The 57,671-nt window shown below is 60.8% G+C and carries 48 protein-coding genes and 1 pseudogene (2 of these 49 cut by a window edge); 26 read left to right on the top strand and 23 right to left on the bottom strand.

Going from position 1 to position 57,671, the window contains the following annotated elements; translation table 11 throughout:
• Nucleotides 1-239, bottom strand: partial view of a PrkA family serine protein kinase gene (locus tag AAGF34_RS00505; protein ID WP_342618684.1) — the 5' portion only. It extends 1,684 nt beyond the left edge of the window; only the first 239 of its 1,923 coding nucleotides appear in the window; the start codon lies at nt 237-239; its stop codon lies beyond the left edge, outside the window.
• Nucleotides 240-433: 194 nt separating this feature from the next.
• Nucleotides 434-1,231 (bottom strand): glycerophosphodiester phosphodiesterase, encoded by a 798-nt coding sequence (gene ugpQ, locus AAGF34_RS00500; RefSeq protein ID WP_342618683.1) that lies wholly within the window; start codon nt 1,229-1,231, stop codon nt 434-436.
• Between the two features lie 189 nt (nt 1,232-1,420).
• Here ugpQ and AAGF34_RS00495 point away from each other — a divergent pair, with 189 nt between their 5' ends.
• From AAGF34_RS00495 to AAGF34_RS00420, 16 genes and pseudogenes are all read left to right on the top strand, one after another.
• A complete protein-coding gene (locus AAGF34_RS00495) occupies nt 1,421-5,326 on the top strand; it encodes an FAD/FMN-binding oxidoreductase (RefSeq protein WP_342618682.1) in 3,906 nt (1,301 codons plus the stop codon).
• A gap of 56 nt (nt 5,327-5,382) precedes the next feature.
• The gene (locus AAGF34_RS00490) at nt 5,383-5,796 is read left to right on the top strand and encodes a DUF971 domain-containing protein (protein ID WP_342618681.1); all 414 of its coding nucleotides are present in this window, start codon (nt 5,383-5,385) and stop codon (nt 5,794-5,796) included.
• Nucleotides 5,797-5,912: 116 nt separating this feature from the next.
• Complete coding sequence (gene ubiE / locus AAGF34_RS00485; RefSeq protein WP_342618680.1) at nt 5,913-6,644, top strand: bifunctional demethylmenaquinone methyltransferase/2-methoxy-6-polyprenyl-1,4-benzoquinol methylase UbiE; 732 nt, start codon at nt 5,913-5,915, stop codon at nt 6,642-6,644.
• A gap of 24 nt (nt 6,645-6,668) precedes the next feature.
• Nucleotides 6,669-7,622: a Tim44-like domain-containing protein gene (locus AAGF34_RS00480; RefSeq protein WP_342618679.1), complete on the top strand. Its 954-nt coding sequence runs from the start codon at nt 6,669-6,671 to the stop codon at nt 7,620-7,622.
• Nucleotides 7,623-7,661: 39 nt separating this feature from the next.
• Nucleotides 7,662-8,222 (top strand): hypothetical protein, encoded by a 561-nt coding sequence (locus tag AAGF34_RS00475; protein ID WP_342618678.1) that lies wholly within the window; start codon nt 7,662-7,664, stop codon nt 8,220-8,222.
• Nucleotides 8,219-9,718, top strand: a pseudogene (ubiB, locus tag AAGF34_RS00470) (ubiquinone biosynthesis regulatory protein kinase UbiB); the annotation flags it as partial. The gene AAGF34_RS00475 and the pseudogene ubiB, both read left to right, overlap by 4 nt.
• Before the next feature lie 120 nt (nt 9,719-9,838).
• The gene (locus AAGF34_RS00465; RefSeq protein WP_342618677.1) at nt 9,839-10,165 is read left to right on the top strand and encodes an FmdB family zinc ribbon protein; all 327 of its coding nucleotides are present in this window, start codon (nt 9,839-9,841) and stop codon (nt 10,163-10,165) included.
• Nucleotides 10,166-10,226: 61 nt separating this feature from the next.
• Nucleotides 10,227-10,853: a DUF502 domain-containing protein gene (locus tag AAGF34_RS00460; protein ID WP_342621192.1), complete on the top strand. Its 627-nt coding sequence runs from the start codon at nt 10,227-10,229 to the stop codon at nt 10,851-10,853.
• Between the two features lie 48 nt (nt 10,854-10,901).
• A complete protein-coding gene (gene aspS, locus AAGF34_RS00455) occupies nt 10,902-12,716 on the top strand; it encodes an aspartate--tRNA ligase (RefSeq protein WP_342618676.1) in 1,815 nt (604 codons plus the stop codon).
• An 81-nt stretch (nt 12,717-12,797) separates the two neighbouring features.
• Nucleotides 12,798-13,304: a dihydroneopterin triphosphate diphosphatase gene (nudB, locus tag AAGF34_RS00450; RefSeq protein WP_342618675.1), complete on the top strand. Its 507-nt coding sequence runs from the start codon at nt 12,798-12,800 to the stop codon at nt 13,302-13,304.
• Entirely contained in the window at nt 13,301-14,044 is a 744-nt protein-coding gene (locus AAGF34_RS00445) for an endonuclease/exonuclease/phosphatase family protein (protein WP_342618674.1), read from the top strand. The genes nudB and AAGF34_RS00445 overlap by 4 nt, the downstream gene beginning before the upstream one ends.
• Before the next feature lie 29 nt (nt 14,045-14,073).
• Nucleotides 14,074-15,255, top strand: a complete 1,182-nt coding sequence (clsB, locus tag AAGF34_RS00440; RefSeq protein ID WP_342618673.1) for a cardiolipin synthase ClsB — start codon at nt 14,074-14,076, stop codon at nt 15,253-15,255.
• A 102-nt stretch (nt 15,256-15,357) separates the two neighbouring features.
• Nucleotides 15,358-16,059, top strand: a complete 702-nt coding sequence (gene folE / locus AAGF34_RS00435) for a GTP cyclohydrolase I (RefSeq protein WP_342618672.1) — start codon at nt 15,358-15,360, stop codon at nt 16,057-16,059.
• A 3-nt stretch (nt 16,060-16,062) separates the two neighbouring features.
• A complete protein-coding gene (locus AAGF34_RS00430; RefSeq protein ID WP_342618671.1) occupies nt 16,063-16,485 on the top strand; it encodes a BLUF domain-containing protein in 423 nt (140 codons plus the stop codon).
• A gap of 8 nt (nt 16,486-16,493) precedes the next feature.
• Nucleotides 16,494-17,375 (top strand): EamA family transporter, encoded by an 882-nt coding sequence (locus tag AAGF34_RS00425; RefSeq protein WP_342618670.1) that lies wholly within the window; start codon nt 16,494-16,496, stop codon nt 17,373-17,375.
• A gap of 6 nt (nt 17,376-17,381) precedes the next feature.
• Nucleotides 17,382-18,209 carry a DUF429 domain-containing protein gene (locus tag AAGF34_RS00420; protein ID WP_342618669.1) on the top strand — a complete coding sequence of 276 codons (828 nt, stop codon included), beginning with the start codon at nt 17,382-17,384 and terminating at the stop codon, nt 18,207-18,209.
• 24 nt (nt 18,210-18,233) lie between these two features.
• Here AAGF34_RS00420 and AAGF34_RS00415 read toward each other — a convergent pair whose 3' ends face one another.
• From AAGF34_RS00415 to gpmA, 5 genes are all read right to left on the bottom strand, one after another.
• The gene (locus AAGF34_RS00415) at nt 18,234-19,067 is read right to left on the bottom strand and encodes a MinD/ParA family protein (protein WP_342618668.1); all 834 of its coding nucleotides are present in this window, start codon (nt 19,065-19,067) and stop codon (nt 18,234-18,236) included.
• Complete coding sequence (locus tag AAGF34_RS00410; protein ID WP_342618667.1) at nt 19,067-19,852, bottom strand: GGDEF domain-containing protein; 786 nt, start codon at nt 19,850-19,852, stop codon at nt 19,067-19,069. Before AAGF34_RS00410 ends, AAGF34_RS00415 begins: the two co-directional genes overlap by 1 nt.
• Before the next feature lie 58 nt (nt 19,853-19,910).
• Nucleotides 19,911-20,696: a molybdopterin-synthase adenylyltransferase MoeB gene (moeB, locus tag AAGF34_RS00405; protein ID WP_342618666.1), complete on the bottom strand. Its 786-nt coding sequence runs from the start codon at nt 20,694-20,696 to the stop codon at nt 19,911-19,913.
• Nucleotides 20,697-20,703: 7 nt separating this feature from the next.
• On the bottom strand, nt 20,704-22,140 hold the full coding sequence (locus tag AAGF34_RS00400) for a S41 family peptidase (protein ID WP_342618665.1): 1,437 nt from the start codon (nt 22,138-22,140) through the stop codon (nt 20,704-20,706).
• 91 nt (nt 22,141-22,231) lie between these two features.
• Nucleotides 22,232-22,975, bottom strand: a complete 744-nt coding sequence (gene gpmA, locus AAGF34_RS00395; RefSeq protein ID WP_342618664.1) for a 2,3-diphosphoglycerate-dependent phosphoglycerate mutase — start codon at nt 22,973-22,975, stop codon at nt 22,232-22,234.
• A gap of 116 nt (nt 22,976-23,091) precedes the next feature.
• On the opposite strand from gpmA, the gene AAGF34_RS00390 reads away from it, so the two are divergent.
• From AAGF34_RS00390 to AAGF34_RS00375, 4 genes are all read left to right on the top strand, one after another.
• Nucleotides 23,092-23,499, top strand: a complete 408-nt coding sequence (locus AAGF34_RS00390) for a rhodanese-like domain-containing protein (RefSeq protein WP_342618663.1) — start codon at nt 23,092-23,094, stop codon at nt 23,497-23,499.
• A gap of 17 nt (nt 23,500-23,516) precedes the next feature.
• Nucleotides 23,517-23,777, top strand: a complete 261-nt coding sequence (grxC, locus tag AAGF34_RS00385) for a glutaredoxin 3 (RefSeq protein WP_342618662.1) — start codon at nt 23,517-23,519, stop codon at nt 23,775-23,777.
• Between the two features lie 80 nt (nt 23,778-23,857).
• The gene (gene secB, locus AAGF34_RS00380) at nt 23,858-24,310 is read left to right on the top strand and encodes a protein-export chaperone SecB (protein WP_342618661.1); all 453 of its coding nucleotides are present in this window, start codon (nt 23,858-23,860) and stop codon (nt 24,308-24,310) included.
• 45 nt (nt 24,311-24,355) lie between these two features.
• Complete coding sequence (locus tag AAGF34_RS00375) at nt 24,356-25,375, top strand: NAD(P)H-dependent glycerol-3-phosphate dehydrogenase (protein ID WP_342618660.1); 1,020 nt, start codon at nt 24,356-24,358, stop codon at nt 25,373-25,375.
• A 14-nt stretch (nt 25,376-25,389) separates the two neighbouring features.
• Here AAGF34_RS00375 and cphA (AAGF34_RS00370) read toward each other — a convergent pair whose 3' ends face one another.
• Both cphA (AAGF34_RS00370) and cphA (AAGF34_RS00365) read right to left on the bottom strand, forming a co-directional pair.
• A complete protein-coding gene (gene cphA / locus AAGF34_RS00370; RefSeq protein ID WP_342618659.1) occupies nt 25,390-27,960 on the bottom strand; it encodes a cyanophycin synthetase in 2,571 nt (856 codons plus the stop codon).
• A gap of 9 nt (nt 27,961-27,969) precedes the next feature.
• Nucleotides 27,970-30,147 carry a cyanophycin synthetase gene (gene cphA / locus AAGF34_RS00365; RefSeq protein ID WP_342621191.1) on the bottom strand — a complete coding sequence of 726 codons (2,178 nt, stop codon included), beginning with the start codon at nt 30,145-30,147 and terminating at the stop codon, nt 27,970-27,972.
• Between the two features lie 180 nt (nt 30,148-30,327).
• On the opposite strand from cphA (AAGF34_RS00365), the gene AAGF34_RS00360 reads away from it, so the two are divergent.
• The gene (locus tag AAGF34_RS00360) at nt 30,328-32,622 is read left to right on the top strand and encodes an ABC transporter ATP-binding protein (RefSeq protein WP_342618658.1); all 2,295 of its coding nucleotides are present in this window, start codon (nt 30,328-30,330) and stop codon (nt 32,620-32,622) included.
• Nucleotides 32,622-33,113: a DUF1854 domain-containing protein gene (locus tag AAGF34_RS00355; RefSeq protein ID WP_342618657.1), complete on the top strand. Its 492-nt coding sequence runs from the start codon at nt 32,622-32,624 to the stop codon at nt 33,111-33,113. The genes AAGF34_RS00360 and AAGF34_RS00355 overlap by 1 nt, the downstream gene beginning before the upstream one ends.
• A 26-nt stretch (nt 33,114-33,139) precedes the next feature.
• On the opposite strand, the gene panC is transcribed toward AAGF34_RS00355, so the two are convergent.
• From panC to AAGF34_RS00300, 11 genes are all read right to left on the bottom strand, one after another.
• The gene (gene panC, locus AAGF34_RS00350) at nt 33,140-33,964 is read right to left on the bottom strand and encodes a pantoate--beta-alanine ligase (protein WP_342618656.1); all 825 of its coding nucleotides are present in this window, start codon (nt 33,962-33,964) and stop codon (nt 33,140-33,142) included.
• 3 nt (nt 33,965-33,967) lie between these two features.
• Nucleotides 33,968-34,861 carry a 3-methyl-2-oxobutanoate hydroxymethyltransferase gene (gene panB / locus AAGF34_RS00345; RefSeq protein ID WP_342618655.1) on the bottom strand — a complete coding sequence of 298 codons (894 nt, stop codon included), beginning with the start codon at nt 34,859-34,861 and terminating at the stop codon, nt 33,968-33,970.
• A gap of 62 nt (nt 34,862-34,923) precedes the next feature.
• Nucleotides 34,924-35,730 carry a ScpA family protein gene (locus AAGF34_RS00340; protein ID WP_342618654.1) on the bottom strand — a complete coding sequence of 269 codons (807 nt, stop codon included), beginning with the start codon at nt 35,728-35,730 and terminating at the stop codon, nt 34,924-34,926.
• Nucleotides 35,731-35,733: 3 nt separating this feature from the next.
• Nucleotides 35,734-35,940: a DUF3460 family protein gene (locus AAGF34_RS00335; protein ID WP_342618653.1), complete on the bottom strand. Its 207-nt coding sequence runs from the start codon at nt 35,938-35,940 to the stop codon at nt 35,734-35,736.
• Nucleotides 35,941-35,962: 22 nt separating this feature from the next.
• Complete coding sequence (locus tag AAGF34_RS00330; RefSeq protein WP_342618652.1) at nt 35,963-37,681, bottom strand: SulP family inorganic anion transporter; 1,719 nt, start codon at nt 37,679-37,681, stop codon at nt 35,963-35,965.
• A gap of 5 nt (nt 37,682-37,686) precedes the next feature.
• Nucleotides 37,687-38,430 (bottom strand): YoaK family protein, encoded by a 744-nt coding sequence (locus tag AAGF34_RS00325; protein ID WP_342618651.1) that lies wholly within the window; start codon nt 38,428-38,430, stop codon nt 37,687-37,689.
• Between the two features lie 12 nt (nt 38,431-38,442).
• Nucleotides 38,443-40,527, bottom strand: coding sequence for a methionine--tRNA ligase (gene metG, locus AAGF34_RS00320; protein WP_342618650.1), 2,085 nt, complete (start codon nt 40,525-40,527; stop codon nt 38,443-38,445).
• A 69-nt stretch (nt 40,528-40,596) separates the two neighbouring features.
• Nucleotides 40,597-44,184, bottom strand: a complete 3,588-nt coding sequence (locus AAGF34_RS00315; protein WP_342618649.1) for a response regulator — start codon at nt 44,182-44,184, stop codon at nt 40,597-40,599.
• Nucleotides 44,181-44,837, bottom strand: coding sequence for a histidine phosphatase family protein (locus AAGF34_RS00310; protein WP_342618648.1), 657 nt, complete (start codon nt 44,835-44,837; stop codon nt 44,181-44,183). Before AAGF34_RS00310 ends, AAGF34_RS00315 begins: the two co-directional genes overlap by 4 nt.
• Before the next feature lie 3 nt (nt 44,838-44,840).
• Entirely contained in the window at nt 44,841-46,010 is a 1,170-nt protein-coding gene (locus AAGF34_RS00305; protein ID WP_342618647.1) for an HD domain-containing phosphohydrolase, read from the bottom strand.
• A 115-nt stretch (nt 46,011-46,125) separates the two neighbouring features.
• The gene (locus AAGF34_RS00300; protein WP_342618646.1) at nt 46,126-47,415 is read right to left on the bottom strand and encodes a patatin-like phospholipase family protein; all 1,290 of its coding nucleotides are present in this window, start codon (nt 47,413-47,415) and stop codon (nt 46,126-46,128) included.
• Nucleotides 47,416-47,575: 160 nt separating this feature from the next.
• Between AAGF34_RS00300 and apbC the strand changes: the two genes are divergently transcribed.
• The 4 genes from apbC (at nt 47,576) to AAGF34_RS00280 (ending at nt 51,957) form a co-directional block, all read left to right on the top strand.
• On the top strand, nt 47,576-48,667 hold the full coding sequence (gene apbC, locus AAGF34_RS00295) for an iron-sulfur cluster carrier protein ApbC (RefSeq protein WP_342618645.1): 1,092 nt from the start codon (nt 47,576-47,578) through the stop codon (nt 48,665-48,667).
• Nucleotides 48,668-48,767: 100 nt separating this feature from the next.
• Nucleotides 48,768-49,262, top strand: coding sequence for a hypothetical protein (locus AAGF34_RS00290; RefSeq protein WP_342618644.1), 495 nt, complete (start codon nt 48,768-48,770; stop codon nt 49,260-49,262).
• 17 nt (nt 49,263-49,279) lie between these two features.
• Entirely contained in the window at nt 49,280-50,011 is a 732-nt protein-coding gene (locus tag AAGF34_RS00285; RefSeq protein ID WP_342618643.1) for a transglutaminase-like cysteine peptidase, read from the top strand.
• 32 nt (nt 50,012-50,043) lie between these two features.
• On the top strand, nt 50,044-51,957 hold the full coding sequence (locus tag AAGF34_RS00280; protein WP_342618642.1) for an EAL domain-containing protein: 1,914 nt from the start codon (nt 50,044-50,046) through the stop codon (nt 51,955-51,957).
• A 2-nt stretch (nt 51,958-51,959) separates the two neighbouring features.
• Here AAGF34_RS00280 and AAGF34_RS00275 read toward each other — a convergent pair whose 3' ends face one another.
• The 3 genes from AAGF34_RS00275 to AAGF34_RS00265 all read right to left on the bottom strand — a co-directional run.
• A complete protein-coding gene (locus AAGF34_RS00275; protein ID WP_342618641.1) occupies nt 51,960-52,424 on the bottom strand; it encodes a FecR domain-containing protein in 465 nt (154 codons plus the stop codon).
• Between the two features lie 42 nt (nt 52,425-52,466).
• A complete protein-coding gene (locus tag AAGF34_RS00270) occupies nt 52,467-54,482 on the bottom strand; it encodes a TolC family outer membrane protein (RefSeq protein ID WP_342618640.1) in 2,016 nt (671 codons plus the stop codon).
• A 179-nt stretch (nt 54,483-54,661) separates the two neighbouring features.
• Nucleotides 54,662-57,671 carry the 3' portion of a retention module-containing protein gene (locus tag AAGF34_RS00265; RefSeq protein WP_342618639.1) on the bottom strand. The gene runs 1,697 nt beyond the window's last position, so the window shows 3,010 of its 4,707 coding nt (coding positions 1,698-4,707); the start codon falls outside the window, past its right edge; the stop codon is at nt 54,662-54,664.

Raw genomic sequence — 57,671 nt, 5'->3', positions numbered from 1 at the left:
CCGAAGAACTCGGAAAAGGCGGGGTAGATCTTGATCAGCTTGTTGGCAAATATGCGCGACAAGCGTGGGTCGTTGCGGGTGTCCAGCACCTGTGGCTCACCGATGGCTTTGAGCATGCGCTCCGCCGCAGTTGCGTAGGCCAAAGGATTGCGTTTGCACTCGAGCAGATACTCGTCGAGGCTCATCTCTTCTTCGCGGCTACGCGCAAAGCGGGCTACGTAATTACCAATCGCGTCCATAAGAACTCCTGGCAAGTAACAGCAACACAACCAATCACTCCGATGCCGGAAGTGTAGGTATTGTTTCCATACTAATCCAAACGTTTCAATGAAAGTTGGGGTTTACCGAAAGAGAACAATAGACCTAAGGTGAATAAACCCAAAGTGGCTAAAAAAACACAGCGCGCGATGTCGGAAACAAGAAATTTTTTGCGCTATGCAGCAGGACTGAACAGGTCCACCCGGTCCGTGATCACGCCGTCGGTGCCCAAGGAAATCAGACGTGCCGCCTCTTGTGTGTCGTTCACCGTATAGCTCAAGGTTCTGAAGCCGGCTGCCTTGGCTTGCAACACGGTGTCTGCATTCCATAGCGTGTGGTTGCACACGATGGCCTGGCATTGCAGTGTCTGTGCCTTGGAGAGCCAGGCGGACCAGGGCAGCTCTTCCAGCGCATCGATCAACAACCCGCGCGGCAGTTCGGGTTGCGATGCCAGGGCACCTTCCAGTGCGGGAATGTCAAAGGAAGTGAGCAGTGGTGGAATTGCAACGCCGTTGAAATGGCGTGCAGCGTGTTGCGCCACCACTTCACCGGTGCGGTATTCGGTGCCCGGCGTGGGCTTGATTTCAACGTTCAGAAAAAAACTGTTGCGTACGCAAAACCGCGCTATGGCCTCGAAAGTAGGTAGTGGCTCCGCTGCAAAAATGCGGGAGTGCCAACTGCCGGCGTCCAACTGGGACAGTGCGTGCCAACCGTGGCTTCCCGCAATGTCACTGACGCCTGGCTGCCCCACACCCAGTCGCTCGGCAGCGTTGGTGGTTCGCTGCAGTTCTGCGTCATGCATCAGGAATGGCACGCCATCGGCGCTGAGTTTCACGTCGCACTCGAACATGCGGTAGCCATGGCCGGCACCGGTACGGAAAGACGCCAGGGTGTTTTCGGGGGCCAGCTTTCCGGCTCCGCGGTGGGCAATCCAGCGGGGATAAGGCCAGGCAGGCAAAGTGCGTGGGTTCATGAGGGATCAAATCGGGCAAAGGTTATTTCAACATTGTGCGTCAGCCCGAAGCCGGCTCAGACTGTGCCGCTGGTGTGGCCTTTTCAGAACAGAAACGGTCGCTTTGGTGCACTGCGGTACCATCGCAGGTCTGCCATATCAGCCCGAGGACTGGCATTTCTGCTCCTCTGGTTGCCCAGACACTACCCGATGAACGCACCCACTCTAATCACGCATCTGACCAGCGCCGACCCTGCCGCTCAAGCGGCTGCAGCCCATCCGCACGAGCGCATTCGCGAGATCCCTTACAACTACACCTCCTTTTCCGATCGGGAAATCGTCATCCGACTGCTGGGCGAACAGGCCTGGGAGACGCTCAACAAGCTGCGTGAGGAGCGCCGTACCGGCCGCTCTGCCCGTATGTTGTACGAGGTGCTGGGCGACATCTGGGTGGTCCAGCGCAACCCCTACCTGCAAGACGACCTGCTGGACAACCCCAAGCGCCGCGGCATGCTGGTGGAGGCTTTGCACCATCGTCTGAGCGAAGTGGCCAAGCGTCGCACCCCGGACGTGGACCCGGAGCGCGACGCGATGGTGGGCGAGTTGCTGACCGCCGCCAGCGCATCGGTCAAGGCTTTTGACGCCGCCTTTGAGGAAGTAGCCGCGTTGCGCCGCAAGGCGCTGCGCCAGCTGAACCGGGTCACGGCCAAGGACAACATCAAGTTTGACGGCCTCTCGCGCGTCAGCCACGTCACCGACGCCACCGACTGGCGCGTGGAATACCCCTTTGTGGTGCTTACGCCGGACTCGGAAGAAGAGATGGCCGGCCTGGTCAAGGGATGTATCGACCTCGGTCTGACCATCATTCCCCGCGGAGGTGGCACGGGCTACACCGGCGGCGCCGTCCCGCTGACCTGGAAGAGCGCGGTCATCAACACCGAAAAGCTGGAGGCCATGACCGAGGTGGAGATGAAACGCTTGCCTGGCATGGACCGCGAAGTAGCCACTGTCTGGAGCGAGGCGGGCGTGGTGACCCAGCGCGTGGCCGATGCGGCCGAACGTGCCGGCTATGTGTTCGCGGTAGACCCCACATCGGCCGAGGCCAGCTGCATAGGCGGCAATATCGCCATGAACGCGGGCGGCAAGAAGGCTGTGCTGTGGGGTACGGCCTTGGACAACCTGGCGAGCTGGCGCATGGTGACGCCGCAGGCCGAGTGGCTGGAAGTGACCCGCATCAACCACAACATGGGCAAGATCCATGATGCGGACGTGGCCAGCTTCGAGTTGCAGTACTTCAAGGCCGATGGCAAGACGCGGCTGCGCACCGAGCGCCTGGATATTCCCGGGAGGTCCTTCCGCAAGGAAGGCTTGGGCAAGGACGTGACCGACAAGTTCCTCAGCGGTTTGCCCGGCATTCAGAAGGAAGGCTGTGACGGCCTGATCACCAGCGCACGCTGGGTGGTGCACCGCATGCCTCAGCACACCCGCACCGTGTGCCTGGAGTTTTTTGGCGATGCCAAGCTGGCGGTGCCCAGCATCGTCGAGATCATCGACTTCATGTTTGCCGAGCAAAAGCGCAGCGGCGTCCTGCTGGCCGGGTTGGAGCACCTGGATGACCGCTACCTCAAGGCGGTGGGCTACGCCACCAAGTCCAAGCGCGGCGGCTTGCCCAAGATGGCCTTGTTTGGCGACATTGCGGGTGACGATGCCGACGCGGTGGCGCGCGCCACTTCCGAAGTCGTGCGCATTGCCAATTCGCGCAGCGGGGAGGGCTTCATCGCCATCAGCCCGGAAGCGCGCAAGAAATTCTGGCTGGATCGCAAGAAGACCGCAGCCATCAGCCGCCACACCAACGCCTTCAAGATCAATGAAGACGTAGTGATCCCGCTGCCGCGCATGGCCGAATACACCGACGGCATCGAGCGCATCAACATCGAGCTGAGCCTGCAGAACAAGCTGGCCCTGTGCGATGCGTTGACTGAGTTCCTTCAGCAAGGCAATTTGCCGCTGAGCAAGGCCAGCGACACCAACGATGTGCCCGAGCCTGCGCTGTTGCAGGAAAAGGTGGATCAGGCGATTGCCTTGATTGCCGAAGTACGTGGGCAATGGCAGGACTGGCTGAGCAATGTTGCAGACCTGTTCACGCAATTGCAGAACCACAGCCTGCGTGCAAGCTGGAAGACCCAGATCCGCGCACCTTTGCAAGGCATCTTCACCGGTGGCGCGTTTGAAGCCGTGCTCAAGGAATGCAATGCCATTCACCAGCGCGTGCTCAAGGGCCGGGTCTGGGTGGCGCTGCACATGCATGCTGGCGACGGCAATGTGCACACCAACATCCCGGTCAACAGCGATGATTACGACATGCTGCAGGCGGCGCACGGCGCCGTCAAACGCATCATGGCGCTGGCACGCTCGCTCGACGGTGTGATCTCCGGCGAACATGGCATTGGCATTACCAAGCTGGAGTTCCTGAGCGACGCCGAGCTGGCACCGTTCAGTGCCTACAAGGCCAAGATCGATCCGGACGGGCATTTCAACAAGGGCAAGCTGTTGCGTAGTCCGGATGCCCATGCCGACCTGACCAACGCCTACACACCTTCCTTTGGCCTGATGGGACATGAGTCGCTCATCATGCAGCAGAGCGATATCGGCGCCATTGCCGACTCGGTCAAGGACTGCCTGCGCTGCGGCAAATGCAAGCCGGTATGTGCCACTCACGTGCCGCGTGCCAACCTGCTCTATAGCCCCCGCAACAAGATCCTGGCCACTTCGCTGCTGGTGGAAGCCTTCTTGTACGAAGAGCAGACCCGTCGCGGCATCAGCATCCGCCATTGGGAAGAGTTCGAGGATGTGGCTGACCACTGCACCGTCTGCCACAAATGCGAGTCGCCTTGTCCGGTGAAGATCGACTTCGGTGACGTCACCATGAACATGCGCAACCTGCTGCGCAAGATGGGGCAGAAAAGCTTCCGGCCTGGCAACGCTGCGGCCATGTTCTTCCTGAATGCCACCAACCCGCAGACCATCAAGCTGGTGCGTGCAGGCATGGTGGGCATTGGCTTCAAGGTGCAGCGCTTTGCCAATCAGGTGTTGCGATTGGCTGCCAGGGCGCAGACCAACAAGCCGCCAGCCACCGTGGGTACTGCGCCCATCAAGGAACAGGTGATCCACTTCATCAACAAGAAGATGCCCGGTGGTTTGCCCAAGAAGACCGCGCGTGCCCTACTGGACATCGAGGATGGGGATTACGTGCCCATCATCCGAAACCCCAAGGACACCACACCCGAGACGGAAGCAGTGTTCTACTTCCCCGGCTGTGGCTCTGAGCGCCTGTTCAGCCAGGTGGGGCTGGCCACCCAGGCCATGCTCTGGCATGCCGGGGTGCAGACCGTGTTGCCACCGGGTTACCTGTGCTGCGGTTATCCGCAGCGCGGCTCCGGCCAGGCCGACAAGGCCGAGAAAATCATCACCGACAACCGGGTGCTGTTCCACCGCGTGGCCAATACCTTGAACTACCTGGACATCAAGACCGTGGTGGTGAGCTGCGGTACCTGTTATGACCAGCTGCAGGGTTACGAGTTCGACAAGATATTCCCTGGTAGCCGCATCATCGACATCCATGAGTACCTCCTGGAGAAGGGCATCACCCTGGTGCCGCAAGGTGGTACGGGAGACGGTTACCTGTTCCACGACCCCTGCCACAGCCCCATGAAGCTGCAGGACCCCATGAAGACGGTCAAGGCGTTGGTAGGTGATACCGTTCTCAAGAGCGATCGCTGCTGCGGCGAGTCGGGCACGCTGGGTGTGTCGCGCCCCGATATCTCGACCCAGATCCGCTTCCGTAAGGAAGAGGAGCTGCGCAAGGGCGAGGCCGAGCTGCGCGCATTGACGGCAACATCCGGAGATGGCTCCCAGGACAAAGGCAACCTGAAAATCCTCACCAGCTGCCCCAGTTGTCTGCAGGGTCTGACACGCTACGGCAATGACCTCAACAACGGCTTGCTGGAGGCCGACTACATCGTGGTCGAGATGGCACGCAAGATTTTGGGTGAGGAGTGGCTGCAGGCCTACGTGCAAAAGGCCAACGCCGGCGGTATTGAGCGGGTACTGGTCTAAGACTGGGCTTTGGCCTTGCGAAGCACCCAGGATTGGGTGCTTCGTACAATGCCCGCATGGCTGGATTACAAACAGGCTCGCCCACTCCAGAGGCGCTCACGGTGCACGCGCAGTCGCGCGTGCTGGAAATCCGTTTCTCTGACGGTGCGAACTTTCGCATTCCGTTCGAATTGATGCGTGTCTATTCTCCTTCGGCCGAGGTACAGGGCCACGGCCCGGGCCAGGAGACATTGCAAACCGGTAAGCGCAACGTGACCCTGACCGGCCTGGAGCCGGTGGGCAATTACGCGGTTCAGCCTAGCTTCTCGGACGGCCACGACAGCGGGCTGTTCACCTGGGATTACTTGTACTTTCTGGGCTCTCAGCAGGAGCAGCTCTGGCAGGAATACGAGCAGAAGCTCAAGGCCGCAGGAATGGATCGTGATGCGCCCATGCCCGAAAAGGCCGGTCATGGCTGCGCCAGCCACTGACTAGATCCTCCCTGTGCATGCACGGCTGCGTGCACAAACACAACGCATATGCGACCGAATGGCAATTCAGGCTGCATTAATCGGGTGCAGGGTGGTGAACTGCATAAAATCAGTGCATGACTACCACCCATTTTGGTTTCGAATCCGTCGACGAGGCGGAAAAAGCGCGCAAAGTGCGCGGTGTGTTTGACTCTGTCGCACCCAAGTACGACCTGATGAACGACCTCATGTCGGCGGGCCTGCACCGTGCATGGAAGGCCTACACCGTGATGGTCGCCAACCTGAAGGAAGGGGACCGTGCGCTCGACATTGCGGGGGGCACGGGCGATCTGGCCATGGCCTTTGCCAAGAAGGTCGGCGCCAGCGGACAGGTGGTGCACACCGATATCAACGAAGCCATGCTCAGCACCGGACGCAACCGCCTGCTGGACGCTGGCGTGGTGCTGCCAACCATCGTCTGTGATGCCGAAAAGCTGCCGTTTGCCGACAACTACTTCGACCTGGTCAGTGTGGCGTTCGGCTTGCGCAACATGACCCACAAGGACATGGCTTTGGCCGAAATGAATCGGGTCCTCAAACCCGGCGGCAAGCTGCTGGTACTGGAATTCTCCAAGGTGGCCAAGCCGTTGGAAAAGGCCTATGACTGGTATTCCTTCAAGGTGTTGCCGCGCCTTGGCAAGTTGGTGGCTGGGGATGATGCCAGTTACCGCTATCTGGCCGAGTCCATCCGTATGCATCCCGGTCAGCAGGAGCTAAAGGCCATGATGCACAAAGGTGGTTTCGGACATGTGGACTACCACAACCTCACCGCCGGTGTGGCGGCGTTGCATGTTGGAATCAAGTGCTAAGCAAGTAATTTTTTGGAGTATTCGATGAAGTGGTCAGTCTGGATTTTGGCTATCGCCCTGGCGCTCGGTGCTATGAATGCCGAGGCAGCCAAACGATTGGGCGGCGGCGGATCCTTGGGCAAGCAGTCCAGCAATGTGACCCAACGCCAGGTGGCGCCTGCAGCACCCAGCCAGGGTGTCAACAACACGGCCGCCAAACCCGCACCCGCCGCAGTTCCGTCGGTCGCGCCGCAGCGACGCCCTTGGGGCGCCATGCTGGGCGGTTTGGCCGCCGGCCTGGGGCTGGCCTGGTTGGCGCAGTCCCTGGGCATGGGTGAGGCGTTTGGCCAAGTGCTGATGTTTGCCGTGCTGGCTTTGGGCGTGTTCATGCTGCTGAGCTTCTTCATGCGCAAACGCAACGCCGATGCTGCCGTGGCCAGTCCATTTGCCTTCCAGGGCAGTGGAGGTGTCATGCCTCCCACCGTTCCCTACAGGCCGGAGAACGTTGGCAATGATGCTTCGGCACGCCCCTTTGAGCGCAGCGGCATGTCACCGCTGGATGGCAATGGCGGCTCAATCATTGGTTCGGCACTTTCGGGTTCGCAAACCTGGGGTATACCGGCCGGATTCGATACGGAGGGCTTCCTGCGCGCAGCCAAGACCAACTTCGTGACGCTGCAGGCGGCCTGGGACCGTTCGGACATACCGGCTCTGCGCGCCATGATGACCGACGAAATGCTGAGCGAAATCCGCACCCAGTTGGCCGAACGTGAGGCACACGCCGGATCAACTCCCAACAGCACGGAAGTGGTGATGATCGAGGCACGCCTTCTGGGCATTGAGGAGTTGCCCAGCGAATACATGGCCAGTGTGGAGTTCTCGGGCATGATCCGCGAAGAACCTTCCGCGGGCCCGAGCCCGTTCCGCGAGGTGTGGAACATGACCAAGCCCAAGAGTGGCGGCGGTTGGCTGGTGGCCGGCGTGCAGGCGCTGCAATAGACATCAAAGCGCATCACTTTCAGGGAATAATCGGGGACTATGGCAACACAGTCCCCTTTTTCCTTTCTGGAAGATGTCTTTCAGAAGTTTCCCCTTCCCACACCTCCGGCCTGGGCGGTAGACGAGGCACATCGCAAATGCGTGCTGATGCTCAACCATGTGCTGATGCAGGAGCCCCAAGCCATGCAGCGGCTGGTGCGACAGTCGGGCAGGGTGATTCTGGCGCAATGGCGCAGTTTCACGTTCAGGCTGCTGATAACACCCGCAGGGCTGCTCGATCTGGCCACTGAAGACGCCACCCCCGATCTCACGCTGGTGCTGACGGAAGAGTCGCCTCTCGCACTGGCTGGGTGCCTGATGCAGGGCGAGAAGCCTCCAGTGCGTATCGAAGGGGACGTGCAACTTGCCGCGGAGGTCAACTGGATGGCAGACAACCTGCGCTGGGACGTGGAAGAGGATCTCTCCCGCATCGTGGGTGATGCGCCTTCCCATATGCTGATGGAGGCCGGACGCAAGATCACGGGTGCGCTACGGGATTTTCTGGGTAAAAGAGCGGGCGACAAGTCCGCATCCGACGCAAGCACCGGCAATACCCCATGAGTCGCCTCGGCCGCGGCTTGTTCATTGTCTGGATCGTCCTGCGCTACGGGCTGGACGAGCTGGTACTCAATAGCTTCCAGAAACCTTGGCTGCACTGGATTGCACGTGTGGTGTCGGTGGGCCGACGCGATGCGCCCCGCGGTCAGCGCCTGCGCGAGGCGTTGGAGAGGCTGGGGCCCATCTTCGTCAAGTTCGGTCAGGTGATGTCCACCCGCCGCGACTTGATGCCCGTGGATATCGCCGATGAACTGGCCAAGCTGCAAGACCGGGTTCCACCTTTCCCGGTGGAGCAGGCCGTGGCCATCATCGAGCGCGCACTGCGTAAACCCCTGACCGAGATCTTTGTCTCGTTTGACCAAGTGCCGGTTGCCAGTGCTTCCATTGCGCAGGTGCACTTTGCCGTGGTCAAGGACCGCAGCGGCCAGGTGCGCGATGTGGCAGTCAAAGTGCTTCGCCCAGGCATGCTGTCCACCATCGACAAAGATCTGAGCCTGATGCGCATGATGGCCGGTTGGGTGGAAGGTCTCTCAGGAGATGGCAAGCGACTTAAGCCACGCGAGGTCGTGGCCGAGTTTGACAAGTATCTGCACGACGAACTGGACCTGATACGTGAGGCCTCCAGCGCCGCACAACTGCGCCGCAATATGGAAGGCCTGCAACTGGTGCTGATCCCCGAGATGCTGTGGGATTTCTGCACGACCGAGGTGCTGGTCATGGAGCGCATGGTGGGCGTTCCCATCAACCAGGTGGAAAAGCTGCGCAGCGCCGGTGTGGACATCCGCAAACTCGCACGTGACGGCGTCACCCTGTTCTTCACTCAGGTGTTCCGGGATGGCTTCTTCCACGCGGACATGCATCCGGGCAATATCCAAGTCAGCCTGGACCCCAAAACCTTTGGCCGTTACATCTCGCTGGACTTTGGCATCGTGGGCACGCTCACCGAGGTCGACAAGGAATACCTGGCTCAGAACTTTGCTGCCTTTTTCCGGCGCGACTACAAGCGGGTGGCCGAGTTGCACATCGAGTCCGGCTGGGTGCCCGCCACGACCCGCGTGGACGAGCTGGAAGCGTCGGTGCGGTCGGTCTGCGAGCCGTATTTCGACCGGCCGTTGAAGGAAATCTCACTGGGCCTGCTGCTGATGCGTCTGTTCCAGATGTCGCGCCGGTTCCAGGTGGAAATCCAGCCACAGCTGGTGTTGTTGCAGAAAACGCTGCTCAATATCGAGGGCTTGGGGCGAGACCTGGACCCGGAGCTGGACCTGTGGGCCACCGCCAAGCCTTTCCTTGAAAAATGGATGCTGGAGCAGGTTGGACCGCAAAAATTCTTCCACCAGCTCAAGGACCAGGCGCCGCACTACGCCAAGCTGCTACCGGAGTTGCCCATGCTGCTGCACAGCTACCTCAAGCGTAGCAACGAACCAGCCATTTCCGATAAGCTGGTAACCGAGCTGCTGCTGGAGCAAAAGCGCACCAACCGCATGCTGCAGATGATGATCGCAGTCTTTTTCGGCGCATGCTTCGGCGCGGGCGTAATGATGTTCCTGGTCAGAGTACGGCCATTTTAGGCACGGCTTTATAATTTAAGGCTTTGCAACCACTGGTCAAAGTCTCATCCCATGCCTATATACGCTTATAAATGCGAGTCCTGCGGGTTTGCCAAGGACGTGCTGCAAAAAATCTCTGATCCGGTGCTGACCGAATGCCCCTCCTGCGGCAAGTCCAGCTTCCAGAAACAGGTCACCGCCGCGGGCTTCCAGCTCAAGGGTTCGGGCTGGTACGTAACGGACTTCAAGGGCTCTTCCGGCTCGACATCCGCTCCCGCCACGGCACCAGCGACCGGGGAGAGTGCGGCTCCGGCAGCCAGCACTGCAGCCGAGTCGTCTTCCAGCAAGACCGAAACGGCTGCGCCCGCTGCACCTGCCGCCAAGCCGACAGCCAGCTGATACGCCGTACACACCCACCGGAGTTACCGTGCCCTTCAAGAAATACCTGCTCACCGGCCTGATGGTCTGGCTGCCCCTGGCCATCACCATCTGGGTCCTGCTGTGGCTGGTTGGCACGCTGGACTCCGTGTTCTTCGGTGTGCTGGCTGGCTTTTCTGCCGTTGCGCCGACAGCAATGGGTCCGATGGTTGAACGCCTGCACGGTATTCCCGGGCTGGGCGTGGTGCTGGTAGCTGCCGCGCTGCTGTTGACTGGCGCTCTCGTCTCCAACGTGGCGGGTCGCTGGTGGTTGCGCCAATGGGATACCTTGTTTACCAACATTCCCATCGTCAAGTCGATCTACAACAGCGTCAAGAAAGTCTCTGATACGCTGTTCTCCAGCAATGGCAATGCCTTCCGCACTGCCATGCTGATTCAGTATCCGCGCGCAGGTAGCTGGACCATCGCCTTCCAGACGGGTATCCCCGGCGGAGAGGTGCGATCCCACTTGGGTGATGACTTTGTCAGCGTGTATGTTCCCACCACGCCCAACCCGACCAGCGGCTTCTTTTTGATGCTGCCGCGTTCCGAGGTCATCGAGCTCAACATGAGCGTGGATGAGGCATTGACGTATGTGATTTCCATGGGTTCGGTGGCACCTGCCGAGCAGGCCCTTCCGGTCAAACAAAACCCCGTCTCTTCCCATTAATTTTTTAGAAACCAAGCTGCCTCCAGTGCAGTGTCAAGAAAGCAAGCTATGGCCATGCGTTCCCACTATTGCGGTCTTGTGACCGAAGCCCTGATGGGCCAAACCGTTACCCTGTGCGGATGGGTGAACCGTCGCCGTGACCATGGCGGCGTGATCTTTGTCGACCTGCGCGACCGTGAGGGTTATGTGCAGGTCGTGTGCGATCCCGATCGCGCGGAGATGTTCAAGGTCGCGGAAGACCTGCGCAACGAATTTTGCGTGCAGATCAAGGGCCTGGTGCGTGCACGCCCCGAAGGTACCGTTAACGAGAACCTCAAGAGCGGCAAGATCGAAGTGCTGTGCCACGAATTGACCGTGCTCAATCCGTCGGTCACCCCTCCGTTCCAGCTCGATGACGACAATCTGTCGGAAACCACACGTCTGACCCACCGCGTGCTGGACCTGCGCCGCCCCTACATGCAGAACAATCTGATGTTGCGTTACCGTGTGGCCATGGAAGTGCGCAAATTCCTCGACGCCAATGGCTTTGTGGACATCGAAACACCCATGCTGACCAAGAGCACGCCCGAAGGTGCGCGCGATTACCTGGTGCCCAGCCGCGTGCACGACGGCCATTTCTTTGCGCTGCCGCAATCGCCCCAGCTCTTCAAGCAGTTGCTGATGGTGGCGGGCTTTGACCGCTACTACCAGATCACCAAGTGTTTCCGTGACGAGGACTTGCGCGCCGACCGCCAGCCTGAATTTACCCAGATCGATATCGAGACTTCTTTCCTGAGCGAAGAAGACATCCGCGAAATGTTCCAGGGCATGATCACCACCGTGTTCAAGAACACCATCGGTGTGGACCTGGGCGAGTTCCCGGTTATGACCTACCAGGATGCGATGCACCTGTACGGCTCGGACAAGCCCGATTTGCGTGTCAACCTGCAGTTCGCGGAGTTGACCGACGTGATGGTCGATGTGGACTTCAAAGTCTTCTCGGGTGCTGCCACCATGAAGGGTGGCCGCGTGGTGGCCCTGCGCGTTCCGGGCGGCTCCAAAGAGGGTGGCGGCATCAGCCGTGGCGAAATCGACGCCTACACCGAGTTCGTCAAGATCTACGGCGCCAAGGGTCTGGCCTATATCCGCGTCAACGAATTGGCCAAGGGCCGAGACGGTCTGCAGAGCCCCATCGTCAAGAACATCCACGACAAGGCGCTGCAAGCCGTGCTGGAGCGCACCGGTGCCCAGGACGGTGACCTGATCTTCTTCGGCGCCGACAAAGAGAAGATCGTCAACGACGCCATCGGCGCCTTGCGCATCAAGATCGGCCACAGCGAGTTTGGCAAGAAGAACGGCTTGTTCACCGCGGGCTGGCGCCCGATGTGGGTGGTGGACTTCCCCATGTTCGAGTTCGACGAGGAAAACCAGCGCTATACCGCTGTGCACCATCCCTTTACTGCGCCCAAGGAAGGTCACGAAGATTGGATGGTCACCGCTCCGGAGAAGTGCATTTCTCAGGGCTACGACATGGTGTTGAACGGCTGGGAGATGGGTGGTGGTTCGGTGCGTATCCACCGTGCCGATGTGCAGCAGAAAGTGTTTGATGCCCTGAAGATCACGCCCGAAGAAGCACAGGCCAAGTTTGGTTTCCTGCTGGACGCGCTGCAGTATGGTGCTCCCCCGCACGGTGGCCTGGCCTTCGGCCTGGACCGCATCATCACCCTGATGACCGGTGCCGAGTCCATCCGTGACGTGATCGCCTTCCCCAAGACCCAGCGTGCCCAGTGTCTGCTGACACAGGCGCCCAGCCCGGTGGACGAAAAGCAGTTGCGTGAGTTGCACATCCGGCTGCGCAATGCCGATCTGACCAAGGCGGCGTAAGCCGGTGGCGTCTAGCTGAGCTTCTGTTTGGCGACATGCACTAGTGCACAATGAAAGGGCGCTTATCCAGCGCCCTTTTTTATGGCCCCAACATTCAAGATTGCGCAGTCGGTTCTGGTGGTGATCTACACGCCGCAGTTGGACGTGTTGTTGATACGTCGCGCGGATACGCCGGAAGATTTCTGGCAGTCCGTCACCGGTTCCAAAGATGCGCCCGAGCACAGCTATGAGGCCACAGCCATCCGTGAAGTGGGCGAGGAAACTGGCATAGACTGCTCGCAAGGTACAACCCTGTACGCGGGTTTGCAGGACTGGGGGCTGGAGAATGTGTACAGCATTTACCCCCGCTGGTTGCACCGCTACGCTCCAGGCACCGTGCACAACACCGAACGGGTGTTTGGCCTGCGCGTCCCGGCTGGAACACCTGTGCGACTGAGCCCGCGAGAGCATACGGATTACCAGTGGTTGCCTTATCAGGAAGCCGCCTCCTTGTGTTTTTCGCCATCCAATGCCGAGGCGATTCTGACGCTGCCGCGCTTTGCGGTCCCGCTACTGACACCCAACCGTATACCAAGGGCTGAGCCATGACACGTATCCGGGTTGCCACCTACAACATCCACAAGGGCGTTCAGGGGCTTGGCCCCAACCGCCGTCTGGAAATCCACAACCTGGGATTGGCGGTGGAGCAGTTCGACGCAGACATCGTTTGCCTGCAGGAGGTGCGCAAGATCCATAACCGGGGTGCCACCTATTTCGAGCACTGGCCACAACAACCCCAGGCAGACTACCTGGCACCCGAGGGATACCATGCCGTCTACCGCACCAATGCCGTTACCCGGCACGGAGAGCATGGCAATGCCATGCTGTCGCGCTGGCCGGTCCTGGGGCACCAGCACGAGGACATGTCAGACCATCGGTTCGAACAACGCGGACTGCTGCATGCCGAAGTGGAAGTGGACGGTCATCACATCCATGTGGTGGTGGTGCATCTCGGGCTGATACGCGGTAGCCGCGTGCGCCAGATGGCACAACTGGCCCGCTATATCGCTCGCGACATCCCTCAGCACGATCCGGTCATCGTCGCCGGTGACTTCAACGACTGGGGGGCCATATTGACCAGGCCCATGGCAACCGTGGGGCTCCACGCTGGTGGCTTGCCGCAAACGTCCACGTTTCCGGCACGACTGCCCATCGTGCAATTCGACCACGTGTTCGTGCGTGGCATGACGCCGCTGTCCCACCATGTTCCGCGTGGCCGTATCTGGTGGCGCATGTCGGATCACCTTCCTTTGATCGCAGAGTTTGAGTTGATGGACCAGCACGGGTGAGCACGCATCCTCTTCATGGCGGGCATTCCGTGCAGTTGCTGGTAAGCGGGCAGCAGTTCTTCCCGGCGCTGATCGAAGCGATAGAGGCGGCGCTACAGGAAGTGCGCTTTGAGACCTACATCTTTCACGAAGACGATGCAGGAGAGTCCGTCCTGGGTGCCCTGGAGCGGGCTGCGCGACGTGGAGTGGCGGTGTATCTGGTGATGGATGGCATCGGCACACCCCAGATACCGAAGACCTGGCAGGAGCGCCTGAACGCCAGCGGTGTGCGCTGGCAACAGTTCTCGCCGTTGGGAAACTTCGGCATGCTGATCCCCGGTCGCTGGAGGCGCCTGCACCGCAAGCTGTGCGTGGTGGATTGTGCATTGGCCTTCTGTGGTGGCATCAATGTGCTGGATGACTTCTTCGAACTCAACCATGGTCGCCAGCCCACGCCGCGATTCGATTTTGCGGTCCAGGTCCGCGGTCCTCTGGTGAAGCAGGTTCATGCTGTCATGGAGCAGTTTTGGAGCCGTCTGCAGGTCACGCGGCAAATTGAGCGCGGTCAGTTCGGCGATGCGCGGCGCGAGTTCGAACACATGGGCGGCAGGCCGGGGGCGGACGGGCTCGCACGTGCCCAAGACAAAGGGGATGGCGATGTGCATGCCGGACTTCTGCTGCGCGATAACGTGCGCAACCGCAGACGCATTGAGCGTGCCTACCGACAGGCCATTGCCCACGCCAAATCAGAAGTCCTGATTGCCAACGCCTACTTCATGCCCGGCGTCAAATTGCGCCGAGCCCTGGTGCACGCCGTGCAGCGCGGCGTGCAAGTGCGGTTGCTGCTGCAGGGGCGCTATGAATTCTTCATGCAATTCCACGCCGCCAAGCCGTTCTACGGCGCCATGCTGGACGCGGGAGTGGAAATCCATGAATACCAGGCCGGCTTTCTGCACGCCAAGGTTGCTGTCATCGATGGCAAATGGGCGACAGTGGGTTCGTCGAATCTGGACCCTTTGAGTCTGCTGTTGGCCAGGGAAGCCAATGTGGTGGTTTCCGATGCGGCATTCGCGCAAAACCTGCGTGGGCACCTGAACGATGCGATTCAACGCCATAGCTCCCAATTGGACAAAGCCCGGTTTGAGCACCGGCCACTGTGGCAGCGACTGAAGGACCGCGCGGCCTACACCGTGATGCGCCTGACCCTGTTCCTGAGCGGCAAAGACTACTAAATTGATAGCGCAGCATCCAATATCCATAGGCGCAAATGGCCTATAACCCTATGGCGCAAAGACTGGTAACATCATTCCATGTTAATGAAAATGCAGAGCAGCATGAACCCAACTGATGCCGAAGAGGGGATCCCGGTTTCCGTCAAGATCCGCGAGCGCATTCTGGCCGCGCGCAAGCGCTTCAATGCCAATGACAATATTGCTGCGTTCGTAGAGCCGGGTGAGCTGGCGCTTCTGCTGGACGAAGTGGAAGAGAAGATGAAGGGTGTGCTCAGCAGCCTGGTCATCGATACCGAGTCAGACCACAACACCGACAACACCGCGCGCCGCGTGGCCAAGATGTACGTGAACGAAGTGTTCCGTGGCCGTTACGTGGAGGCGCCCACGATTACCGAGTTCCCCAATGCGGAACACCTCAATGAGCTGATGATTGTTGGGCCCATCACGGTGCGCAGCGCTTGCAGTCACCATTTCTGTCCTGTGATCGGCAAGATCTGGATTGGCGTCATGCCCAACGAGCACACCAATGTCATTGGACTGTCCAAGTACGCGCGTTTGGCCGAATGGATCATGGGCCGTCCACAGATCCAGGAAGAAGCGGTCGTGCAACTGGCCGACCTGATCCAGCAAAAAACCCAACCCGATGGTCTCGCGATTGTCATGGAAGCCAGCCACTACTGCATGGCCTGGCGCGGGGTGAAGGATATGGATAGCAAGATGATCAACTCCGTGATGCGCGGAGTGTTCCTCAAAGACCCTAATCTGCGTCGTGAATTCCTGTCCCTGATCCCTCGGAAAGGCTGAACCATGTTGGTCCGCTTGTTGTATGCCAGTCGTGCTACTGACCCTGCTTGCAGCGCAGTAGAGGAAATCCTGGCGCATTGCCGCCAGTTCAATCCCATCAGCGGAATCACCGGGATCCTGTGTTACGGCGGCGGCATCTTCTTGCAGGCCATCGAAGGCGGACGCATGGCGGTCAATGACCTTTACGGACACATCCAGAAAGACCCTCGCCACAAGGACGTGGTGCTGCTGCACTACGAGGAAATCAATGAGCGCCGTTTTGGCGGCTGGACCATGGGGCAGGTCAACATGGCCAAGGTCAATGCCAGCATCCTGCTCAAGTACGCAGAGAAGCCTGAACTCGACCCGTATTCCGTTTCGGGCTCCGTATCTCTGGCCTTGCTGGAAGAACTGATGGCTACTGCTTCCATCATGGGCCGGGCCTGAACCCGTAGATGCCTTTTTCCGCCCTGGTTCTGGTCGTCCTGGCAGGGCTGGTTCACGCGTTCTGGAATATCGCCGCCAAGAAGGCCAATGGCGACGTCCGCTTTGCTTTCTTCATCTCCGCAGTAACCGTGGTGATCTGGTTGCCCGTGGGCGCGTTTCTGGGCTGGCAACAATTGCCTGCTTGGGGACTAGCGGCGTGGATGGGAGCTGTTGCCAGCGGACTGATCCACGTGGCCTATTTTGTCGTACTGTTGCGCGGCTATCGCAAGGCGGACCTGACGGTTGTCTACCCATTGGCGCGCGGTTCCGGGCCCATGGTTTCCTCTTTGGTAGCCATAGCGCTGTTTGGTGAAAAGGTTTCTGTTCTGGGGCTGTCCGGCATTGCCGTGGTGGGACTGGGTGTCTTTCTGATTGCGGGTGGCCCCGGTATCTGGCGCAACGCCCATGACGCTGAGCAGCGCGCCCGTACCCGCAAAGGCATTGTCTATGGGCTGCTCACGGGCTTGACCATAGCCAGCTACACCGTGGTGGATGGCTATTCCATCAAGGCCTTGCTGCTGTCTCCCATGCTGCTGTTCTACATGTCCAGTTTCACGCAGACGGTGCTGCTGGCGCCGACCGTATGGAGGGACCGGCAGCAGACGCGCCAGCATTGGCAGAAGCAGTGGAAATATGCGCTGATCGTAGGGGCCGTCAGTCCGGTGTCTTATGTGATGGTGCTGTACGCGCTGCAGATAGCGCCCATGAGCCATGTGGCACCGGCCAGGGAAGTGTCCATGCTGTTTGCCGCCTTGCTGGGCGGCCATTTGTTGGGCGAGGGGGATCGTTTGGCACGCCTGACAGGGGCCGCCTGCATCGGTTTGGGCGTGGTTGCCCTATCCCTGGGGTAGCGCCCTATGGTGCAGTTACTGGGGTGCGATTTTTCCAGTAGTCCGAGCCCGCGAAAACCCATTGTGGTGGCGTGGGGCAGGGTGCAAGGCGCTCGTGTTCAACTGGTGGAACTGGAGCAACTGGCGAGCTTGCAGGCTTTTTCGGACATGCTGGTTCGCGAGCCCGCCTGGGTGGGAGGCTTTGATCTGCCTTTCGGTCTGCCGCGTGAGCTGGTTGAAACCTTGGGCTGGCCTCTGGAATGGCAGGACTGCATGCACCACTATGCAAGCCTGAGCCGTGCCGAAATCCGCGACCTGTTTGCGGGCTTTTGCAATGCGCGACCTGTGGGCGGGAAGTTCGCACACCGTGCCACCGACAGGCCGGCACTCAGCAGTCCATCCATGAAATGGGTGAATCCGCCGGTCGCCTACATGCTGCACGCGGGCGTGCCCCGGTTGCTCGACGCGGGAGTTTATCTGCCGGGACTGCAGTCTCTGAGTGCTGCGAAAGAACGTGTGGCGTTGGAGGCCTACCCCGGCCTGCTGGCTCGCGAAATACTCGGAAGCCGCAGTTACAAGAGTGACGATCGCGCCAAGCAAACAGCAGAGCGACTGATTGCCCGCAAGGACCTGATCAACGCATTGGAGCTGGGGCAAACGCGGTTGGGTCTGCGATTGAAGCTGAGCCATGCCCAACGCGATACGCTGATTGCGGATGCCAGTGGCGATAGTCTGGATGCAACGCTGTGCCTGGTGCAGGCGGCGTGGGCGCAGCACCAGCATAGCCAGGGAAAACCGTTGTATGGCTTGCCGCCGGACCTGGATCCATTGGAGGGCTGGATATTAAGTGCCTGAAATCCGCCACACAGCGGCAGGCATTCAGATGCGAGGAATCACCGTTTCCTGAATCTTCTGGGCCAATTGCGTAATGGCTAGCGACGCGGCGCAACCGGGGGCGGACTGGATCAGCAACTGCCTGCGCATGACGGCCTGACGCACCGATGGATCCGCCGGGATATCACCCATGTGCACCAGCTTGATGGGGCGCCCTGGTTCGGTCGTAACGAAGCGGTCCAGCACCTGCTGCAATTGCACGGTGATGGCACGGCCGTCGCCCAAGCGAGCTGTTTGGTTGATCACCATGCGGATGTTCTGGCGCTTTTGCTGTCCCACCAATACCTTGATGGTGGCGTATGCGTCCGTAAGTGAGGTGGGTTCGGGCGTTGCAACAACAATCACCTCGGAGGCCAGGGATACGGCAAACAGGACTACGTCGGAGATACCGGCACCGGTGTCCAGCAGCACGATATCGTAGTGCGGCACCATGCTGGACATGATCTTCAGGAAATCGCCACGCACTTCCGGAGTCAGGCGCGAATACTCCACCATGCCTGAGCCTGCCAGAAGCACGGAGAAACCGCCGGGCGCCTTGATGATGGCCTCTTCAATCTTGGCCTTGCCTGTGAACACGTCATGCAGCGTAATCTTGGGGTACAGGTTGAGCACTACATCCAGATTGGCCAGTCCCAAGTCGGCGTCCAGCACCAACACGCGCAAGCCGCGTTTGGCCAATGCAGCAGCCAGGTTGGCGGAAACAAAAGTCTTGCCCACGCCGCCCTTGCCGCTGGTCACGGCCACCACCTTGCCCAATGGGGTCAGGGGCACCTCCGGTAAAGCGCCTTCTTCAGCGCTCGGAATTACAGCATCAGACATCAATTAACCCTTTGCCCCGTACCACTCGCTGAAACTTCACCCGTTCCAGCTTCAATCCACGCCGGGTCACCCAACGACAGATGTCCAAACAACATATTTTTTTCTTCGGCACTGACAAAAATTTCCTGCTGGGTATCCAGGAACACACGATTGCGTCCCTCCCGCTTGGCCCGGTACAGCTGCACGTCGGCACGCTCGGTCCAAAGCGCTGCAGTGGAGCGCACCCATTCCGGGGCGTATGCGCCTCCAATACTGACGGTGATATTGAGTACCTGGCCGGAAGCCAGTTCTATCGGCATGTTCTGAATGGTCTGGCGGATCCGCTCCGCGACCGTGCCACCAAAGAAGGTATGGCAATTCGGCAGTACCACGGCAAATTCTTCACCACCGTAGCGCGACAAAGTATCCATGGGGCGCACGCACTTGGCCAGCGCCATGGCCACGGCCTGTAGAACCTGATCTCCAGCTTGGTGACCATGGGTGTCATTTACGCTTTTGAAGTGGTCTATGTCCACCATCAATAGCAGCGCCGGATCACCTGAGCGTGCCACCATCTCGGTTGTTCGGTCCAGCACCGAGCGGAAGTGGCGCCGATTGGACAATCCGGTCAGTGGGTCCTTGAGCGACAGTTCGCACAAACCATCGATCACTCCCTGAAGATATTCCAAGGGTGAGGCGGTAGGGGAGGGCAAGGCGACCGCACTGTCCCGATCCAAAAGCGCTTTTGCGTCATCGAGACGCAATTGATCTAACGCTAAAAGGGGTGCGGGAGGGGAAGATGCCACTGTCGGGAAATAAAGTTCAGCTCAAAGTCTAACAGCAAGACCCGTATCAGTTACAACTTTATGCAGCGTGTTCCCCCGCCAGTTCCTGCTTTGATGGGCTCGTACCACAAACCGGACAAGTCGGATTGCGCGGCATGCGGATTTCATTCCATTCCATGGCACGCCCGTCCAGCATCAGCAAGCGGCCCTGTAGGCTGCGTCCGATTCCAACGATCAATTTGAGTGCCTCTGCAGCCTGCATGGAGCCAATGATTCCGACCAAGGGAGCAAACACGCCCATGGTGGAACATCGAACTTCCTCGAAGGTGGCTTCCGGTGGAAAGATGCAGGCGTAACAAGGGGCATCTGCTTGACCTGAGTCATATACGCTGATCTGTCCATCGAATTGAATGGCGGCTCCAGAAACCAGCGGCTTGCGATGTTGGACACATGCGGCGTTGACGGCTTGGCGCGTCTTGAAGTTGTCACAGCAGTCCAGTACGACGTCGGCATGCTGAACCAGTGCGTCAAGCGCCTTGGCGTCGACTCGGGTTTGCATTGCGTTGACCTGCGTGTGCGGATTGAGCGCTTGCAAGGTGTTCTTGAGTGACGCAACCTTGGGCGTTCCGACCGACTCGGTCCGGTGGGCAATTTGACGTTGCAGATTGGTCAGGTCCACCGTGTCGTCGTCCGTGACCGTGATAGTGCCCACTCCTGCGCAGGCCAGGTACATCGCAACCGGGGAACCCAGCCCACCGGCACCGATGACCAATGCGTGTGCGGCACGAATCCGCTCCTGACCCTCGATACCGATGTCATCGAGCAGGATATGCCGCGAATAGCGCAGCAGCTCTTCGTCCTGCATACTGCGCTTACTCTTCTTTCTGCTCTTCCTTGCGTTCGACCATGGTCTTGCTGACCAGTACAGGCTTGCCCTTGAGCTGGTTGATGGCCTGCATCAACTGGAAGTCCTTATCGGAGCCGAACTCGGGAGCCTTGCGCTCGGAGACTGGCTTGCGCGACTCCTCTTCCAGGCGCTTGAGTGCCTCGTCCCTGGCCTTTTCCCGTTCCGGATCTTTCTTTTCCTCGCCCTGGCCACTGGTCAGGTGCTTGTCGTAATCCGCTTCGCGCATGCGCAGCACGGCGTAAGGGCTGCCTTCTTCGGTTTCGTCCACCATGACGTCAGGGACAATGCCCTTGGCCTGAATCGAGCGTCCGCTCGGTGTGTAGTAACGTGAAGTGGTGATCTTCAGTCCCGTGTCAGGCCCCAGGGCGCGGAAGGTCTGCACCGAGCCCTTGCCAAAGGTCTGGCTGCCCATCAGGGTGGCCCGCTTGTGGTCCTGCAAGGCGCCAGCCACGATTTCACTGGCGGAGGCCGAGCCTTCGTTCACCAAAACCACCAAAGGCACTTTCTTCAGCTCAGGCGGCAGTGTCTTGATGGCATCCGCACCGGGAATGCCACGGAAGTCTGCCGGCGTGGCCTTGAGCACCTGCTTGCTTTCAGGCGTCTGCCCGTTGGTCGAAACCACGGTCACGTCTTCGGGAAGAAAGGCCGCCGAGATCGCTACGGCCGCATTGAGCAAACCGCCGGGGTCGTTGCGCAAGTCCAGCACAAAGCCCTTGATCTTGGGGTCCTGGTGGTAGATCTCGTTGACCTTGCGCACAAAGTCGTCCACGGTACGTTCCTGGAACTGGTTCAACCGAATCCAGGCATAGCCGGGTTCCACCAGCTTACCGCGCACCGACTGCTGCTTGATTTCTTCGCGGATGATGGTCACCGGGAACGTGCGGTTCTCATCTTTGCGGTAAATCGTGAGTACCACCTTGGTGGCAGGCTCGCCACGCATACGCTTGACCGCCTCATTCATGCTCAGGCCCTTGACGGCGGTATCGTCAATCTTGGTAATCAGGTCATTGGGCTTGAGGCCGGCGCGGAAGGCAGGGGAGTCCTCAATGGGCGAGACCACCTTGACCAAACCGTCTTCCTGGGTGATCTCGATGCCTACGCCTACGAACTTGCCGGAGGTGCCTTCCTTGAATTCCTTGAAGGACTTCTTGTCAAAATATTGCGAATGCGGATCCAGGCTGGAGACCATGCCAGCGATGGCGTCGGTGATCAGTTTCTTCTCGTCCACCGGCTCCACATAATCACTCTTGATCATGCCAAATACCGCGGCGAGTTGCTGCAACTCTTCCAGTGGTAGCGGCGCCATGGCACTCCGCGCAACCGTCTGCAGGGACACAGTTGTCAGCGCACCCGCGAGCGCGCCGACGGCTATCCATCCGGTGATTTTCAATTTTTGACCCATATGTGTTCCTGTCTCGCGCCAATATACACCGTGAGGTAAACACCGGGCAGACCCGGCCCGGGCTCCTCGGATGGAATAGGGTCTTTTTTACTTACGCTTTACCTTGGGATGCCACCGCTGCAGCGGCCTTGGCGACGGCTTCTGCATCACCCAGGTAGTAGTTGCGGATGGGTTTGAGGTCCGCATCCAACTCATACACCAGCGGGATGCCGTTGGGAATGTTCACGCCCACGATGGCGTCGTCCGCAATATTGTCCAGGTACTTTACCAATGCGCGGATGGAGTTGCCGTGCGCAGCAATCAGGACCTTCTTGCCTGAACGGATGGCCGGTGCAATGGACTCGTTCCAGAACGGCAGCACGCGGGCCACGGTGTCCTTCAGGCATTCGGTCAGAGGCACCTGTTCGGGCTGCAGCTTGGCATAGCGCAGATCGCCACGTTCACTGCGGGGGTCGGTCGGCTCCAGGGCGGGGGGGGGCGTGTCGTAGCTGCGGCGCCAGATCAGCACCTGGGCATCGCCGTACTGCTTGGCCATGTCGGTCTTGTTCAATCCCTGCAGGGCGCCGTAATGGCGCTCGTTGAGGCGCCAGGAGTGCACCACGGGCAGCCAGGTGCGGTCCATCTCGTCCAGGCAGTGCCACAGGGTACGGGTCGCACGCTTGAGCACGCTGGTGTAGGCCAGGTCAAATTCGTAGCCTTCGGCCTTGAGCAGTCGGCCCGCATTCTTGGCCTGTTCCACGCCAGTGGGGGTCAAATCCACATCGGTCCAGCCGGTAAAGCGGTTTTCAAGATTCCAGGTGGATTCGCCGTGGCGAACAAGAACAAGTTTGTACATGGTGAACGGACTGTGGTGGAGTGATCAATGGCCCATGCCCAACATGGGCCAGGTTCAGCATTCTAAAATGGAGGGCTAATGCTTTCGCAGGTGCGCAAGTACGAACAAGGAACAAAGTGAAATTTATTCTCGATAACTGGATGTTGATCTCCCTGGCGATGGTCTCCGGCGGCCTGCTTTTGTGGCCGGTGCTGCAAGGTGCGGCCACAGCGGGTCTGAGCCCGGCAGGTGCCGTATTGCTGGTCAACCGTGAAAAGGCGGTGGTTGTTGACGTGTCGGAACCCGGTGAATTTGCCGCAGGTCACTTGGGCAGCGCCAAGAATATTCCCTTGGGTGAACTGGAGAACAAGCTGGTGGCCACCGTGAAAAACAAGACGCTACCCCTGATCCTGGTATGCCAGACCGGTGCGCGCTCGGGCCGGGCTGTAGCCATTGCCAAGAAGCTGGGCTATGAGCAGGCCCAGAGCCTGGGTGGCGGTCTGACCGCGTGGAAGGGCGCCAACTTGCCCATTGAAAAAGCCTGATTTGCGAGCGAATGCCCATGCAAACCGTCAAGATGTACACCACGGCCGTCTGCCCTTACTGCATTCAGGCCAAACGACTGCTGCAGTCCCGCGGCGTGGCCGCCATCGAAGAAGTCCGGGTCGATGCCAATCCGCAGGAGCGCCTGCGCATGATGGAAATCACCGGCCGGCGCACCGTGCCGCAAATTTTTATCGGTAGCACCCATGTGGGGGGCTGCGATGATTTGATGGCGCTGGATGGCAAAGGGGGGCTGGTGCCCCTGCTGAACGGCGCCTGACATAATCGCCTGCGACAATTCCAATTCCAGCCCGCTGACGTTCTGAAGTGGGCTTTTCTTTACCTAGAAAGACCGTTCCCATGGCTGATCAAGCTCCTGTTTTCCAGATTCAACGCGTGTACCTCAAAGAAGCCTCCCTGGAGCAGCCCAACTCGCCTGCCATCCTGCTGGAGCAGGAACAGCCCTCGGTGGATATCCAGTTGGGTGTGGAGGCCGCACCCGTGGCCGATGGCGTGTTTGAGGTGAGCGTTACCGCCACGGTGCACACCAAGATCAAGGAAAAGACCGTTTTCCTGGTGGAAGCCAAGCAGGCCGGCATTTTCGAAATCCGCAACTTGGACGAAGCACAATTGGGCCAGATCATGGGCATCGCCTGCCCGCAAATCGTCTACCCCTATCTGCGCGGCAACGTGGCAGACCTGGTGCAGCGCGCTGGCTTCCCGCCCGTACATCTGCAGGAAATCAACTTCCAGGCCATGTATGAGCAACAGCGCAACGAAGCAGCTGGCGCTTCCGATAGCCTGCCGCAGTAAATCCACTGGCAAACGGGCAGAACCCCGTTTGCACAACGGACTGTCATGAATATCCTCGTACTGGGAGCAGGTGCCTGGGGCACTGCACTGGCGTTGAATGCAGCCCAGGCTTCTGGCGTGCACCAGGTAACCCTCTGGGCCCGGGACCAGGGTCAGGCGGCTGCCATGCAAAGCAGCCGCAGCAATGCGCGTTATCTGCCCGGCATTGCGTTCCCCGAGGCATTGCGGATCACCTGCAGCAGCCTGGAGGCGTTGCCAGCATTGTTGGCACAACAGGACTTGCTGGTAATCGCCTCACCCATGGCCGGTCTGCGCGACATGCTGGCCCAATTGCGTGGGTTCCAGAAGCCGGTGGCCTGGCTGTGCAAGGGATTTGAAGCCGAGCGCGAAGACAACTTTGGGTTGCTGGGGCATGAAGTGCAGGCCCAGGTGGCTCCGGCAATGCTGGCCGGAGTGCTCAGCGGCCCCAGCTTTGCCCAGGAGGTTGCCTTGTGCAAACCCACGGCACTGGTAGCCGCCAGCACCCACCCCGAGGTGCGTGATGCGCTGGTGGCGGCGTTTCACAACAGCAGCTTGCGCGTCTATGCCAACGATGACGTGGTGGGTGTGGAGGTCGGCGGTGCCGTGAAGAACGTGCTGGCCATCGCCACCGGACTGTGTGACGGACTGCAGTTGGGCCTCAATGCCCGTGCCGCGCTGATCACCCGGGGGCTGACGGAAATCACCCGTCTGGGTTTGGCGCTGGGAGCCAAGGCCGAGACTTTCATGGGGCTGAGCGGCCTGGGCGATCTGGTGCTGACTGCCACCGGCGACCTGTCGCGCAACCGACGTGTCGGTCTGGCATTGGCGCAGGGCAAATCCTTGGAGCAGGCTGTACATGAGCTGGGCCATGTGGCCGAAGGCGTGTACTGCGCCCACACCGTGTTGCAGCGTTCACGCAGCCTCAATGTGGAAGTTCCCATCACCGAGTGCGTAGTCGCTTTGTTGGAAGGACATATTCAGCCCGCGCAGGCCGTGGCCTTGCTGATGGGGCGTGAGCCGCGCATGGAAGTGCCGCAGGCCTGAGCCTGCAGTACCACTCAACCCGCAGCCACCTTGGCCGCGATGTGGGCCATGGCTTCTTCCACTTGGTCCACCAGAATGAGGCAGAGCTCGCCTTCCTTGAGTTTGTCCATGGCCTTGTCGATGGCCAGAAATTCACCGTAGATTTCAGATGACTCCTTGGTGCGCGGTGCGCCCTTGAGTCCTTCGCGCAACAAGGCAATGACTTCGCCGTCGCTGCGACCACGTTGGCACTGGTCTTCGAACATCACCACCTCGTCAAAGGCGCGGCCCAGAATCTCGGTTTGTTGCCGGATGTCCTGGTCACGCCGGTCGCCAGCCCCGCTGATGACGACACTGCGGCGGGTGGCGGGAATGCTCTCGACGGCTTGTACCAACGCCGCCATGGCATCGGGGTTGTGTCCGTAGTCAGCAATCACGGTGGCACCGCGATGCTTGAACATATTGAATCGGCCCGCCGCGTTGTCGCTGTCGTTGGAGAACGAAGACAGGCCGGTTTCAATGGTCACCCAGTCCACCTTCAGTGCCCAGGCGGCCGCGACCGAAGCCATCACGTTCTCGACCTGGAAGCCGATGGCCCCGCCCATGGTGATCGGGACTTTGTTGAGGGGAATGTGGTGCTTGAAGTCGCCCTTGGCGGCCACCAGATTGCCTTCTTCCACGTAGACCACTGCATGCCCTTGGGCACGGTGCGTGGCCATCACCGGATGGTGCCGGTCCTGAGTGAAGAAGGTGACCGAACCCTTGCATTTGCTGGCCATGCTGGCCACATTGGGGTCGGCCGCATTGAGAACGGCAACGCCGGTGGGCGCCACGTTCTGCACGATGACGCGCTTGAGAACGGCGAGCTCCTGCACCGTGGTGATGTAGTTCAGGCCGAGGTGGTCGCCGCTGCCCACATTGGTGACCACGGCCACGTCACAACGGTCGAAGGCAAGCCCCTCGCGTAGCACGCCACCGCGGGCGGTTTCCAGAACCGCCGCATCCACGTCAGGGTGCAGCAGAACACTGCGTGCACTCTTGGGGCCGCTGCAGTCGCCCGTGTCAATACACTGGCCATCCACGTAGACGCCGTCGGTATTGGTCATGCCCACCCGCAGGCCGTTGGTCTTGAGCAGGTGCGAAATCAGACGCACGGTCGTGGTCTTGCCATTGGTTCCTGTGACGGCGACTACCGGAATGCGCCCGTTGTCACCATTCTTGAACAGCAGCGAAATGATGGCCTCACCCACGGCGCGACCTTTGCCAAACGAGGGGGCCAGGTGCATGCGCAACCCCGGGGCCGCGTTTACTTCCACGACCCCGCCACCCTGTTCTTCCAGGGGGCGCAGGATGCTGTCGCTCACCACGTCAACGCCGCAGATGTCCAGGCCCACCATGTGGGCGGCGGCGACGGCGCGGGCGGCTACGTCCGGATGCACGTCATCTGTCACGTCGGTGGCGGAGCCGCCGGTGGACAGGTTGGCGTTGTTGCGCAGATTGACGCGCTGTCCCTTGAGCGGCACCGAATCGGCGGTGAAACCCTGGTTGGCCAGGCATTCCTTGGCGATTTCATCGAAGCGGATCTTGGTGAGCGAAGTGGAGTGTCCTGAGCCACGACGCGGGTCCTTGTTGACCTGCTCCACCAGTTGCGCAATGGTGCTCACGCCGTCACCCACCACTTTGGGTGGATCGCGTCGGGCGGCGGCCACTAGACGGTCACCCACCACCAGCAGGCGGAAATCGTTGCCCGGCATGTAGCGCTCCACCAGGATGTCGTCGCTGAACGTGCTGGCAACCTCGTAGGCCTTGCGCAATTGCTCTTCGCTGGTGATGTTGACTGTTACACCCTTGCCCTGATTGCCGTCCAGCGGCTTGACCACCACCGGCAGGCCGATTTCCAGGGCCGCCTTCCAGGCGTCATCCGCGTCGCTGACCGCGCGCCCTGTGGGTACGGGCACTCCGGCAGCGGCCAGCAGCTTCTTGGTGAGTTGCTTGTCCTGCGCAATGGCTTCAGAAATGGCGCTGGTGGCGTCAATTTCGGCCGCCTGGATGCGGCGCTTTTTGCTGCCCCAACCAAAGCGCACCATGCTGCCTGAGGTCATGCGGGCATAGGGAATGCCACGCGCGACGGCAGCATCCACGATGGAACCGGTACTTGGCCCTAAGCGAACGTCTTCATCCAGTTCACGCAGCGCGGCCAGTGCGGTAGCCACATCAAAAGGTGTGTCGCTGAGTGCGGCATTGCATAGCTGCTCAGCGATCTCCAGCGCCTTGCGACCAACCTCTTCCTCGCTGTACTCCACTACCACCTGGTACACGTTGTCGTCCAACGTGGGTGTTGTGCAACTGAAGGTCACCGGACAGCCGGCCTGTGCCTGCAACCCCAGCGTCACCAGCTCCAGCACGTGGGCCAGTGAAATTCTGTCGTTGTGGCCTGTAGGCTGCAGCGGGCTGAGTTCGGGAAAGCGCTCGCGCAGCCGCACCTCAAAGCCGGGCAACTCGTCAATCGAGTTTTCTTGCGGCGCACAGGACACGATGGATTGGATGGCCGTGTGGTGGCTCCACAGATTGGGACCGCGCAGGGCGCGAATGCGTGTGACTTCCATGTGGCGTGCTCAGTAAGGGGTTTTCTTGGGGGCGGATTCGAAGGTGCGCAATCCGGCGCCAATCAATTCGACGGGAATGTTCAATGCCCAGGCTGCGGCTACAGCGGCCATCACCATCTCGGGCTTGGATGCCTTGGCCGGCGTCAGACTGGACAGCGGCAGGCTGGCAGCGATCTGGGCGCCTTGGGCCAGGACGATGGCTTCACCCTGCAGCACCACCACGCGCTCACCGGCTTCGCGATGCGCGGCGATGGCTGGGTTGTCGGCATGCATGCCGTAGAAGATGACCTTGCCATCGCACAGCTCGGCCATTTCCACGGCCTGGTGGTCCGCTGCGTTGAGCACGGCGGTGCCACTGGGCAGCACCACGTCCACCTGGGTGCGAGCCACCTTGTAGGTCTGCTCGTCGTCGTGGATGTCATAGTGGGCCAGGCTTTCATGCCAGTTCACGTCGGTGACCACGCCCACGGTGCATTTGTCGTAGGCCAGTCCTTCACCCAGAATGACGGCTCCCGGATTCTCGAAAACGGCGGCCTGCACCGAGCGGTTGATCAGCACGCGCTGACCCGCTTCCCAGGTGGCGCAGTTGGCTTCGTCGATGCGGCGGCCGTCCAGATACAGGCCTTCGCTGCATGCCAGGCCCACATGCTTGCCACTGATGTGTACCAGCCAGGCCACCAAGCGCGCGATGCGGCCGGTGTTCCGGGTGCCGGTGATGCCGACGATGGGAATGCGGCCGTCCTTGCCCTCGCTGAACAGGTGATCAATGATGGCGCGTCCCACCGGTTGGCCGTTGCCGTTGGCAGGGCGGATGTGGGCCAGCAGACCCGGGCTGGCGTTGACCTCGATGACACAGCCACGCTGGCTCTCCAGGGGCTTGCCGGCGTCTTCCAGCACCATGTCCACACCCGCAATGTCCAGACCTACTACGCGGGCGGCCAGTGCGGCGGCATTGGCCACGCTGGGGTGTACCTTGTCGGTGATGTCGAACTGGACGTTGCCGTTGCGCTGTATCAGCACCTTCTGGCCAGCGGCAGGCACGGTTTCCGGTTTGAGGCCGGCACGCTCCAGCTCCAGAATGATCTCCCCGCTCTTGCTGGGCATCAGGGCGTTGAGCGGGAAGTCTTCACCGGTGCCGCGGCGCGGGTCGATATTGATCTGCAGGTCGGTCAGCTCGTCGATGTTGTGCACGCCGTCGCCGGTGACCCAGAGGTTTTCCCCCGCGGCTGCGGCCACCACCTTCTTGCCCACAACCAGCAGACGGTGTTCATTGCCGGAGATGTATTTCTCCACGATCACGGGACCCCCGCCACCCTTGCGGTGCGCCAGTTCGTAGGCTGCGCGCACTTCGGCCTCGGTGCAGAGGTCCAGTGAAACGCCGCGACCGTGGTTGCCGTCGTAGGGCTTGAGCACCACGGGAACGCCCACGTCCTGCGCGGCCTCCCATGCAGCATCGGCACTGCGTACCAGTTCGCCTTCGGGCACAGGTACGCCACAGGATTGCAGCAGGGACTTGGTCAGATCCTTGTCGCTGGCGATCTCTTCGGCAATGGCCGAGGTCTGGTCGGTTTCTGCCGTCCAGATGCGGCGCTGGGCGATGCCGTAGCCCAGTTGCACCAGGTTGCCGTCGGTCAGGCGGATGGAGGGAATACGGCGTGCCGTGGCGGCGTCCACAATGTGCGCGGTGCTGGGGCCCAGGCACAGGTCATCGACCATGTCGGTCAGGTCGGCCACGGTCTTGGTGATGTCAAATGGCTTGTCTTGAATGGCGGCCAATAGCAGCTCGCGCCCGGCTGCCAACGCGGCGCGGCCCACGTCTTCGTGCCGGGTGCGAAAGGCGATCTTGTAAATGCCCTTGGTGGACGTGCTGCGCGCCTTGCCAAAGCCGGTGCGCATGCCAGCCATGTTCTGCAACTCCAGGCAGACGTGTTCCAGAATGTGGGCAGCCCAGGTGCCTTCTTGCAGGCGCATGAGGAAGCCGCCGCGCACGCCGGGGCTGCATTCATGCTCTATCAGGCCGGGCAGCTGGGCGGTAAGGCGGTCGTAGAAGCCAGGGATGGTGTTGGAGGGATGGTTCTCCAGCTCGCCAATGTCAACCCATGCCTCAATAACCGGGCGATAGGTCCAGATGTTGGGTCCGCGTAAGTGGGTTACCCGAATAATGTCTATATTGATCTTGGCTTGCATGGCACTTTGTGGCATGGGCAGTCCACCGACATGGCGCTGTCCGCGTTGTGTATTCTCGCTCACTGACGGGTTGCCTGTTCAGTGGACCCAACCCTGGGGGTGGTATCTTCAGGAACGCCTGCCAAGGCTACCTGCCCAGAGCGCTGTCTGCGATTCCAAGAAAAATGAATTTTGTTTGCAATGACCACTGATATTTCCCTAGTCCGATCTGTGCCAGGTGAGATTGCCGTACCTTGGCGTTCCGCCTTGCAGGCCCGTCTGCACCCTCAGGAAAACGTTCTTGCCGCCCTGGAGGTTGACCTGGACGCCCGGCTGCACTTCGTCAGGGGACTGGTGGTGGTGACCAATGAGCGCGTCCTTAGCACCGATGGCGGCGCGGCGCATTGGCAGGACTGGCCGCTGACCAAGGGCCTGACCCTGCAGCACCACGACTATGCCGGCGTGGGGCATCTGGAGCTGGTGGACGCCACCGGCCTGCTGGCAAGCTGGCGCTTTACCCTGGGGCAGAACCTGCACGCGATCCGCCTGGTAGACCAGTTCACGCTGCAGCTGGAGAGCGTGGTGTCGGGCAAGCCGCTGGTGCAGGCGCTCAAGAACGTGTGCCCGAGTTGCAAGGCGCCGCTGGAGCCGGGCCAGGAGGAGTGCCCGGTCTGCACCAAGGTGATCCACACGCCACCGTCCACTTGGACCCTGTTTCGCCTGTGGCGCTTTGCCAAACCCTACCGTGGCCAGTTGTTCTGGGGTTTCCTGCTGATGCTGCTGGGCACTGCCGCCAGCCAGGTGCCGCCCTACCTGACCATTCCACTGGTGGACAAGGTGCTGATTCCGTTCCAGAACGGCCAGCATATCGAGCCTTCCACCATCGCCTGGTACCTGGCGGGTCTGTTGGGGGCGGGCTTGCTGGCCTGGATTCTGAGCTGGGCCAAGACCTACATTCTTGCGCTGGCCTCTGAGCGCATTGCCGCGGATCTGCGCACCACCACCTATGAGCATTTGCTGCGCCTCTCGCTGGAATACTTTGGCGGCAAACGCACGGGCGACCTGCTGTCGCGCGTGGGCAGCGAGAGCGACCGTATTGCGGTCTACCTGTCCCTGCACCTCACGGACTTTGCCAGCGACGTGGTGATGATCGTGATGACGGCCGTCATCCTGTTTTCCATGAATCCCTATCTGGCACTGATCACCCTGGTGCCGTTGCCCTTCATCGGCTGGATGATCCACTTTGTGCGCTACCGCCTACGCACCGGGTTCGAGAAGATCGACCGGGTCTGGGGTGAGGTCACCAACGTGCTGTCCGACACCATTCCCGGCATTCGCGTGGTCAAGGCCTTCGCCCAAGAGCAGCGCGAGGCCAAGCGTTTTCGCGAGGCCAACCGCCACAACCTGTTGGTGAATGATCGCATCAACAAGATCTGGTCCCTGTTCTCACCCAGCGTGTCGCTGCTCACCGAGATCGGTCTGCTGGTGGTCTGGGGCTTTGGCATCTGGCAGGTGTCCAAGGGCGATATCACCGTGGGTATGCTGCTGGCGGCCATTGCCTACATCGGTCGCTTTTACGGCCGGTTGGACTCCATGAGCCGCATCGTCTCGGTCACGCAGAAGTCGGCTTCTGCAGCCAAGCGCATCTTTGACATCCTGGACCACGTCTCCAGCGTGCCCGAGCCCGCCAACCCGGTTCACGTGGACAAGGTGCAGGGTCGCATCGAGGTGCGCGAGGTGGGCTTCCGCTATGGCAACCGGGAAGTCACCAAAGGCATCAACCTGAACATTGCGCCCGGCGAGATGATCGGGCTGGTGGGCCACAGCGGCTCCGGCAAGAGCACCCTGGTGAATCTGATCTGCCGCTTCTACGATGTGTCCGAGGGCGCGATTCTGGTGGATGGCGTGGACATCCGCTCCTATGCCATTGCCGACTTCCGCAAGAACATCGGCCTGGTGCTGCAGGAGCCTTTCCTGTTTTTCGGCACGATTGCGGAAAACATTGCCTACGGCAAGCCGGACGCCTCGCGCGAGGAAATCATTGCTGCAGCACGCGCGGCCCATGCACACGAGTTCATCCTGCGGCTCCCGCAGGGCTATGACTCCATGGTGGGTGAGCGTGGCCAGGGCCTCTCGGGTGGCGAGCGTCAACGCATTTCGATTGCGCGCGCCTTGCTGATCGATCCGCGCATCCTGATCCTGGACGAGGCCACCTCGTCGGTGGACTCCGAGACCGAAAAGGAAATCCAGAAGGCCCTGGAAAACCTGGTTCAAGGCCGCACCACCATCGCCATTGCCCACCGGCTCTCCACCTTGCACCGCGCCGACCGGCTGGTGGTGCTGGACCGTGGCTCGGTGGTGGAAGAGGGCACGCATGACGCGCTGATGGCCAAGCAAGGTGCCTACTACAACCTCTACCAGGCGCAGGCACGCAACATGGATGTGGACATGGATGCCGACCAGGCTTCCGACAACGCTGAGAAGGAGGGCGCGTGATGAGCGTCCCACACACACCTGACCGTACCCCATTTGTGCTGGAACGCAATGCGTTCGGCAAGCTGATCCTGACCACGCCCGAAGGGGATCGCCATGAGGCCGTGGTGCCGGTACGTGCCTTCCCCATCCAGTCGCCGGATGTGGGCATTTCGATTGTGAGCACCGATGGCCAGGAAGTGGGCTGGGTGGACCGTTTGGTCGATGTGCCTGAGCCCACGCAGGGCCTGATCCGTGCTGAGTTGGCAGCGCGTGAGTTCATGCCAGTCATTCAGCAGATCGTGTCAGTGACCAGCTTTTCCACGCCGTGCACCTGGACGGTGGAGACCGATCGTGGGGAGACCGAGTTTGTCTTGCGGGGAGATGAAGACATTCGCCGCATTGGCAAGGACAACGCCTTGCTGATCGCGGATACACATGGCATTCAGTACCTGGTGCGGGACCAGTTTGCGTTGAATGCGGAGAGCAAGCGGATATTGGATCGGTTTCTGTAGGCTGCTTCTATGCAGGGCAAGCCGTATCAAACTTCCAGGTTGTCGATCAGTCTTGTCGTGCCCAGTCGCGCAGCGGCCAGCACCACCAAGGCGTCGCCGTTGTGTGGTGCCTGCAAGTCGGTGCGACGGCGTGCCGTCACATAGTCCGGCTTCCAGCCCGCATCTGTCAGCGTTTGCATAGCTTGCGCCTCCAACGCGGCATAGTCCGTGCGTCCGCTGCGCAATGCATCGGCAAAGGTCTTCAGGGTTTGCGACAGCAATACCGCGGCCTGGCGTTCGGAGGAGCTCAGGTAACCGTTGCGGGATGACATGGCCAGGCCATCGTCGGCGCGGCGCGTGTCCAGGCCCACGATGTCCACCGGCATGGCGAACTGCTGCACCATCTGGCGGATCACCATCAGCTGCTGGTAGTCCTTCTTGCCGAACACGGCTGTGCGTGCCTGCGTGGCGCTGAGCAACTTCATCACCACGGTGGCCACACCGGTGAAGAAGCCGGGGCGAAACTCGCCTTCCAGGATGTTGGCCAGCGCGGGCGGCGGTTGCACCAGAAAGGTCTGGGGCTGGGGGTACAGCTCTTTTTCAGCGGGGGCAAACACGATGTCGCAACCCACTTCCTCGAGCTTGGCGCAGTCCTGCTCCAGCGTGCGCGGATAGGTGTCGAAGTCTTCGTTGGGGCCGAACTGCAAGCGGTTCACGAACACCGTGGCGACGGTAACGTCCCCCAGCGATTTGGCAGCCTGTACCAACGCAATGTGACCCGCATGCAGATTGCCCATGGTGGGCACTACGGCAGGATGGCGGTAGGCGCCCAGCAAGGAGTGCAGGTCAGAAATGGTGTGTATAAGCTTCATGGATTACCAGGCATGAACTGCGTTGTCGGGGAAGCTGCCATTTTTCACGGCGGCAACATAGGCCTCCATGGCGCCGCGCACGCTGCCGGCGTCCTGCATGAAGTTGCGCACGAACTTGGGCATCTTGCCCAGGTTCATGCCCAGCATGTCGTGCAACACCAGCACTTGTCCAGCGGTGCCATTGCCCGCACCGATGCCGATGGTGGCGCAGTGCAACAGTTCCTGGGTCAGCTCGGTGGCAATCTGGTGCGGCACCATTTCCAGCACCAGCATGGCTGCGCCGGCATCCTGCAGTTCATGCGCATGTTTTTTGAGCTGTACGGCACCGGCTTCGGTCTTGCCCTGCACACGGTAGCCACCCAGCGCATGCACGGTCTGGGGTGTCAGGCCCAGGTGGGCGCACACTGGTATGCCGCGCTCCACCAGGAAGTGCACGGTGTCGGTGGTCCAGCCGCCGCCTTCGAGTTTGACCATATGGGCGCCCGCCTGCATCAGCACGGAAGCGCTACGGATGGCCTGTTCGCGCGACTCGTGGTAGCTGCCATAGGGCAGGTCGGCAATCACCCAGGCAGTGGCCTGGGCACGGTACAGGCCGCGGGTCACACTCTCGGTGTGGTAGCGCATGGTCTCCAGACTCACGCCGACGGTGCTGGCCAGGCCCTGGCAGACCATTCCCAGGGAATCACCGATCAGTATGGTTTCCACGCCAGCTGCATCGGCCACTGCGGCAAAGGTGGCGTCGTAGGCGGTGAGCATGCAGATCTTTTCGCCGCGGGTGCGCATTTCCTGCAGGCGTGGCAGGCTCATGGGGCGGCGGCTCGGCATGGGCGACGCCGGGGCAAACGTGCCGTAGGGCGTGGCATGTAAAGCGGCGTTGCCAGCAGGGGCTTCAGTCATGGCATCTCCAAGAAGACAGCGAAATTGGCCCGAATACTAACCGCTCTTGCGGAGGGCCTGGATCAGGTGGGCGAGTAGGCTAGGCGCACATAAATCGGCGCAAAGGCCTCGGCCTGGGTGATTTCAATCAAAGTTTCCTTGGCCAGCTCCAGCATGGCGATGAAGGTTACCACCAATACCGGAGTGCCCAGTTCGGGATCGAAAAGGTCTTCAAAACCGACAAAACGGCGGCCTTGCAGCTTCTTGAGCACGATGCTCATGTGCTCACGCACCGACAGTTCCGCACGGCTGATCTTGTGGTGCTGCACCAGCTTGGCACGCTTGAGGATGTCGCGCCAGGCTTCCTGCAAGTCCACTAAATGCACCTCCGGAAAGCGCGGCTGCAGGCTTTGCTCGATGAAGATGCTGGCCTTGAGGAAGTCGCGGCCGAATTGGGGGATGGCGTTCAGGCGTGCTGCGGCCAGCTTCATCTGCTCGTATTCGAGCAACCGGCGTACCAGTTCGGCACGCGGATCTTCGGCCTCTTCTCCTTCGGCCACCTTCTTGGGCGGCAGCAGCATGCGCGACTTGATCTCGATGAGCATGGCCGCCATCAGCAGGTACTCGGCGGCCAGTTCCAGATTGCGCTTGCGGATCTGCTCCACGTAGACCAGGTACTGCTTGGTCACGCTGAGCATGGGAATGTCGAGGATGTTGAAGTTCTGCTTGCGGATCAGGTAGAGCAGCAAGTCCAGCGGGCCTTCAAAGGCCTCCAGGAACACTTCCAGCGCATCGGGCGGGATGTAGAGGTCCTGCGGCAGCGCAAACAGTGGCTCGCCGTAGAGGCGTGCCAGCGCAACCTGGTCTACGACCTCGGGCGTATCGGACACAGCTTAGGTGTTGTCCGTCTGGTAGACGTAGGGCTTTTGCGCCACTTTCGCCTTGCGAAAGCCCAAGAGGGCCAAACGGTCAATGGCTTTGTCCCACAGCAGGGAGCGGCCCTTGCGTTGCTCTTCTTCCAGCGCCGGGCGGGCGGTCTTGAGCTGATTCAGGAACTGGGTGGTATCGGAACGGTAATCGGGGCGGCGGAAAATCGACATGGTGGAACCTCTTTGCGCTATTTTACGTGGTGGCGGGCGTGTGGGGCGCATCCAGATGGGCCAGACCGAAACTTGCCCGCATGGCAGTGGCCACGTCCGGGTAGATGTGTTGCGGCCCCACGGCGGCCACAAAGCCGCTGCGCCGGGCAATGTCCAGCGGCTGATGCATCAGGCCGCAGATGACCAGACGCACACGGTTCTTGTGGCAGGCGCGGGCCAGATCATTGAGCGTATCGGCACCGCTGGAATCCACATAGATGACATTCTTGAGGTCCAGGACGATGGTGCGCGCAGGCAGCGTGTCCTGAATCTCCTCAATGATCTTCACTGCGCCAAAAAACAGGGCGCCATACAGCCGGTAGGCCGAAACCTGTCCTTGCAGCCCAGCCAGATCCGGGTAGTCGGCAGCGGTCAGCTCTTCCGAGCGCGACAGGCTGGAGATGCGGTAGATGAAGGTGATGCAGGCTGCCACCAGGCCCACTTCCACGGCCACGGTCAGGTCGAACACCACGGTCAGGAAAAACACCGCCAGCAGCGTGACGCGATAGGGCAGGCGGAACTGGCGCAGATGCAAGAACTCGCGCCACTCGCCCATGTTCCAGGCCACGAACATCAGGATGGCCGCCATGGCCGCCAGCGGGATGTTCTGCGCCAGCGGTGCGGCCACCAGCATGACCAGTAGCAAGGTAAATGCATGCACCACACCCGCGATGGGGGAGGTGGCGCCGCCCTTCACGTTGGTGACGGTGCGCGCAATGGTTCCGGTGGCCGGCATGCCACCAAAAAAGGGCGTGATGAAGTTGGCAATGCCTTGCGCCATCAGCTCCTGGTTGGGGTTGTGGCGGTCGTCAATCATGCCGTCAGCCACCCGCGCGCACAGCAGCGACTCGATGGCGCCCAGCATGGCCAGCGTGGTGGCGGGTATGAACAGAAAGCGTACGGTGTCCCAGGAGAAGTCCGGCCAAGCCAATGCCGGCAGGCTCGAAGGAATGCCACCGAACTTGCTGCCTATGGTCTCGACCGGGAGATGCGTGATGGAAACGAATGCGGTAGTCAGCACCAGCGCCAGCACCGAGCCCGGAATCAGCTGCACGCGCTCGTTCCAGACCGGGTCTTTGACCCATGCGGGCACCAAAAAGCGCCAGCAGACAATCAACGCCAGGGACGCCAGTGCCACACAGGTGGCCGGCAGGTTGAAACTGGGCAGCGCATGGACCAATGTGGATGCCATGCCAAAGAATTCGCCCGGCAGCTTGGCGATGCGCAGACCCAGAAAGTCCTTGACCTGCGAGAGCGCAATCAGCACCGCAATGCCGTTGGTAAAGCCGATGATGACTGACACCGGGATGAAGCGCACCAAGGTGCCCATCTTGAACACGCCCATGGCAAACAGCATCACCCCGGACATGGCGGTGGCAATGACCAGGTTGGCCAGCCCGTAGCGCTCCACGATGCCGTAGACGATGACGATGAAAGCGCCCGCCGGCCCACCGATCTGCACCTTGCTACCACCCAGCAACGAAACCAGAAAGCCCGCAATGATGGCTGTGAACAGACCCGCCTCCGGCTTGAGCCCGCTGGCAATTGCAAAGGCCATGGCCAGCGGCAGAGCCACTACACCCACCGTGAGACCCGCGCCAATGTCCTTGGTCAACCGGTGCCGGTTGTAGCCCTGCAGGCAATCCAGCAACCGGGGGTGGAAAAAGCGCAGGGCCTTCTTGCTTGATGCAATGTTTGACATGGTGCTTAGTGCGGGTCAATCCAGTTTCTGGCATCGTCCAGTACGGGGCGCATGACCAGCAGCAACAGCAAAATGGACAGGGGAACGGTGGCCACGTAGCCCACGGTCTTGAAGCCGACGGCCCCAGTCAGCGCACCGACGAAGAAACTGCCTACCAGCTTGAAGTGGATGGCCAGCCGCTGCCGGTTGGCTACTACCTTGTTGTCCCGCGTGAGACGGTTGACGTAGAACAGCTTGCCCAGTTCGATGCCCATGTCGGTGATCAGACCGGTCATATGCGTGGTGCGGATCTCCGCATGCGAAATCTTGGTGATGACGGCGTTCTGCAGGCCCATGATGAAGCACAGCAGCAGCACGGTGAGCGGCGCAAAAAAGCCGGCCCAGACGTTGATGCCGGCACCAAACAGGCCAAACACCAGCAGCAGCAGGGCTTCGAGCAGCAGCGGCCTGCCATAGGCGCTTTGCAGGTTGCGGCGCAGCGCCCAGTTCACCATCCAGGCGGTGGTCATGGCACCAGAAATGAATGCCAGCACGGCTGCCAGACCTGCCAGAGCCAAGCCCACCTGCCCGAGCACCAGGTTGTCGGCCACCGAGGACACGATGCCGCTCATGTGCGAGGTGTACTGGCCCACCGCCAGAAAGCCTCCGGCATTGGTGGCACCCGCCACAAAACACAAAGTCACCCCCAGCCGCATGTTGTTTTGGGCGGTGCGCTGTACCGAAGTCCAGCCGCGCAGCAGGGGGATCATGGCGTGGCGCGCTTAGTGGATCCGCATGCCCGGCATGGCACCGGGTCGGGGGGTCAGGATGTAGATGCCGGGGTCTTCCTTCTCGTCGGCATGGCTGGCAGCCAGCACCATGCCTTCGGAGATGCCGAACTTCATCTTGCGCGGCGCCAGGTTGGCCACCAGCACGGTGTACAGGCCGACGAGCTGCTCCGGTTTGTACATGCTGGCGATGCCGCTGAACACGTTGCGGGTGCGGGGTTGGCCCGCGTCGTCGGTCTCGCCCACGTCCAGCGTGAGGCGCAGCAGCTTGGTGGAGCCCTCCACGGCTTCGCAGTTCACTATTTTGGCAATGCGCAGATCGATCTTGGCGAAGTCGTCGATGCTGATGGTGGGGGCAATCTCCTCGCCACCGGGCGCAACCTTCTCCACCACGGGGGCGGGGGGCGGTTCGAATAGAGCGTCGAGTTGCTCGGGGGTTACGCGTTGCATCAGGTGCTGGTAGGGCTGGATGGCCTGCACATCGTGCTTCACCAGATTCCACTCTCCCATGCTGCTGCCGGTGAATTGCTCCACTGCCCGCGCCAGGCCCGGCAGCACCGGTGCCAGGTAGCGCGTCAGCACCGCAAAGCTGTTGATCAACACGGAGCAAACCTGGTGCAGTGCCTCGTTGTTGGCCACATCCTTGGCGAGGTCCCAGGGCTTGTTCTGGTCCACATAGGCGTTGACCTTGTCGGCCAGCAGCATGATTTCGCGCGTGGCCTTGCCGTACTCGCGGGCCTCGTACATCTGCGCGATGCTGTCGGAAGCGCCACGCAGTTCATGGACCAGTGCAGCACCTTGTGCGCCGAACTGGTGGGTCAGCTTGCCCTCAAAGCGCTTGGTCAGGAAGCCGGCGGCGCGGCTGGCGATATTCACGTACTTGCCAATCAAATCGCTGTTGACCCGCGCCATGAAGTCATCGGCGTTGAAGTCGATGTCCTCGTTGCGGGCCGACAGTTTGGCCGCCAGGTAGTAGCGTAGCCATTCGGGGTTCATGCCCAGGCTGAGGTACTTGAGCGGGTCCAGGCCGGTGCCGCGGCTCTTGCTCATCTTTTCGCCGTTGTTGACGGTGAGGAAGCCGTGCACGAACACGTTGTCGGGCGTCTTGCGGCCGCTGAAGTGCAGCATGGCGGGCCAGAACAGGGTGTGGAAGGTGACGATGTCCTTGCCGATGAAGTGGTACTGCTCCAGCGCCGGGTTGGCCATATAGGCGTCGTAGCTCTCGCCGCGCTTGTCCAGCAGGTTCTTGAGCGAAGCCAGGTAGCCCACGGGCGCGTCCAGCCAGACGTAGAAGTACTTGCCCGGTGCATCCGGAATTTCGATGCCGAAGTAGGGCGCATCGCGGCTGATGTCCCAGTCGCCCAGGCCTTCGCTGGTGGAGCCATCCGGGTTGGTGCGTACGGTGAACCATTCCTTGATCTTGTTGGCCACCTCGGGCTGCAGCTTGCCGTCTTGCGTCCACTGTTCCAGGAAGGCCACGCAGCGCGGGTCGGAGAGTTTGAAGAAGAAGTGCTCCGAAGCTTTGAGTTCCGGCTTGGCACCGGAGAGCGCCGAGTAGGGGTTGATCAGGTCGGTGGGCGCATAGACCGAGCCGCAGACCTCGCAGTTGTCGCCGTACTGGTCCTTGGCGTGGCACTTGGGGCATTCGCCCTTGATGTAGCGGTCTGGCAGGAACATGTTCTTCTCGGGGTCGAAGAACTGTTCGATGGTCTTGGTCTCGATCAGCGAGCCGTCCGCGCGGTCGCGCAGGTCGCGGTAGATCTGACGGGCTAGCTCGTGGTTCTCGGGGCCGTCGGTGCTGTGCCAGTTGTCAAAGCTGATATGAAAGCCATCCAGATATTGCTTGCGGCCAGCGGCAATGTCGGCTACGAACTGCTGCGGCGTCTTGCCGACCTTTTCGGCGGCGATCATGATGGGCGCGCCGTGCGTGTCGTCTGCACCTACAAAGTTCACCGCATGGCCCTGCATGCGCTGGAAACGCACCCAGATGTCGGCCTGGATGTATTCCATGATGTGGCCGATATGGAAGTTTCCGTTGGCGTAGGGCAGCGCAGTGGTGACAAATAGTTGGCGGGACATGGGGGAAGACTTTCAAAGACAGTCCCCGATTTTAGTCCGGGGGTCAGGCAGAGCTGCGCGAAGGTGGCTTCAGGATGGCCCGCTGGCCTGCGCCAGCAGCGGTTCCAGCAGTTGCAGGGCGTCGTTGAAGGCAAAGTCATCCATGGCCTTGCCCAGGGCCTGGCACTGCCCGGGAAAGTGCATCGCCATGGAATCCCGCACACCGGCGTAGTAGTCGGCCGCGTCCAGGTCGTCGGTGGAAAGCAGGGTACGCAGGGTGAGCAGACGCTGCAGCAGCTCTTCGCGGCTGCTGGCATTGGCGGCAGGGCTGTGCGGCTCCCAGTCGTGCAGCGCGTCCTGCAACGCAGCCATTGCCGGCGCCATCTGTTGCAGTGCATTGGCAACCTGCTCGTCGGAGTCGCCCTGGCGCACATGCCGTTCCGCGTCCGCAGCCAGGGCCTGCAAATCCAGCAGACCGACTGTGCCTGCCAGGCCCTTGAGCGTATGCAGTGTGCGTTGCGCCGCTGCGTTGTCTCCGGCTTGCAGCTGCTGGCGGGTGAGCTGCAGGTCATTGCCATGGTCATTGACAAAACGCTGCAACAGTCGCGCCAGATGCTCGGCATTGCCCCGGAAGCTGCGCAGCCCGTGCCTGAGGCTGAGCCCCGGAACGCAGTCCAGCTGCCGCATCAAGTGGCCCAGTGCCGGATCGGCGTCCACCTGCTCGGGCCATTGTGAGGTCCATTGGGATTCCTCCATGTGGCTCACCGCACCGGGTAGCCACAGGGCCAGCACATGGGCCAGCAGCTCCGGGTCCACCGGTTTGGACAGGTGGTCATTCATGCCGGCCTCCACGGAGGCTGCCCGGTCTTCGGCAAAGGCGTTGGCCGTCATGGCGACTATGGGCGTGTCGGCATGGCCGCTGAGCTTGCGGATCCGGCGGGTGGCTTCCAGACCGTCCATGCGCGGCATCTGCATGTCCATCAGGATCAGGTCATAGGCCTTGCGGCCTGCCTTGTCTACGGCGATCACGCCGTCTTCGGCAAGGTCCACATCAAAACCCATGTCCAGCAGCAGTTCGGTGGCCACTTCCTGGTTGAGCGCGTTGTCTTCGACCAGCAATACCTTCTTGCCGGGCAAAAAGCGGGGCACGGTATCCGGCGGGTTCGGATGGTCGTCGGCCACCTGGGCCAGGCCCCAGGTCTTGGCAATGCTCTCCGCCAGCCGCGCGGGCATCACCGGCTTGGCGATGAAGTCGGCGAACTCGTTGTCATCCAGCACGTTGTCCGGACAGCCGCTGCTGCCGCTGACCAGCACGCAAACCGGCTTGAGGCGTAGCGGCAACTGCCGGATACGTTGCCAGGTCTGCGTTCCATTGAGGCCCGGCATCTGCCAGTCGGTAAAAATCATCTGGTAGGGGTCACCGTTGGCATCGGCCTCGGTGACGCGTTCCAGCGCCATGGTCCCGTTGGATACCGCGTCGGCCCGGGCCCCCAGGCTGGTGAGCATGTCCACCAGAGGCTCGCGCGCCTCTTCCATGTCATCGATGACCAATACCCGGGTGCGCGGCGGCATGGCGCCCGCGGCGCGCGACGGCTTGGCGGAGCACACGCCGAATGGGGCTTCCAGCCAGAAGGTGCTGCCTCTGCCCACCTCACTGCTGACGCCCACGCTGCCACCCATGAGGTCGGCCAGGCGCCGCGAGATGGCCAGGCCCAGACCGGTACCGCCGTAGGTGCGGGTGGTGGACACGTCAGCCTGCTGAAACGCTGCAAACAGCCTGGACTGTTGTTCCGGACTCAGGCCGATGCCGGTGTCGCGCACCTCGAAGCGCACGTGGTCGACATCGCCTTCGCGGCGCACCACTTCACCGTGCAGAACCACGCTGCCGCGCTGGGTGAACTTGATGGCATTGGCCACAAAGTTGAGCAGGATCTGCCCCAGGCGCACGCCGTCGCCATGCAGCACTTCCGGCACGTTGCGGATGTCGGCCACCACTTCCAGGCCCTTCTCTTCGGCCTTGTCGTGGGTCAGGGTGAAGATGTTGGCCACCACGCGCTCCAGCTCGAAGTTGGTGGGGTCCAGGGTCATCTTGCCGGCTTCGATCTTGGAAAAGTCCAGGATGTCGTTGATGACGGCCAGCAGGTGGATGGCCGCGCCAGAAATCTTGTCGAGCTGTTGTATATGGCGGTTCTTGGTGGTGTCGCGGCGTATCAGGTGCGTGAGACCAATGATGGCGTTCATGGGCGTGCGGATTTCGTGGCTCATATTGGCCAGGAACGAGCTCTTGGCCCGGTTGGCCTCTTCTGCCACTTCCTTGGCAGCGCGCAGTGCCTCGTTGGTTTTTTGCAGCTCCTGCGTTTGCAGCTCCAGCGCCTGGCTCGTCTTTTCCAGTGCGGCAGTGCGGTCCTTCACCATGGTTTCCAGCTCTTCGCGGTAGCGCGCAAGCTCACGCTCGCTGCGTTTGCGGTCGGTAATGTCCACCCAGACCCCGGACAGGAAGGTGCCGTTGCGCAGCACCAGCGGGCGCATGGAGATCCAGAAATCGCGCAGCTGGCCGGACTTGGTGCGGCGCCGGTTTTCGAAGGTCTGGCCGGTTCCGTCCATGATGCGGAGCACGCGTTCGTCCACACCGGCGCGATCCATGTCGACCTGCAGGTCGTAAATGGTCAGCATTGCAAACTCTTCGGCCGTATAGCCCAGTGCCTCATGGGTGGCGCGGTTGAAGCTGGAGAAATGCAGCGTCTTCAGGTCCAGCACCCCTATGCCGATAGGGGCCTGGCTCACGATATTGGAGTACAGCTCTTCCCGATCACGCAGCTCTTCCTGTGCGATCAGGTGTTCCTGCTGGACTCGGCGGAAGGCCAGCACCGCGTTGGCCATTTCGCCGATCAATGTGCCGCTGCGTTTGGCCATCGTTGCGATGGCACTGAAAGCCTGCTCATCGGCAGGTCCGGTGTGACCCTCGCTCAGGTTCTGCAGACTGTTCTGCAGCAGGTCCAGGCGCCGCGTCAGGGTTACCGAAGCCATCAACCACAGCAAGATCATCCCCATGGTGGCTAATGTGCTGAACGCGCTGAGTTTTTTTGCTTCATAAGCCAGGCGGGCGCGGCCCTCGGCACCGCTCTTCATGGCGTGGTCGGTGTAGATGGAGGCAATGTCTGCGATCTGCAGGGCGAAGTCGGCGTAATGCGGATTGGCGTCTGCCAGGTACTTTGCCGCCTGCTTGTGATCCACGGAAATGATGTCCGTGCTCATCAGGACGAACTGCCGGAATTGCAGAAAAGACGCCAGAGCCAGCGACAGTTTGGCCTGCACCAGGACTTGGTCTCTGGCGCTTCCCAGCTCGGAAAGACGCTTTTGCAGCACTGCAACCTGCTCGACGATCTGGCTATGCAGCCTGTACGCTTGGGCTTCGTCTATCTTGCCTTCCTCGGCCTCATTCAGTGCCAACATGACGCGTTGTTGAACCAGCAGCAGGTTGCGGCTGATGTCGGCCGCGTCGGACGCGGTGCGCGCATCCGCGTCAAACTCTGCCGAGAGTGCTTCTTGCTTCTCGCGCAGACTGGACTGTGCCCAACGGTCAAACGCCGCACCGCAACCCAGCGCCACCGCCACCGGCACAAAGAAATACAGCAGAAAGAGAATGCGCCGCAGCTGGCTGCGGTTGGTGTGACTCATTTGAGCAGGGTTGCCCACAAGGTGGGCGGTATGCTGCCGAGGTATTCAAACCGGTCCTGCCCTAGGGGGCGGAGCACGACCACCGTGCCTTCGGGTTTGACGAAGTAGCCCATCAGGTCTGCCATGTTGGGCGCATGCGCCACCAGTACGCGGTTGGTGCCTGGCGCAACAGGGGCGGACACGAGCTTGCGTGTGGCGGCCAGCACCGGTTTCTTTTCCTCGGCCGTGAGGTTGGCGGAATAGGCCAGATTCAGATCGGAGTGCATTTTCCCTTTCATCGCGGGAAAGGCCAGCTCGGCGCTTTCACGGGCACGGCAGAGCGGGCTGAAGAAAACCTCGCCAACGGGAATCCTTGCCTTGACCAGTTCCTGTCCGATGGCTGCGGACAACTTGCGCCCTTCATCGTTGAGCACACGCTGTGTCGAGCAGTCGTTCAGGTCGACGGATGGTGCGCGGTCTGCACGGCTGTTGTCGGTGGTGCCGTGGCGCATGTAGAGCACGTAGCCGCCCTTGCGCAGTTCGGTCAGCAGCTCCGGGGTGACCATTTTTTCCACAAAGGCAGTCTCAGCGCCTTGTGCCCACACAATGCCGGTGGCGGTCAGGACGGTGGCGCAAGCGGCGAGGATTCGGATCAGTAGCGAATGGCGGGTCATGGTTCAGTGCTCCTGCGGCGGTGGATCTACGTAGCGTTTTGCAATGTCGGCAAACTGGTCCTGTACGGCAATGAAGGCGTCAACAATGTCCGGGTCGAAGTGCCCCCCCTTGCCCTGGAGGATGGTCTCCACGGTTTGCTGCATGGAATAGGCTTCCTTGTAGTGGCGCTTGGAAATGAGGGCATCAAACACGTCGGCCAGCGCCATGAGCCTAGCTGGAAGCGGAATGGCCGCACCTGAGAGCCTGTCGGGGTAGCCGCTGCCGTCCCATTTCTCGTGGTGGCTGCCTGCAATCTGGCGCGTGGTTTCCAAAAAACTCAGCGACTGGGCCCTGAGCGCAGCGTCGCTCGGGGAAACGGCGGGTTCGTCCAGGCTGCGGGCTGCCTGCACGCTGCGAATGGCTTCCCCAATGGCCTGGGCGCCAATGCTGGCGTGGGTTTTCATGATGGCGAACTCTTCGACCGTGAGTCGACCCGGCTTGAGCAGAATGGCGTCGGGTATGCCCACCTTTCCGATGTCATGCAAGGGCGTCACCTTGGCAATGCGGTCGCGCGCGGCGGGGTCCACCAGCTCCGCTGAAAAGCGCGGGTGGTCCTTCAGGTGCTGCATCAGGACTTCCATGTAGGCCTGGGTGCGGCGCAGATGGTTGCCGGTTTCGTTGTCTCGCTTTTCGGCCAGGGTGGCCAGGGCGTGCAGGCTGAAGTCCTTGATCAGGTCGTTCTCGGCCATGCGTCGGTGGACCTCGGCGTCCAGTTCGGCGTTCTGTCGTGCCAGCGCGTCGCGGGCCGCCTTGAGTTCGAGGTGGGCGTGTACCCGGGCCAGCAGCAGACCCGGCTTGACCGGTTTGGTGACGTAGTCCACGGCACCCAGGGACAGACCGTGTTCCTCGTCTGCATCCGCATCCATCGCCGTGACAAAGATCACCGGTATTGACTGGGTTTGCGGCTTGCTGCGCAGAATCTGCAGCACCTGGTAGCCGTCCATGTCCGGCATCATGACGTCCAGCAGAATCAGGTCGGGACGGGGTTCGGACTCCGCCACGCGCAGGGCCTGCATGCCGGAATTGGCCACCCGCACGTGGTAGTGGGGGCGCAGCAACTGGCCAATGATCAACAAGTTTTCCTTGGTGTCATCTACTACCAGCACCGTGGTTTGCCGCCCTGCAGCGTGCATTGAGAACTCCCTGCCTTGAATTTGGTCGACCCGCCCGGAACGCACACGCGGGGTGCAGCCCTCCGGCGCATTTGATCACTGCCGTTTTGGATAGTAATTGAGCTGGATCATGAAATCACCGCACCCGCAACGGATCCTGGCGACGCTCCTTGCCAGGTCTGGTTTTGCCTGTGTCAGTGGCTGCATGGGGATCGGTCCAGCCAAAGAATGCGCACACTTCGGCCCGCTGTTTCTGTGCGTCCGCGTAGCCCAGCGCCATCAGCTCGCCGGTGTAGCTGGACTCGAATAGCAGGTAGCTTGCCAGGGCAGAGCCCTTGACATCGGCCTTGGCGGACGAGATGCCTACCCCGTTGAGCATGGTGCGCACCGCGTGGGGCAGATCGTCGATGTGGCGTGAGGCAACCACGTCCAGTCTCTGGCTGGGTGAGATCACCAGCAGATCGATGGGCTTGAGAGCGCTTTGCTGGCGCAGGGCTTCGGGAACCAGGTTCAGTGTGTGGTTGATGCGACGCACGCGCTCGACATCGACGGCCAGCGCATCCAGAAAGATGTTGGACAGCGCGTGTCCGGCAATCTGCGCAATGCTCGGGTAGCCATTGGCAAGGGCGGAAGGGGCCTCGCCCTTGGGCTCATTCATGCGCCCGGCACCTACGACCAACAGACGTTCCGCGCCCAGATGGATGGCTGGCGCCACCGGTGCGCTCTGGCGCATGGAGCCGTCCCCGAAGTACTCGGTATGACCGTTGATGTGCAGTTCGGTTGCCGGAAACACAAAGGGAATGGCGCTGGAAGCCAGCAGATGGTCATGGGTGATGTGGTCCCGCACCGATATGCGTTGGGAGCGCACCCACGGCAAGAGGCGCTTGTCCCCTTCAAAAAAAGTCACGTGCTCGCCCGAGCTGTAGCTGGAAGCTGTGACGGCAAGTGCCTGGATGTGGCCCTGGCGGATCAGTTCGGGCAGCCGTTCCAGCGGTACCAGGCGCCGCAGCAGTTCACCCAGCGGGCTGTTGTCCAGCAGGGAGCGCGGTTTGATGCGCCGCCATTTGGCCAGCAGCCAACCCAGCGACAGCAAAGTCATCCATTTCGCACCGGAGCGCAGCATGCTGATGTGGTCGGCGCAATAGACCTGGTCCGCGCTGAAGTTGCGCCAGGTGTGGGCAATCAGACGTACCGCGGCATCAAAGTTGTCACTGCCGCAGGCCAGTGCCGAGGCATTGATGGCACCGGCAGAGGTGCCGGTGATGATGGGAAAGGGGTTGGGCTCCTGGCCGGCTCCGCATTGCAGGCGGATGTCGGCAATGGCTTCGAGCACACCGACCTGGTAGGCGGCACGTGCACCACCGCCCGAGAGCATGAGCCCGGCGGGTTTCACGGTGGCGCGGATTTCTGCTGCGGCACGATCCATGAATTCATTATGGGGTGTAGCGGCCAAACGCCAAGCATCCGGGCGAAGGGGGTTAACCCTAGAGCGCACCACAAACCCGGTCTGCCGCGGCAGTCTTTGGGCCTGCGCAGCAAAGGGCAAGGCGTGCAGAGCTAGACTCTGGGCTCAGAAGGAGCATTGAATGGCCGTTACCGAGCAAGCAATCATGGGCGCTTTGCAAAGCGTCATCGACCCGAATACGGGCAAGGATTTTGTTTCCAGCAAATGCATCAAGGAGCTCACCGTCAGTGGTGGTGCCGTGCGTTTCACGCTGGAACTGGGGTATCCCGCCAAGAGCCAGGAGCAGCAGTTTGCCGATGCACTCAGTGCCGCCGCCCGAACGGTGGATGGGGTACAGAGTGTGGAAGTCACGCCCCGGCTGAATGTGCTGGCCCATGCGGTGCAGCGCGGCGTGCAGTTGTTGCCGGGCGTGAAGAACATCGTGGCCGTGGCATCCGGCAAGGGCGGGGTTGGCAAGAGCACCACGGCGGCCAATCTGGCACTGGCCCTGGCCGCCCAAGGCGCCACGGTGGGGCTGCTGGATGCCGATATCTACGGCCCCAGCCAACCCATGATGATGGGCATCGAAGGCCGCCCCGAGTCCGAGGACGGCAAGACCATGGAGCCCATGCAGAACTATGGCGTGCAGGTCATGTCCATCGGATTCCTGGTGGCACCCGACGAAGCCATGATCTGGCGCGGCCCCATGGCCACCCAGGCGCTGGAGCAACTGCTGCGCCAGACCCACTGGAAGGACCTGGACTACCTGATCGTCGACATGCCACCCGGTACCGGCGATATCCAGCTGACGCTGTCCCAGCGCGTGCCGCTGACCGGCGCCGTGGTGGTGACCACGCCGCAGGACATTGCGCTGCTGGATGCCAAGAAAGGCATCAAGATGTTCGAAAAGGTGGGTGTGCCCATCCTGGGCATCGTGGAAAACATGGCGGTGCACGTGTGCAGCAACTGCGGTCACGTCGAACACATCTTTGGTGTGGACGGCGGCAAGACCATGGCGGCGCAGTACGGCATGGACTACCTGGGTGCATTGCCCCTGGCTATGCAGATCCGTATCCAGGCCGATGGTGGCAAGCCTACGGTGGTGGCCGACCCTGATGGGGAGGTTGCCGGGTTGTACAAGGCCGTGGCACGCAAGGTGGCCTTGTCGGTGGCGGCCAAGAACAAGGACTTTTCTTCCAAGTTCCCTACCATCACCATCAGCAAGAACACCTGAGCGCGTAGCGCTGTTGCAGAGCCTGCTGGCGTGGACTGTGCCGCTGGCGCAGTCCACGCCATAATTGCGACAGAGGTGCACCATGCACCCGGGAGCGTAGATGTTTGAACCAAATACAAAGGCTTGCAGTGCAGCCCTTCGCAACAAGGGCCTGGGCCAAGACGGGTATGCCGCAGTGCTGGTGGCCTGCGCTCTGCTGGCAGGGTGCGCGAATGCGCCTGCTCCGGTTGCCGAACCGGCCGCACCTCCGGCCGTCGTCCACACGGTGGAGCGTTTCCATGCCGAATTGGGTGACGGCTTTTCGCTGGACTACCAGGTGGAAAAAAAGGCTTCCAAGGTCAATAGCAAGAGCTGCTTTGCCTTCATCACCGGCAAGCTGAACAACCAGTCCGGAAAGACCTTGTCCAGGAAATCGGTGCTGGATGTGGCGGTGTTTGGGCAGGGCACGCAGCTGTATCGCGACCTCTCCAGTCCGTTGACCGATATTGCACCAGGCGGCAAGGCCGACATCGAAATGGTGGTGTCGCCCGTGTTTGCCAATGGTTGCCCGCCATTCGACAAGGTGAACACGGCTCTCAGAAGCGTGTTCCAGTAAGCGGCAATCTCCCCACCATGCTGATGGCAAACCCACTCACCCCCCAATGCCGGGTGGGCTTGCGCGTTGCCGTTCAAAGCCTGCGCAGGGTGGCAGCTCTTCGCGCCTTGCGTTGGAGTCTGGCCGCGGCGCTGTTGGCTGGCCTGTTTGCACTGGGCATTGCGGCGCCTGACTTTGACCGCATGCTGATGTTGGCGCAGCAGCAATATGGCGCCAATGCCGCACAAACCGTAGCCGCGTGGCGCAAGTTGATCGAAGAGTCTGCCAACTTGGCGGAGAACGACAAGCTCAACAAGGTCAACACCTTCTTCAACCGTCGCATCCTCTACAAGACCGACATGGAGGTCTACAAGGTGGAGGACTACTGGGCCACGCCGCTGGAGTTCATGGGCCATGGGGCAGGGGACTGCGAGGACTTCGTCATTGCCAAATACATGACGCTGCGGGCCCTGGGCGTGCCGAATGAACGCCTGCGGCTGGTGTACGTACGTTACCAGACCGGCAACACGGCCCCCATTGCGCACATGGTGCTGGGCTATTACGCCCAACCGACCGAAGAGCCCGTGATTCTGGACAACATGGTCACCAGCATTCGCCCGGCCTCCATGCGTACCGACCTGACCCCGGTGTACAGCTTCAATAGCGACGGACTGTGGGTTGGCGGTGCGACAACCTCCAGTGCCGATCCTACGACCCGCCTGTCACGCTGGCGCGATGTGCTCGAGCGCATGCGCCAGGACGGACTTTGATACCGACCTATAGTTTTTTCAGCGAGACCTCCATGTCACTTATCAAACAACTTTGGGCAGCCATCATCCTGGTCATGGCCATGGCATTTGCCGCCAGCACGGTCACCAGCGTCCTGTCGGCGCGACAGTATCTGCAGCAGCAGCTGCAGGTGAAGAACGTCGACAACGCCACTGCGCTGGCCTTGTCCCTGTCGCAGTTGCCCAAGGACCCGGTTACGGTGGAGCTGCAGGTGGCAGCGCAGTTCGATGCCGGGCACTACCGCTTCATCCGCATTGTCTCTCCCAAGGGGGAACTGATTGTGGAGCGCGTGTTCGAAGGCAAGATCGAAGGGGCACCCCAGTGGTTCATTGACCTGATTCCCATCGTGGTCCATCCGGGGCAGGCGCTGATCCAGGACAAATGGATACAGTACGGCACGCTGACGCTGGCCAGCCAGGAGCAGTACGTCTACAAGACCCTCTGGGACGAAACGCTGGAACTGTTGCTGTGGTTTGTTGTGGGCGGCATTGGTACCGGCATCGTGGGTACCTTTCTGCTGCGATTCATTACCCGTCCGCTGGATGCGGTGGTTGGTCAGGCCGAGGCAATCACGGAGCGGCGCTTTGTGCTGATCCCCGAGCCACGCACACCGGAGCTCAAGGCCCTGGCACGCGGCATGAACGACATGGTGGGGCGACTCAAGACCATGTTCAACGAGGAGTCCGCACGCCTGGATGCGCTGCGCAAGAAGGTCAATCGCGATGCGGTGACGGGCCTGTCCAGCCGGGAATACTTTTTGTCGCATCTGCGCGAGGTGCTCACTGGTGAGCAGTTTGGCGCCAGCGGTAGCCTGGTGCTGGTGCGCCTGACTGACCTGAACGATCTCAATACGGCGCTGGGTCGCCAAGGGGCAGACGCGCTGCTCAAGGAGATCGGAACCGAGTTGTATGAAAGCGGGAATGGCCGCATCGGTCAGCGCGCGGGCCGCGTCAAGGGGGCCGAGTTCGCGGTGGTCTGTCCCAGCCATGCCACGGCCGAAGCGGCCGCCAAGGAAATCTACGAGCGCCTGCATGACAAGGTGCTGCCCAAGTGGAAGGACAAGGTGCCTGACCTGTTCCATATCGGTGCTGTGCGCTATGCGCGCAACCAGAATCTGGGCAGCTTGCTGTCCAGTGCGGATGAAGCGCTGGCCAAGGCGGCAGCCAAGGGCAGCAATACCTACGAGGCATTGGACGACGCCAATGCCAAGCCAGCCATCGCGGCCGAAACCTGGCGCACCCTATTGACCGAAGCGGTAGGGGGAGGGCGGCTGGCACTGAGCTTCTACCCCGTGATGTCGGGTGACGGCAAGAGTTCCTTGCACCGCGAAAGTGTGATCCGCCTGAAGATGGACGACGCAGGCACCCTGATGACCGCAGGCGACTTCATGCCCATGGCGGCCCAACTCAACTTGACCGCGCCACTGGACTTGGGCGTGGTCAAACTGGCCATCGAATACCTGCAGAAAAGCAGTGGCGATGTGGCGGTCAATCTCTCGGCCGAGACCATTGCCGACTTCCACTTCCGCAACGAATTGGCCCTCCTGCTCAAGGCCTATCCGGATGTCTGCAAGCGCCTGTTGTTTGAGGTGCCTGAGTACGGTGTGTTCCGTCAGTTTGATGCCTTCCGCGACCTGGCTCGCACACTCAAGTCGCTGGGCTGCCGCATCGGTGTGGAGTACTTCGGCCAGCGATTTGCCGAGAGCGACAAGCTGGCGGATCTGGCGCTGGACTACATCAAGGTGCACCCCAGTTACATCCGCGGCATTGCCGACAACGTGGGCAATCAGGAATTCCTCACGGGCCTGTGCAAGGTGGCGCATGCCATCGGCATCACCGTGGTGGCGCAAGGGGTGGAGAAGAAGGAAGACCTGCCGCTACTGGCCAAGTTGGGCTTTGACGGCGCAACTGGCCCTGGCATCTCCTGAATTCAGGGCACTTCCACCACGAAGGTTGTGCCGCGAATGCCGGCGGTGGAGGTGGGCGTCTTGATCATCGAATTGGCCGGATTGTTCTTGACGACCAACCCGGAGATCATGGCAAAGGTGCCCTTGACCACGCTGACCAACAGGTTGCCGCTGTAGGTGTTGGCATTGAAGCCAAACTTGTCGAGCGACATTTCGCTGTTGGGGCCCAGTGACATGCGGGATGAGTCCTTGAGCATCAGGCCGACGGTGGAGTCCTTGGACGTCTTGACCGTGTCTCCCGCCGATACGGTGCTGCCGACCTCCACGGGAATGGACTTGCCATTGCGAACGATTTCGACGGTGCCCTCTTTCTTTTTCACGACACCGGCCACGGATTGCGCGTGGCTCGCGCCAGTCGCCACGAGGCAGAAGACCGTCAGGCTGGCCAGCAGCATTTTTTTTGCAGGTAGAAAGGTCAGGGAATTCATGGGTAATCCTTTGCGAAACAGGCTGGTTGGCAATTCGCGGTTTTATTGAATCTTGACTTCCACACGGCGGTTGCGTGGTTCGGACTTGGCGCCCTCGGTGCCGGGCAAGGGCTCCTTGTCACCACGCCAGGCTTGCTCAATGTCAGACTTGGGCACAGCCCCATCCTTGGTCAGCAAGTCGTAAACGGCCTTGGCGCGTTTCTGGGACAGCCGCAGGTTGGTTGCCGGATCGCCGACCTTGTCGGAGTGGCCGATGAGGGTGACCTCGGGAGCGGCCGTCTTGCGATAGTCCTCCAGCAGGAATTTGAAGACGGTGGCCGACTCGGGCAGCATCTCATCCTTGCCCAGAACGAAGTTGATGCGGTAGTAGCGTGCTGCTTCTGGCAGCTTCTTCACCATTGCCTTGTAACGCGGGTCTGTGGACTGCCCTGGAGTCACCTTCTGGCAGTCGTCCAGGCTGGCAGCGTAGGCGGTTTCCAGTTTGACCTCGTCACCCTTGCCGTCCTTGACAAAGACACGGCCCACTTTGCCGTCTTCATCGGGCAGCAGGGTGATGCGTCCGCACTTGTCAGCGCCAGCGGGCGTGGGCATTTCCACGGCGGCAGGTGCCGGTTTGGCGCGGCTGGGGATGACTGCTTCTGCCTTGATCTTTTCCAAGGTGTCCACCACGGTCTCTTCAATCGGACAGAGGCTTTCCGTCTGTGACAGGTCGGCAGTGTCCAGACCCGCATCCTGCGGGCTGGGTACGTCATCGCGGTTGGCTCCGGTGGTTACCACCAGCTGACCTATGCCGGCCAGCGTGCGGGCCTGGGCAATGGCCTGGTCGTGCCGGGAGTTGATGTAGGAGCGCGATGCCTCAAAGAATTCGTTCTGGGTATCCAGCAAGTCCAGCAGCGTTCGCTGGCCGATGTCAAATTGCTGGCGGTACGCTTCCCGCGTCTTCTCGGCAGACAGACGGTGCTGGTCAATGTAGATGAGTTGCTCGTTCAATGAGCGTGTGTCGCTGTAGGCCACGGACAGCGTCTGGCGCAAATCCCGGCAGGCCTTTTCCTGCAGATTGACCGCCTGTGCTGCGAGGTAGACCGCCTGCTTTTCCTTGGCCTTGTCGGCGCCGCCACGGAACAGGTTGTAGGTTAGCGCAACGGCCGCGCCGGTTGCGCGGCTGTCTCCAATGACGCCACCCGAGTTGTTGCCCTGGTTGGCGTACACCTGAAAATCCACACGGGGCATGTAGGCGGCCTTTGCAGAGTCCACGGCAATGCGGCTGGCGCGGGCATTCTGAATGGCAGCCAGCAGCGTGGGGCTGTTCCTCATGCCTTCCAGCATCAGGGCTTGAGCGGAAGCGGGCAAGGTGACCAGTTTGAATGGATCAGGCAGGCTGGGCAAACTGGCCGGAGGCTGCTCACCCACCACGCGCAGGTAACGGGCACTCACGTCGTGCAAATTGGTCAGCTCGGTCAGAAGGTTGGATTCCGCCAGGGCCAGACGGCCATTGGCCTGCTCTACGTCCACGCGCCTTCCCACGCCGGAATTGGCACGTTCTTCCACCAGCATGGTGGACTGCTTGTGTTCCACGTAGTTCTGTGTGGCCAGGTCCACCAGTTCCCGGTATCGCACCACGTCGGCGTAGGCTTTCGCTGCTTCCAATGCAGCGTTTTCAGATGCGTCCAGCAGTTCGTAGTAGCGCGTCAGCTTGGCAGCACCCAGACGCTTGACTTCATTGACGGTATAGAGGCCGTCAAAAAGGATCTGGTCCAGGGTGATCTGGGCCGAGTTGACGCTGTAGCTGCCCAGATCAACACCGCCGGTGACACGGCTCTCGCTGCCAGCAGAGGCAGACAGATCAACGGTGGGAAAGAAACCTGCCTTGGCCACATCCCGCTGGCTGTCCGCAGCCTTGAAGGCATTCCACTTGGCCTGTACATCGGGATTGGTGGCGACAGCTTTGTGGATCGCTTGCAGCAGGGGTTCGGGTAAAGGCGCCTTGGTCTGCGCACTGGCGGTGAATGCCAACGCCACGGATGCGGCAACGAAGGATCGTTTCAATGTGGTATTCATATTCTTTTCGTCAATTCAGCTGGGGCCTCTAAGACACCGGAGCCATGCCACTCCCAACTGTTGCCGACGATACTACATGCATTCACTGCAATCAACGCATAAATTGACGCAAAGTTCTTAGTTACCTTCTCCGTTGCAAGGCCCGCCTGCACCATTAGCACAAGCGGGCGGGCACAGCCTTATGCGTCTGTCTTCAGGTGGCCGGTGTCAATCAGCTTCTTCAGCAGATCGGCATCACTGATGGAGCTTGCGCTGAACGACGCATCCAGCGTGTGCGCCAGACTGGCCTTGGCCACATCCACATTGGCCCCGGTGAAGTTGTCCAGAACGATGGCCTGGGTCACTCCGCTGTTGTGAACCGGATCGTGCGTGACCAGCATCTCCAGCTTGCCGTCCGTGGTGAGGTCGAACTTGACGAACTGGGTCAGGCTGCCAGAGGCTGCCGTGCCACCCATGGCCGCTGCGGAGTGCTCGCCCTGCAGCAGGTCGCGCAAATCGATGGCTTCGCCTGCCATATTGGCTTGGAAGTCCGTGATGTGGTCCACCGCCTTGGCGGAAGAAGTGCCCTGGTCTCCCAGGCTCCAGGCGAACACGTCGGCGCCCACACCGCCTGTCAGCGTGTCGTTGCCAGTGCCACCGCGAATCCAGTCGTCCCCGGCACCACCGTCGATGGTGTCATTGCCTTCCTGACCATAAATGCGGTCATTACCGGCTTCGCCGTAAATGACATCGTTGCCACCGCTGCGACCGCTTTCCGCACCCAGTTCATCCGCATGGGTCTGGATGTAGTTCACTGTGTCGGTACGGGTCCAGCCGGAGTTGCCGCTCTCCAGCGCCGTGAACACCGCGCTGCCGGAACCTGCAGGGTACAGGCCGGTCAAGCCATGGTCGGCAGCCAGCTTGTCGGTATTCATGGCGTCGCCAAAGATCAGATCGTTGCCAGCGCCGCCGTGCAACACGTCGCTTCCGGCAGCTGTTGCTATCGTTTGTGATCCCGTGAGCGATCCGATGGTGCTGGCCAGTTGATTGGCGGTGGTGATGTTGTCGGCTGTGTGTCCGGTGGTGACCGTGCCGTAGTTGTAACCTTCGAGTTCGCTCAGGAAGCCCAGTGCAGTGGGAGAAGCAGAGGTGCCCAAGCCACTTCCTACGTTGATGCCAACGGCTTGCAGGTCATAGCCCTTGGCAGCAATGGCGGCAACTTCGGAAACATGGTCGGCATGGATGGAGCCAGAAGCGGAGAGCGTTCCCAGCACGGCCGCAATGGCCTGGTCGCTCGTGCTGGACGATTCGTTGGTGGTCTCGGTGCCATTTCCGGTGTTGTTGTTCAATGCATTGGGTTGTCCGTCGGAGACGAATACCACCTTGTTCACATCGGCAACCGTCGCGGTATTGATCCAATTCAACGCGGATTGCAACCCTGCTTCGTAGTTGGTGTTGCCGCCAGGGGTAAGGCCTTTCACTGCCGATATGGCCAGATCCAATTTGCCCGGCTCACTCAGGTCAAACGTTCCAATGGAGCTGGCCGTGTCACTGAACTGGTCCAGGTGGACTACCACATGAGCGCCCGAGCTCGCCAATTGCTTCAATGTTGCAATGACGGAATCCTCCAGAGCCTGCAGGCGCGTTTCGGTATGCGTTCCCGTGCTATTTGTGAAGCTGATCGGACTGATCATGCTGCCGGATGTATCAAGCACGAAGACAATATTGGCGCTTTGTCCCGCCTTCAGTGCGGTGCTGCCCGGGTCGCCGACAACGATGTCCTTGCCTATGCCGCCATTCAGGTTGGTGTCATCACCTGTGCCACCAATGATCAGCGTATCGGTAACCGTCAACGTCGCCGTGCTGGTCAAATTCAACTGTTCGAAATTGCCACCAGATGTTTGGCTGGAGTCGATGGAGTACGTTGTCGTGGCAGTGGGCGCCACGAACGCCGTCGAAGTGGCCGACGTGTGGTCCGCATCAAAAGTAATGATTGCACCATTGCTCAGTGTGACCGTCAGTGGAGAACCCGCCTGCGGCGCGTGATCCACCGTTGCCGAGATCGTCGTCAATCCGGTAGTGGGATCTACCGAGATGGCGCCCAAGGTGACCGTGGTGGGGTCAATGGAGTCTGTCACAGACACTGTGACCGGTGTCGTATCGGGAGTCAGGGACTCAGCCTGCGCAGTACCGGCAAGGGCAAGGCCTGTGATGGAAAGCGAAATTGTGGAAGGGTCGTGATAAACGTCATTGCCTTGTACGACCATGTCATGCGTAGCGGTCAAGCCGTTGGCAGGAATGGTGATCGTACTGTTGTCGCTGAGGGTGACAGTAATGGCCTGACCATAGGGATTGCTGGTCACCGCCTCAGTGGTTCCGTCCGATTTCACATGAACCAATGTGGCTGTGTAGGTAACCACGCCGGAGCCCTCAACCACCGAGCTTACGGAGGAGAGAACAACCTTGTAGGCATCAACAGTGTCAGCAACATATGCCGAAGCGGTGGCACCTTCCACGCTGGTGGCTTCGAAGTTGCCGCCGTTGATGGCGGTCACCGTGGCGGTGACGGTATGGCCATCCTTGTAAACGTCGGGGTTCTGTGTTTCTACAAACAATGTTCCCTTGCCATTGGCATCCAATGTCACCACGTGAGCGACCTCACCCACCATCACGGTGGCCGTGGCGGTGGTACCTGTTTGTGGTGGGTTGCTGAGCTGCACCGTGAAGGTCACACCCGCATCGTTTTCTGTCACATCTCCACTGGAGGTGATGGTGACAGTGGTGGTGTCATTCACATCCGTGACCTGGGCGGAGGCAGTGGCGCCTTCCACGCTGGTGGCTTCGAAGTTGCCGCCGTTGATGGCGGTCACGGTGGCGGTGACGGTATGGCCGTCCTTGTAAACGTCGGGGTTTTGTGTTTCTACAAACAATGTTCCCTTGCCGTTGGCATCCAGTGTCACCACGTGAGCGACCTCACCCACCATGACGGTGGCAGTGGCGGTGGTACCTGTTTGTGGTGGGTTGCTGAGCTGCACGGTGAATGTCACACCCGCATCGTTCTCGGTGACATTGCCGCTGGAGGTGATGGTGACAGTGGTGGTGTCATTCACATCCGTAACTTGGGCGGAAGCAGTGGCGCCTTCCACGCTGACGGCTTCGAAGTTGCCGCCGTTGACACCGGTCACGGTGGCGGTGACGGTATGGCCATCC

Origin of the sequence: Rhodoferax sp. GW822-FHT02A01, assembly GCF_038784515.1 — a bacterium.
Classification (GTDB): domain Bacteria; phylum Pseudomonadota; class Gammaproteobacteria; order Burkholderiales; family Burkholderiaceae_C; genus Allorhodoferax.
Note: the sequence above shows the minus strand (reverse complement) of the source record. Positions and strands in the feature narration are given on the sequence as shown.

Bases quoted from the DNA above. Each gene is read 5' to 3' on its own strand.
- AAGF34_RS00335 (WP_342618653.1), bottom strand. From the start codon at position 35,940: ATGTCGATTTTCCGCCGCCCCGATTACCGTTCCGATACCACCCAGTTC.
- ugpQ (WP_342618683.1), bottom strand. From the start codon at position 1,231: ATGAACCCACGCACTTTGCCTGCCTGGCCTTATCCCCGCTGGATTGCC.
- cphA (WP_342621191.1), bottom strand. From the start codon at position 30,147: ATGCAAGCCAAGATCAATATAGACATTATTCGGGTAACCCACTTACGC.
- AAGF34_RS00285 (WP_342618643.1), top strand. From the start codon at position 49,280: ATGCTGATGGCAAACCCACTCACCCCCCAATGCCGGGTGGGCTTGCGC.
- gpmA (WP_342618664.1), bottom strand. From the start codon at position 22,975: ATGTACAAACTTGTTCTTGTTCGCCACGGCGAATCCACCTGGAATCTT.
- AAGF34_RS00490 (WP_342618681.1), top strand. From the start codon at position 5,383: ATGGCTGGATTACAAACAGGCTCGCCCACTCCAGAGGCGCTCACGGTG.
- ubiE (WP_342618680.1), top strand. From the start codon at position 5,913: ATGACTACCACCCATTTTGGTTTCGAATCCGTCGACGAGGCGGAAAAA.
- AAGF34_RS00465 (WP_342618677.1), top strand. From the start codon at position 9,839: ATGCCTATATACGCTTATAAATGCGAGTCCTGCGGGTTTGCCAAGGAC.
- AAGF34_RS00480 (WP_342618679.1), top strand. From the start codon at position 6,669: ATGAAGTGGTCAGTCTGGATTTTGGCTATCGCCCTGGCGCTCGGTGCT.
- AAGF34_RS00445 (WP_342618674.1), top strand. From the start codon at position 13,301: ATGACACGTATCCGGGTTGCCACCTACAACATCCACAAGGGCGTTCAG.
- AAGF34_RS00415 (WP_342618668.1), bottom strand. From the start codon at position 19,067: ATGTCTGATGCTGTAATTCCGAGCGCTGAAGAAGGCGCTTTACCGGAG.
- AAGF34_RS00325 (WP_342618651.1), bottom strand. From the start codon at position 38,430: ATGATCCCCCTGCTGCGCGGCTGGACTTCGGTACAGCGCACCGCCCAA.
- AAGF34_RS00495 (WP_342618682.1), top strand. From the start codon at position 1,421: ATGAACGCACCCACTCTAATCACGCATCTGACCAGCGCCGACCCTGCC.
- AAGF34_RS00375 (WP_342618660.1), top strand. From the start codon at position 24,356: ATGAATATCCTCGTACTGGGAGCAGGTGCCTGGGGCACTGCACTGGCG.
- AAGF34_RS00430 (WP_342618671.1), top strand. From the start codon at position 16,063: ATGTTGGTCCGCTTGTTGTATGCCAGTCGTGCTACTGACCCTGCTTGC.
- cphA (WP_342618659.1), bottom strand. From the start codon at position 27,960: ATGGAAGTCACACGCATTCGCGCCCTGCGCGGTCCCAATCTGTGGAGC.
- AAGF34_RS00330 (WP_342618652.1), bottom strand. From the start codon at position 37,681: ATGTCAAACATTGCATCAAGCAAGAAGGCCCTGCGCTTTTTCCACCCC.
- AAGF34_RS00460 (WP_342621192.1), top strand. From the start codon at position 10,227: ATGGTCTGGCTGCCCCTGGCCATCACCATCTGGGTCCTGCTGTGGCTG.
- AAGF34_RS00360 (WP_342618658.1), top strand. From the start codon at position 30,328: ATGACCACTGATATTTCCCTAGTCCGATCTGTGCCAGGTGAGATTGCC.
- folE (WP_342618672.1), top strand. From the start codon at position 15,358: ATGAACCCAACTGATGCCGAAGAGGGGATCCCGGTTTCCGTCAAGATC.
- AAGF34_RS00290 (WP_342618644.1), top strand. From the start codon at position 48,768: ATGTTTGAACCAAATACAAAGGCTTGCAGTGCAGCCCTTCGCAACAAG.
- AAGF34_RS00300 (WP_342618646.1), bottom strand. From the start codon at position 47,415: ATGGATCGTGCCGCAGCAGAAATCCGCGCCACCGTGAAACCCGCCGGG.
- apbC (WP_342618645.1), top strand. From the start codon at position 47,576: ATGGCCGTTACCGAGCAAGCAATCATGGGCGCTTTGCAAAGCGTCATC.
- nudB (WP_342618675.1), top strand. From the start codon at position 12,798: ATGGCCCCAACATTCAAGATTGCGCAGTCGGTTCTGGTGGTGATCTAC.
- aspS (WP_342618676.1), top strand. From the start codon at position 10,902: ATGGCCATGCGTTCCCACTATTGCGGTCTTGTGACCGAAGCCCTGATG.
- AAGF34_RS00270 (WP_342618640.1), bottom strand. From the start codon at position 54,482: ATGAATACCACATTGAAACGATCCTTCGTTGCCGCATCCGTGGCGTTG.
- AAGF34_RS00355 (WP_342618657.1), top strand. From the start codon at position 32,622: ATGAGCGTCCCACACACACCTGACCGTACCCCATTTGTGCTGGAACGC.
- AAGF34_RS00275 (WP_342618641.1), bottom strand. From the start codon at position 52,424: ATGAATTCCCTGACCTTTCTACCTGCAAAAAAAATGCTGCTGGCCAGC.
- AAGF34_RS00475 (WP_342618678.1), top strand. From the start codon at position 7,662: ATGGCAACACAGTCCCCTTTTTCCTTTCTGGAAGATGTCTTTCAGAAG.
- panC (WP_342618656.1), bottom strand. From the start codon at position 33,964: ATGAAGCTTATACACACCATTTCTGACCTGCACTCCTTGCTGGGCGCC.
- grxC (WP_342618662.1), top strand. From the start codon at position 23,517: ATGCAAACCGTCAAGATGTACACCACGGCCGTCTGCCCTTACTGCATT.
- AAGF34_RS00310 (WP_342618648.1), bottom strand. From the start codon at position 44,837: ATGACCCGCCATTCGCTACTGATCCGAATCCTCGCCGCTTGCGCCACC.
- AAGF34_RS00315 (WP_342618649.1), bottom strand. From the start codon at position 44,184: ATGAGTCACACCAACCGCAGCCAGCTGCGGCGCATTCTCTTTCTGCTG.
- AAGF34_RS00420 (WP_342618669.1), top strand. From the start codon at position 17,382: ATGGTGCAGTTACTGGGGTGCGATTTTTCCAGTAGTCCGAGCCCGCGA.
- metG (WP_342618650.1), bottom strand. From the start codon at position 40,527: ATGTCCCGCCAACTATTTGTCACCACTGCGCTGCCCTACGCCAACGGA.
- AAGF34_RS00305 (WP_342618647.1), bottom strand. From the start codon at position 46,010: ATGCACGCTGCAGGGCGGCAAACCACGGTGCTGGTAGTAGATGACACC.
- AAGF34_RS00425 (WP_342618670.1), top strand. From the start codon at position 16,494: ATGCCTTTTTCCGCCCTGGTTCTGGTCGTCCTGGCAGGGCTGGTTCAC.
- AAGF34_RS00400 (WP_342618665.1), bottom strand. From the start codon at position 22,140: ATGGGTCAAAAATTGAAAATCACCGGATGGATAGCCGTCGGCGCGCTC.
- moeB (WP_342618666.1), bottom strand. From the start codon at position 20,696: ATGCAGGACGAAGAGCTGCTGCGCTATTCGCGGCATATCCTGCTCGAT.
- AAGF34_RS00280 (WP_342618642.1), top strand. From the start codon at position 50,044: ATGTCACTTATCAAACAACTTTGGGCAGCCATCATCCTGGTCATGGCC.
- panB (WP_342618655.1), bottom strand. From the start codon at position 34,861: ATGACTGAAGCCCCTGCTGGCAACGCCGCTTTACATGCCACGCCCTAC.
- secB (WP_342618661.1), top strand. From the start codon at position 23,858: ATGGCTGATCAAGCTCCTGTTTTCCAGATTCAACGCGTGTACCTCAAA.